This window comes from Chelativorans multitrophicus (assembly GCF_011317445.1).
GTDB lineage: Bacteria > Pseudomonadota > Alphaproteobacteria > Rhizobiales > Rhizobiaceae > Chelativorans > Chelativorans multitrophicus.
In genome coordinates this window covers 1-57,671 of record NZ_JAAAPL010000001.1, presented here as the reverse complement: position 1 = coordinate 57,671, position 57,671 = coordinate 1, and the positions used below count along the sequence as shown (strand labels likewise).

Annotated in this window: 44 protein-coding genes, 1 tRNA gene and 3 pseudogenes (1 of these 48 running past the window's edge); 30 read left to right on the top strand and 18 right to left on the bottom strand. The window is 60.4% G+C overall.

The window, feature by feature from the left end; all coding sequences use genetic code 11:
- Window positions 1–443, top strand: the 3' portion of a protein-coding gene (locus GNP00_RS00240; RefSeq protein WP_011580829.1) for a LysE family translocator. It extends 154 nt beyond the left edge of the window; the window shows 443 of its 597 coding nt (coding positions 155–597); its start codon lies beyond the left edge, outside the window; its stop codon occupies window positions 441–443.
- Between the two features lie 59 nt (window positions 444–502).
- A complete protein-coding gene (locus tag GNP00_RS00235) occupies window positions 503–1,630 on the top strand; it encodes an ATP-dependent DNA helicase (protein ID WP_011580830.1) in 1,128 nt (375 codons plus the stop codon).
- On the opposite strand, the gene GNP00_RS00230 is transcribed toward GNP00_RS00235, so the two are convergent.
- A complete protein-coding gene (locus GNP00_RS00230) occupies window positions 1,631–2,038 on the bottom strand; it encodes a SpoIIAA family protein (RefSeq protein ID WP_011580831.1) in 408 nt (135 codons plus the stop codon).
- Window positions 2,039–2,145: 107 nt separating this feature from the next.
- Between GNP00_RS00230 and GNP00_RS00225 the strand changes: the two genes are divergently transcribed.
- The 4 genes from GNP00_RS00225 to ilvC all read left to right on the top strand — a co-directional run bounded on the left by GNP00_RS00225 (window position 2,146) and on the right by ilvC (window position 6,052).
- Window positions 2,146–2,892: a pyridoxine 5'-phosphate synthase gene (locus GNP00_RS00225; RefSeq protein ID WP_011580832.1), complete on the top strand. Its 747-nt coding sequence runs from the start codon at window positions 2,146–2,148 to the stop codon at window positions 2,890–2,892.
- A gap of 682 nt (window positions 2,893–3,574) precedes the next feature.
- Window positions 3,575–4,132 carry a hypothetical protein gene (locus tag GNP00_RS00220; protein ID WP_166015677.1) on the top strand — a complete coding sequence of 186 codons (558 nt, stop codon included), beginning with the start codon at window positions 3,575–3,577 and terminating at the stop codon, window positions 4,130–4,132.
- Window positions 4,133–4,299: 167 nt separating this feature from the next.
- Entirely contained in the window at window positions 4,300–4,959 is a 660-nt protein-coding gene (locus tag GNP00_RS00215; RefSeq protein WP_011580834.1) for a TetR/AcrR family transcriptional regulator C-terminal domain-containing protein, read from the top strand.
- Window positions 4,960–5,032: 73 nt separating this feature from the next.
- On the top strand, window positions 5,033–6,052 hold the full coding sequence (ilvC, locus tag GNP00_RS00210; protein WP_011580835.1) for a ketol-acid reductoisomerase: 1,020 nt from the start codon (window positions 5,033–5,035) through the stop codon (window positions 6,050–6,052).
- Between the two features lie 70 nt (window positions 6,053–6,122).
- Here the strand turns inward: ilvC and GNP00_RS23665 are convergent, their stop codons facing one another.
- Window positions 6,123–6,605: a BA14K family protein gene (locus GNP00_RS23665; RefSeq protein WP_011580836.1), complete on the bottom strand. Its 483-nt coding sequence runs from the start codon at window positions 6,603–6,605 to the stop codon at window positions 6,123–6,125.
- Window positions 6,606–6,774: 169 nt separating this feature from the next.
- Here GNP00_RS23665 and GNP00_RS00200 point away from each other — a divergent pair, with 169 nt between their 5' ends.
- A complete protein-coding gene (locus GNP00_RS00200) occupies window positions 6,775–7,887 on the top strand; it encodes an endonuclease/exonuclease/phosphatase family protein (RefSeq protein ID WP_011580837.1) in 1,113 nt (370 codons plus the stop codon).
- An 89-nt stretch (window positions 7,888–7,976) separates the two neighbouring features.
- Window positions 7,977–8,897 carry a PhzF family phenazine biosynthesis isomerase gene (locus tag GNP00_RS00195; protein ID WP_011580838.1) on the top strand — a complete coding sequence of 307 codons (921 nt, stop codon included), beginning with the start codon at window positions 7,977–7,979 and terminating at the stop codon, window positions 8,895–8,897.
- A 51-nt stretch (window positions 8,898–8,948) separates the two neighbouring features.
- Here the strand turns inward: GNP00_RS00195 and GNP00_RS00190 are convergent, their stop codons facing one another.
- Window positions 8,949–10,793, bottom strand: coding sequence for a mechanosensitive ion channel family protein (locus GNP00_RS00190; protein WP_011580839.1), 1,845 nt, complete (start codon window positions 10,791–10,793; stop codon window positions 8,949–8,951).
- Between the two features lie 249 nt (window positions 10,794–11,042).
- Window positions 11,043–12,086, bottom strand: a complete 1,044-nt coding sequence (locus GNP00_RS00185) for a GlxA family transcriptional regulator (RefSeq protein ID WP_011580840.1) — start codon at window positions 12,084–12,086, stop codon at window positions 11,043–11,045.
- Between the two features lie 103 nt (window positions 12,087–12,189).
- On the opposite strand from GNP00_RS00185, the gene GNP00_RS00180 reads away from it, so the two are divergent.
- Together GNP00_RS00180 and GNP00_RS00175 are read left to right on the top strand one after the other, a co-directional pair.
- On the top strand, window positions 12,190–13,272 hold the full coding sequence (locus GNP00_RS00180) for a class I SAM-dependent methyltransferase (RefSeq protein WP_011580841.1): 1,083 nt from the start codon (window positions 12,190–12,192) through the stop codon (window positions 13,270–13,272).
- 127 nt (window positions 13,273–13,399) lie between these two features.
- Window positions 13,400–13,891, top strand: a complete 492-nt coding sequence (locus tag GNP00_RS00175; protein WP_157038052.1) for a hypothetical protein — start codon at window positions 13,400–13,402, stop codon at window positions 13,889–13,891.
- Window positions 13,892–14,124: 233 nt separating this feature from the next.
- Here the strand turns inward: GNP00_RS00175 and GNP00_RS00170 are convergent, their stop codons facing one another.
- From GNP00_RS00170 to GNP00_RS00160, 3 genes are all read right to left on the bottom strand, one after another.
- Window positions 14,125–14,994 carry an ABC transporter permease gene (locus tag GNP00_RS00170; protein ID WP_011580843.1) on the bottom strand — a complete coding sequence of 290 codons (870 nt, stop codon included), beginning with the start codon at window positions 14,992–14,994 and terminating at the stop codon, window positions 14,125–14,127.
- Window positions 14,991–15,932 carry an ABC transporter permease gene (locus tag GNP00_RS00165; RefSeq protein ID WP_041545321.1) on the bottom strand — a complete coding sequence of 314 codons (942 nt, stop codon included), beginning with the start codon at window positions 15,930–15,932 and terminating at the stop codon, window positions 14,991–14,993. The genes GNP00_RS00170 and GNP00_RS00165 overlap by 4 nt, the downstream gene beginning before the upstream one ends.
- A gap of 62 nt (window positions 15,933–15,994) precedes the next feature.
- Window positions 15,995–17,461 carry an ABC transporter substrate-binding protein gene (locus GNP00_RS00160; protein WP_246259320.1) on the bottom strand — a complete coding sequence of 489 codons (1,467 nt, stop codon included), beginning with the start codon at window positions 17,459–17,461 and terminating at the stop codon, window positions 15,995–15,997.
- 226 nt (window positions 17,462–17,687) lie between these two features.
- On the opposite strand from GNP00_RS00160, the gene GNP00_RS00155 reads away from it, so the two are divergent.
- The 5 genes from GNP00_RS00155 to GNP00_RS00135 are packed head-to-tail and all read left to right on the top strand — an operon-like array spanning window position 17,688 to window position 23,688.
- Window positions 17,688–18,869, top strand: coding sequence for an ROK family transcriptional regulator (locus GNP00_RS00155; protein ID WP_011580846.1), 1,182 nt, complete (start codon window positions 17,688–17,690; stop codon window positions 18,867–18,869).
- Window positions 18,866–19,624 carry a glucosamine-6-phosphate deaminase gene (locus tag GNP00_RS00150; protein ID WP_011580847.1) on the top strand — a complete coding sequence of 253 codons (759 nt, stop codon included), beginning with the start codon at window positions 18,866–18,868 and terminating at the stop codon, window positions 19,622–19,624. Before GNP00_RS00155 ends, GNP00_RS00150 begins: the two co-directional genes overlap by 4 nt.
- A complete protein-coding gene (ggt, locus tag GNP00_RS00145; RefSeq protein ID WP_011580848.1) occupies window positions 19,624–21,228 on the top strand; it encodes a gamma-glutamyltransferase in 1,605 nt (534 codons plus the stop codon). The genes GNP00_RS00150 and ggt overlap by 1 nt, the downstream gene beginning before the upstream one ends.
- Before the next feature lie 2 nt (window positions 21,229–21,230).
- Window positions 21,231–22,850, top strand: a complete 1,620-nt coding sequence (locus GNP00_RS00140; protein WP_011580849.1) for an ABC transporter ATP-binding protein — start codon at window positions 21,231–21,233, stop codon at window positions 22,848–22,850.
- A 1-nt stretch (window position 22,851) separates the two neighbouring features.
- Window positions 22,852–23,688, top strand: coding sequence for a sulfite exporter TauE/SafE family protein (locus GNP00_RS00135; protein ID WP_011580850.1), 837 nt, complete (start codon window positions 22,852–22,854; stop codon window positions 23,686–23,688).
- Between the two features lie 129 nt (window positions 23,689–23,817).
- On the opposite strand, the gene GNP00_RS00130 is transcribed toward GNP00_RS00135, so the two are convergent.
- Both GNP00_RS00130 and GNP00_RS00125 read right to left on the bottom strand, forming a co-directional pair.
- Window positions 23,818–23,893: transfer RNA gene (locus tag GNP00_RS00130), tRNA-Lys, on the bottom strand.
- A gap of 129 nt (window positions 23,894–24,022) precedes the next feature.
- Window positions 24,023–24,883, bottom strand: coding sequence for a lytic transglycosylase domain-containing protein (locus GNP00_RS00125; RefSeq protein WP_011580851.1), 861 nt, complete (start codon window positions 24,881–24,883; stop codon window positions 24,023–24,025).
- 388 nt (window positions 24,884–25,271) lie between these two features.
- On the opposite strand from GNP00_RS00125, the gene GNP00_RS00120 reads away from it, so the two are divergent.
- The 3 genes from GNP00_RS00120 to GNP00_RS00110 all read left to right on the top strand — a co-directional run bounded on the left by GNP00_RS00120 (window position 25,272) and on the right by GNP00_RS00110 (window position 34,201).
- Window positions 25,272–28,190 (top strand): DUF11 domain-containing protein, encoded by a 2,919-nt coding sequence (locus tag GNP00_RS00120; RefSeq protein WP_011580852.1) that lies wholly within the window; start codon window positions 25,272–25,274, stop codon window positions 28,188–28,190.
- A gap of 141 nt (window positions 28,191–28,331) precedes the next feature.
- The gene (locus tag GNP00_RS00115) at window positions 28,332–29,462 is read left to right on the top strand and encodes a hypothetical protein (protein ID WP_049764746.1); all 1,131 of its coding nucleotides are present in this window, start codon (window positions 28,332–28,334) and stop codon (window positions 29,460–29,462) included.
- Window positions 29,459–34,201 (top strand): SdrD B-like domain-containing protein, encoded by a 4,743-nt coding sequence (locus GNP00_RS00110; protein WP_011580854.1) that lies wholly within the window; start codon window positions 29,459–29,461, stop codon window positions 34,199–34,201. Before GNP00_RS00115 ends, GNP00_RS00110 begins: the two co-directional genes overlap by 4 nt.
- A gap of 1,001 nt (window positions 34,202–35,202) precedes the next feature.
- On the opposite strand, the gene GNP00_RS00105 is transcribed toward GNP00_RS00110, so the two are convergent.
- A complete protein-coding gene (locus tag GNP00_RS00105; protein WP_011578825.1) occupies window positions 35,203–35,796 on the bottom strand; it encodes a recombinase family protein in 594 nt (197 codons plus the stop codon).
- Between the two features lie 154 nt (window positions 35,797–35,950).
- Here GNP00_RS00105 and GNP00_RS00100 point away from each other — a divergent pair, with 154 nt between their 5' ends.
- The 8 genes and pseudogenes from GNP00_RS00100 (at window position 35,951) to GNP00_RS23660 (ending at window position 43,521) form a co-directional block, all read left to right on the top strand.
- On the top strand, window positions 35,951–38,926 hold the full coding sequence (locus tag GNP00_RS00100; RefSeq protein WP_011578824.1) for a Tn3 family transposase: 2,976 nt from the start codon (window positions 35,951–35,953) through the stop codon (window positions 38,924–38,926).
- Between the two features lie 145 nt (window positions 38,927–39,071).
- A pseudogene (locus GNP00_RS00095) lies at window positions 39,072–39,368 on the top strand (low molecular weight phosphatase family protein); the annotation flags it as partial.
- Between the two features lie 5 nt (window positions 39,369–39,373).
- On the top strand, window positions 39,374–40,072 hold the full coding sequence (locus GNP00_RS00090; protein ID WP_011578664.1) for an aquaporin: 699 nt from the start codon (window positions 39,374–39,376) through the stop codon (window positions 40,070–40,072).
- Complete coding sequence (arsC, locus tag GNP00_RS00085; protein WP_011578665.1) at window positions 40,069–40,485, top strand: arsenate reductase (glutaredoxin); 417 nt, start codon at window positions 40,069–40,071, stop codon at window positions 40,483–40,485. The genes GNP00_RS00090 and arsC overlap by 4 nt, the downstream gene beginning before the upstream one ends.
- 83 nt (window positions 40,486–40,568) lie before the next feature.
- Complete coding sequence (locus GNP00_RS00080) at window positions 40,569–40,889, top strand: ArsR/SmtB family transcription factor (RefSeq protein ID WP_011578666.1); 321 nt, start codon at window positions 40,569–40,571, stop codon at window positions 40,887–40,889.
- A gap of 25 nt (window positions 40,890–40,914) precedes the next feature.
- Window positions 40,915–42,280: pseudogene (locus tag GNP00_RS00075) on the top strand (FAD-dependent oxidoreductase).
- A complete protein-coding gene (locus GNP00_RS00070; RefSeq protein WP_343034330.1) occupies window positions 42,277–43,212 on the top strand; it encodes an MFS transporter in 936 nt (311 codons plus the stop codon). The pseudogene GNP00_RS00075 and the gene GNP00_RS00070 overlap by 4 nt, the downstream one beginning before the upstream one ends.
- A gap of 78 nt (window positions 43,213–43,290) precedes the next feature.
- A complete protein-coding gene (locus GNP00_RS23660) occupies window positions 43,291–43,521 on the top strand; it encodes a hypothetical protein (RefSeq protein WP_343034329.1) in 231 nt (76 codons plus the stop codon).
- A 584-nt stretch (window positions 43,522–44,105) separates the two neighbouring features.
- Here the strand turns inward: GNP00_RS23660 and GNP00_RS00060 are convergent.
- Window positions 44,106–46,151 (bottom strand): NAD(+) synthase, encoded by a 2,046-nt coding sequence (locus GNP00_RS00060; RefSeq protein WP_011578667.1) that lies wholly within the window; start codon window positions 46,149–46,151, stop codon window positions 44,106–44,108.
- 584 nt (window positions 46,152–46,735) lie between these two features.
- On the opposite strand from GNP00_RS00060, the pseudogene GNP00_RS23780 reads away from it, so the two are divergent.
- A pseudogene (locus tag GNP00_RS23780) lies at window positions 46,736–47,040 on the top strand (FGGY-family carbohydrate kinase); the annotation flags it as partial.
- A 139-nt stretch (window positions 47,041–47,179) separates the two neighbouring features.
- Here the strand turns inward: GNP00_RS23780 and GNP00_RS00050 are convergent.
- The 7 genes from GNP00_RS00050 to GNP00_RS00020 form a co-directional block, all read right to left on the bottom strand.
- Complete coding sequence (locus GNP00_RS00050) at window positions 47,180–47,917, bottom strand: cytochrome c biogenesis protein CcdA (RefSeq protein ID WP_011578668.1); 738 nt, start codon at window positions 47,915–47,917, stop codon at window positions 47,180–47,182.
- Between the two features lie 2 nt (window positions 47,918–47,919).
- Entirely contained in the window at window positions 47,920–48,444 is a 525-nt protein-coding gene (gene lspA / locus GNP00_RS00045) for a signal peptidase II (protein ID WP_011578669.1), read from the bottom strand.
- 76 nt (window positions 48,445–48,520) lie between these two features.
- Window positions 48,521–51,589, bottom strand: coding sequence for a heavy metal translocating P-type ATPase (locus GNP00_RS00040; protein ID WP_011578670.1), 3,069 nt, complete (start codon window positions 51,587–51,589; stop codon window positions 48,521–48,523).
- Between the two features lie 319 nt (window positions 51,590–51,908).
- Entirely contained in the window at window positions 51,909–53,156 is a 1,248-nt protein-coding gene (locus tag GNP00_RS00035; protein WP_011578671.1) for a cytochrome P450, read from the bottom strand.
- 84 nt (window positions 53,157–53,240) lie between these two features.
- Window positions 53,241–53,867, bottom strand: coding sequence for a cation efflux transmembrane domain-containing protein (locus GNP00_RS00030; protein ID WP_011578672.1), 627 nt, complete (start codon window positions 53,865–53,867; stop codon window positions 53,241–53,243).
- 47 nt (window positions 53,868–53,914) lie between these two features.
- Window positions 53,915–54,112 (bottom strand): hypothetical protein, encoded by a 198-nt coding sequence (locus tag GNP00_RS00025; protein WP_041544163.1) that lies wholly within the window; start codon window positions 54,110–54,112, stop codon window positions 53,915–53,917.
- Between the two features lie 21 nt (window positions 54,113–54,133).
- Window positions 54,134–55,447, bottom strand: a complete 1,314-nt coding sequence (locus GNP00_RS00020) for a phenylacetate--CoA ligase family protein (protein ID WP_343034328.1) — start codon at window positions 55,445–55,447, stop codon at window positions 54,134–54,136.
- A gap of 345 nt (window positions 55,448–55,792) precedes the next feature.
- Here GNP00_RS00020 and GNP00_RS00015 point away from each other — a divergent pair, with 345 nt between their 5' ends.
- From GNP00_RS00015 to GNP00_RS00005, 3 genes are all read left to right on the top strand, one after another.
- Window positions 55,793–56,206 carry a MerR family transcriptional regulator gene (locus tag GNP00_RS00015; protein ID WP_011578674.1) on the top strand — a complete coding sequence of 138 codons (414 nt, stop codon included), beginning with the start codon at window positions 55,793–55,795 and terminating at the stop codon, window positions 56,204–56,206.
- 367 nt (window positions 56,207–56,573) lie between these two features.
- Window positions 56,574–56,939 carry a hypothetical protein gene (locus GNP00_RS00010; protein ID WP_041544164.1) on the top strand — a complete coding sequence of 122 codons (366 nt, stop codon included), beginning with the start codon at window positions 56,574–56,576 and terminating at the stop codon, window positions 56,937–56,939.
- 132 nt (window positions 56,940–57,071) lie between these two features.
- Window positions 57,072–57,479: a FixH family protein gene (locus GNP00_RS00005; protein ID WP_011578676.1), complete on the top strand. Its 408-nt coding sequence runs from the start codon at window positions 57,072–57,074 to the stop codon at window positions 57,477–57,479.
- The last annotated feature ends 192 nt before the right edge of the window (window positions 57,480–57,671 follow it).

Here is a 57,671-nt window from a genome sequence, read left to right as displayed (position 1 = left end):
CCCTGCTGCTCGGCGTAGGGTTTGGCCTGGGGGCTTTGCTGATTGCGCTTCCGCAGGTCAGTTTAGCCCTGAAGATCCTTGGCGGCGCTTATTTGCTCTATCTGGCCTGGAAAATCGCGATGTCGCGAGCGCTGACGAGCGGCGATGAGAGCGGTGGAAGGCCTATGACCTTTATTCAGGCCGCTCTCTTCCAGTGGATCAATCCAAAGGCATGGGTGATGGCGGTCACGGCGATGGCCATCTACACCAATCCCGAATTTCCATTCCTCTCGGTTTTGCTGGTGGCGTTCGCCTTCGGCTTGGTCAATCTGCCGAGCGTTTCGGTCTGGGCGGGTTTCGGCGTGGTGTTGCGGGGCTTTCTTTCCAATCCCGTGCGGCTCAAGTGGTTCAACATCATGATGGGATTAGCGCTCGCCGCGACGCTTTGGCCCATGCTGCGATAGCTGGCAGGAACTGCACGAGCAGCCCTGTTCAGACGCGCCAGAATCTGATTTCTGGGCGCATGGAATTTTCGCCGCAACAGGACGAGGCGCTGAAGGCCGTCGCGCGCTGGCTGAAGAGCGGCAGCTCTCAGCTTTTCCGCCTTTTCGGCTATGCAGGCACGGGCAAGACCACACTTGCGCGGCACTTTGCCGAGCATGTGGATGGGGACGTGCAGTTCGCTGCCTTTACGGGCAAAGCGGCGCAGGTGCTGCGCTCGAAGGGCGCTTCGAACGCCCGCACCATCCATTCGCTCATTTACCGCCCCCGCGGGGAAGAGCAGGTGGAGGATGAAACGACCGGCAAGACGCTGATTTCTCCGACCTTCTCGATCAACCGGCAGAGCCCGATCGCCAAGGCGAAGCTCGTGATCATCGATGAGTGTTCGATGGTGGACGAGGAACTGGGCCGCGACCTCATGTCCTTCGGAACACCAATCCTTGTGCTGGGAGACCCTGGGCAGCTGCCTCCAATTTCCGGCGGTGGCTATTTCACCGAGCACGAGCCGGACTTCCTGCTCACCGAAATCCACCGCCAGGCGCGCGACAATCCCATCATCCGGCTTGCGCTGGACGTGCGTGAGGGGCGCGAATTCACATACGGGGATTACGGCACGGCGCAGGTGATCCCGAGAGGTGCCGTCAACAGCGATATCGTGTTGGCGGCGGACCAGGTGCTGGTTGGGGTGAACCGCACCCGGCGCCGCTATAACCAGCGCCTGAGAGAATTGAAGGGCTTTGAGGCTTTCTATCCGCAGGCTGGCGACAAGCTGGTTTGTCTTCGCAACGATCCCGCCAAGGGTCTCCTGAACGGATCCCTCTGGAAGGTGATGACCTCCTCGCGGGAGACGGTGAAGCCGGGCATCAACCTGCTTGTTTCGCCGGAGGAGGATGATCCGGACCGCGGCGTGGCGAAGATCAAGCTCTTGAAAGCCGCCTTCGAAGATCCTGACGGCGACATTCCCTGGCAGACCAAGAAGCGCTATGACGACTTCGATTTCGGCTACGCGCTCACCGTGCATAAGGCGCAAGGCTCGCAGTGGAATGACGTTGTGCTTTTCGACGAGAGTTTTGCTTTCCGCGACACGCGCCAGCGCTGGCTCTATACGGCGATCACGCGCGCCGCGGAGCGCCTGACGATCGTGCGTTGATCAGGTAGAGGCGGGCAGGGGCCTGGCGCCGAGCCATTCCCATGCGGCTTCCGCTTGCTCCAGCTCGAAATGTTTCATCTCGACCGAAAGGAAGGGCTTCACGATGCCCATCATGGCCTGAACCCAGGTGGGGCCGCCCACGACGGCATATCTTCGGATATGCTTCAGTGCCTTGACCTTCTGCAAATAGGCCTGCTCCTTCCACGCACCGCCCCAGTCGATACCCTCATAGTCATGGATGATCACGATGACGTCGATCTGGTCGTGGAGCTGATAGGCTCCCTCCAGGAGGCCGTACATATTCTCAATGTCGGCAGTTTCGATATAGCCGGTGATTTCAAAGGCATAGGCATCCGGCTGGTCCGTATCGATCCGGCGCACGCTAGGCGGTGTTTCATTGATGAGCATATCGCTTGCCCAATGCTGACCACGTCTCACGTCAACATCAATTAGGCCTGTCGGTTCCCTAGGAAACGGTATAGGAGAGAACAAAATCCAGTCATAGGGACGTTGGAATGCCAGTAAAGCTCTCGGTCAATCTGAACGCCGTCGCTATGCTGAGGAACCGTCGCGATCTGCCATGGCCGAGTGTTACCGCGCTTGGGCGAATCGCGCTTGGCGCAGGCGCGCATGGGCTGACCGTTCACCCGAGGCCCGATCAGCGCCATATCCGCTTTTCCGATCTCCCGCACATCAGGGCTCTGATAGACGACGAATTCCCCGACCGCGAGTTCAATATCGAAGGATATCCCTCGGAAGACTTCTTACGGCTGGTGGAAGAAACGCAGCCCGAGCAGGTAACCCTTGTGCCGGATGATCCGTCGCAAGCCACCTCCGACCATGGCTGGCAATTTCAGGAGCATGAGCGGTTTCTTGCGGCGGCAGTTGGCCGCTTGAAGCGGCGCGGTTTCCGGGTCTCGCTCTTTGCGGACCCCGATGCGGACGAAGCAGCGCTTGCCGTTGCAAAGGCAGTGGGGGCAGACCGGGTGGAGCTCTACACGGGACCATATGGCGCTTGCTACGACGACGCCGAAAAGGCCGCTAAAGAGCTAAGAAAGCTGGAAAAGACAGCCAAGACGGCGCAAGGGCTCGGTCTTGCCGTCAACGCCGGACATGATCTGACCGTTGCGAACCTGCCCGCACTCGTAGAGCATGTTCCCTCGCTTGCGGAGGTCTCCATCGGCCATGCCCTGACGGCCGATGCTTTGGAATACGGCATGGCGGAGACGGTGCGGCGCTACCTCAGCGCGTGTGAAGCTTAAGCCTGTCCATTGAGCCTGGCCTGAATAGCCGCACGCTGCCATCCCGGCTGGTGTGGTCTGCGTCCTTCTGACGGTCTTCGGCAACCACTTCGAGCGCTGCCGCAGGTTTGAGATCGCTATCATTGGCATTACTATTTTCCAATTTCAGCATTAAGAAAAATGAACTTAATATTATAAAGTGTTTTATCGTTAATGACTTGTTATTTTTGATGCTGGATTCATTATTGTGAGAAGTAATAGTGTGCTTGCCTATACCGCGAAACCCTCCGCAGGGGCGGAAGCTTGGAGGGGGATTGGCAGAGATGTTTCTCCTGGGGCGCTGAAGCAATTCGGGACCGTCAATAACGAGCTGCGGAATCGTTTGGGAAAACGGTCGAACGCAAGAGCGGTCCCCTGCAAAAGCGAGGCTGCTATCGGGGACCTTGGGCGGGAAAGGTCGCTGATGGACCAGGCGCGGGCTCCCGGCCCTGGCGTGCGGACGAGATCAAGCCAGGTGCAAATTGACCGTTCCTCTAGTGCGTCATTGTCGGCCTATAGAAGATTGAAAAGAGATGTCGCCAAGCCATGCGCCAAAGTCATCAAGGGAAAATGCAAAAACATAAAGGATGACTATCAGCTTCTGAAGAGAAACTACACGACCCTCTTTAGCCGGCTGCAGAAGAATGACTATTGGCAGACCGGCATGGAGTTGGGCGCCGCCGGATTCAGCTATGCATCTGCCTTTTCTGAGGGAATGCAGGCCAATTATCTCGATGGCGCCAGCAATGAGTTTTGGCGCGCGTCCGCGCCCGAGGCGCCCACTGAAGGCAATGACCTTTCGACGCGATTGGGAAACTTGGCCAATAGGGCGACGAGATCCGCCACCTCCTATGGACGGATCAAGTTTATTGCCAATCTGGTTGATATGCCGCCTGTGGCTGGCTTCGCCAATCTGGGCTACTCGATCCATTGGGGGAAAAACGCCTGCTATACCGTGCAAAAATCCTGGCATGATCTCAAGGATCACTACAGGCAAGGCAGTCCTCTGGTGGTCTCCGACACGATCAATCTCCTCAGCGGAGGCTACAACGGAATAGCGGCGGGTCTCAGCGCTGCTTCCACGTTTTTCCCTCCCGCCGCGATAGCATCTTCCGGAGCATGGGTGGCGGGCGCAGGATGCGGAGTTCTGGCGAAAGCCGCGGAAAAATACGCCCCTCAAATCGAACAGCAGACCGAAAAGCTCCTTGCGAAGCTGGATTGAGTTGAGCAGCCCTTGCAAAGCCAATCTGCTTTAGCCCCCGTCGCGCTTTGATCTCCCGCGACGGGGCGTTGAAACGCCGCTCGCATGCGCGCCCGATACCAAACTCGGCTTGAAAATAACTGGCACCTGTGACAGAACCGTACCGTACGGTACTGGAGAGGCGGAAGGTGCAGGAACATCGCGAACAGGATTTCACGCCCAGGCAGCACGCCGTGCTGGAGCGCGCGTTGGAACTGCTCGTTGCGGGCGGTGAGCGCGCACTGACGACGGCCGGCGTCGCGAGGGCGGCGAGCTGTTCCAAGGAAAGCCTCTACAAGTGGTTCGGCGACCGCGACGGTCTGCTGGCTGCCATGATCGCGCATCAGGCCAGCAAGGTGCGCGGCTTCTCCGATGACGGCGTACCAATGGATAGCGAGCGCTTTCGCGCGCATCTCGTCGGCTTTGCGCAGGATTTGCTGCAGGTTCTTTCCAGCGATGTGTCGCTGGCGCTCAACAGGCTTGCAATTGGCCAGGCCAGCCGGGAGGGAAGCCGGCTCGGCGCGCTTCTGGTGGAGCAGGGGAGGCGGCGTATAGACCTGAGCGCCGGCGCGCTGCTGGAGGCGGGGAAACGGCGCGGCCATTTGATTTATCAGGATCGGGACGACGCGTATCGCACGCTCTACGGCCTCATCGTGCGTGATCTGCATGTGAGGATGCTTCTTGGCGAGGAGCATGTCCGCAGACCGGACACATTCGCCGTACAGGCAGAAAGGGCGGTGCAGCAGTTCTTCGTGCTCTACGGAGCGCGGGAGAAGGAGAAGACGGCCCCTCGCGTAAGGGCTGTCTAAGCAGGTTCCGCAAAAGCGTTCGACGGTTTTGCGAACGGGCCTGCGAGGGAAATCCAGCAAGGAAGGAAACGAAATGCGTGTCTATTACGATCGCGATGCCGATCTGAACCTCATCAAGTCAAAGAAGGTTGCCATTATCGGCTATGGCAGCCAGGGGCGGGCGCATGCGCTGAACCTCAAGGATTCAGGCGCCAAGGACCTGGCGGTGGCGCTGCGCCCCGGTTCGGCATCGGCGAAGAAGGCCGAGGCAGACGGCTTGAAAGTCATGAGCGTGGCCGAAGCCGCCGGCTGGGCCGATCTCATGATGATGGCCACGCCCGACGAATTGCAGGCCGGGATCTACAATAATGAGATCGCGCCCAATATCCGCGACGGCGCTGCAATCGCCTTCGCCCACGGCCTCAACGTGCATTTCGGCCTTATCGAACCCAAGAAAACGGTGGACGTGTTGATGATCGCGCCCAAGGGCCCGGGCCACACGGTGCGCAGCGAATACCAGCGCGGCGGCGGTGTGCCCTGCCTGGTGGCTGTGCATCACGACGCCTCGGGCAATGCGCTCGACCTCGCGCTCTCCTATGCCTGTGGCGTCGGCGGCGGCCGTTCGGGCATCATCGAGACCACGTTCCGTGAGGAATGCGAGACGGATCTGTTCGGTGAGCAGGTGGTGCTCTGCGGTGGTCTCGTCGAGCTCATCCGCGCCGGATTCGAGACGCTGGTGGAAGCCGGCTACGCGCCGGAAATGGCGTATTTCGAGTGCCTGCACGAGGTGAAGCTCATCGTAGACCTCATCTATGAGGGCGGCATCGCCAACATGAACTATTCGATCTCCAACACGGCCGAGTGGGGCGAGTATGTCTCCGGCCCGCGCATCATCACCCCCGAGACGAAGGCCGAGATGAAGCGTGTGCTGAAGGATATTCAGACCGGCAAGTTCACCGCCGAGTGGATGCAGGAATGGCATTCGGGTGCGGCCCGCTTCAAGGCCACCCGCCGGCTCAACGATTCACATCAGATCGAGGAAGTGGGCGAGAAGCTGCGCGCCATGATGCCCTGGATTTCCAAGAATAAGCTGGTCGACAAAGCCAAGAACTAGGCTTTGGCTTGAACAATAATGAAAGGCGGCGTTGCTGAACGCCGCCTTTCACTTTTTAGCGGAGCGGCGCTCACCCCAAATAGGGCGAGACGCAGACCCGGCGCGGCCCGTTGTAAGGCTGGAACGTGTTGTCCGAGGCCCGGTAGGACCGGTACCTGGCATAGCACCAGTTCACATGGGCGGCAGACAGGCCGTAGGTCGGGCGTGGCGCCACATAGCGCGGTGGCGCGTAATAGGGCGGGTGCACGTAGGCCGGCGGACCATAGCGGAACCCGCCGGTGCCGAATTCGAAATAAATGCCGGACCGTGGACGGCGCCAGTGCCGATCCCGATCCCGATCGCGCCGCCAATGGCGTCGATTGTCCCAGCGGCGGTTATCCCAGCGACGGTCGCGATGTTGAATTTCAACAAGGTTCGACTTTTCGGCAAGAACCGGCATTGTGCCTGAAGATGCACCAGCCGACAAAGCCGAAGCCTGGGTTGCCGTTCCGGTGGCGCCGAGACCGAGGCCGGCTAAGGCGCAAATTGCTAGTGCGGTTAGCGCGCGTTTCATCAGTACATCTCCTACTCTGGTCAAGCAAAGCCATCTCGGCTGAGCCTACTTTTCCGAGATTATGCTCGGTGGCGGATGAATGCGGCATGAACGCGAAGCAACGCTTCGATTGACCACACGATCGAGTGATCGCTTGCCTTTCATTTGCGTGCGGGTCAAAAGAGGAAGCATGTCCGTCCGGATAGCCACCTTCAACGTCGAAAACCTGATGAACCGGTTCGATTTTTCCGGTTTCCGCAATCAGTTGCACCAGGACCGGACGCTGGCGATGTTCGAGATCAAGGACGAAGAGGAGTACCGCGAGTTGGAGCGGGCGCGGACGATCGCGCATACCGACGATACCCGCCAGCTCACGGCTCTGGCGATCGCTGCGACGCGCGCCGACATTCTCTGCCTGCAGGAGGTGGATAATCAGGCCGCTCTCAACGCCTTCGAATACGGTTATCTCCACAAGATGATCGGCGCGGGCTATCGCGAAAAATACTCCTCGGCCGGAAACGACGCGCGCGGCATCGATGTGGCGATCATGATGCGGCGCCAAACGGCTGATGGTGAGCCGATCGAATTCCGGCGCATGACCACCCATGCCCACATCACCTTCGACGATTTCAACCTCTACACGCCGGAACTGGCCGAACTCGGCCTTGGCCCCAATGAGCGGATTTTTCGCCGCGATTGCCTGGAGGTGGATGTTCTTGTCGGCGGAAAGCCTCTCACGATTTACATCGTGCATTTCAAGGCGATGAATTCGGTGCGCAATGGGCGCGACGGGCGTCTCGGCTCGATGCCTATTCGCATAGCCGAGGCATCTGCCGTCCGGCGGATCATTCTCGACCGCTTTGGGCCGGAAGGAACGGCCCGCAAGCGATGGATGATCTGTGGCGACCTCAACGACTATCGCGAACGCGTTCTCATCGAAGGCGAGGCACACACGGGCTATGATTTCCGGCCCGTACGCGAGGCGCAATCCAGCGTCAATGTGCTCACCGATGGCGGCTTTTGCGAGAATGTGGTGGAGCGGCGGCCGGAACTCGACCGCTGGACGCTATATCATACGCGCGGCCCCGAGGAGCGTCATCTGTGCCAACTCGACTACATCCTGCTGTCGCCCGCGCTGGCGCAGAAGAATGGCAAGGTGATGCCGGATATCGTGCGAAATGGGCAGCCCTGGCGAACCATTTTTCCACCCGGTCAAGAAGTAGAACGATATCCGCGCACGGGTTGGGACAGGCCCAAGGCCTCCGATCACTGCCCGGTGGCCATATCACTGGATTTGATCTGAGCGCTTGAGCCCACACACGGTTCCAAATCTGTATTATAGGTGGACCAAGGGCTTTCTGCCGATTTTCAGGTAACCGGGAGAGGTGTGCCGTGAAAGCAAGACGCTATCTGATCTATGACGTTTTCACGGACACGCAGCTTGCCGGAAACCCATTGGCTATCGTTCTCGATTCCGATGGGCTGGACGATCAGCGCATGCAGCGCATTGCCGGGGAGTTCAACCTGTCGGAGACGGCTTTTGTCCTACCGCCTGAAAACCGGCTGCATACCGCTCGTGTGCGGATTTTCACGCCTCGCACGGAATTGCCCTTTGCCGGTCATCCCACGGTGGGAACGGCTACGGCCCTGGCGGAGCAAGCGGGCAAGACACGCGGTAAAGGCGAGGGCGCTTCGCTTCTCGTACTTGAGGAAAATGTCGGCCCGGTGCGGTGCGCAGTTTCAACTGGTGCTGGCGCCACCTTTGCCGAATTTGATCTTCCGCGCCTGCCCAAGCGCATTCCCTTCGAAACCCCTGCGGAAGCCGTGGCCGCAGCACTCGGGATCCCGCATCATGAGATTGGATTCGAGAACCACGTCATCGGCGCCTGGTCGGCGGGCGTGCCATATGTCTGTGTGCCCGTTGCCGATCTTGATGTCGCGGGCAGGGTGCGGCTCGATGAAAGGCTTTGGGACGAGATCGTCCTGCAGAATCCTGCGGTCATTGGGTTTCCCTACGTTTATTGCCGGGAAACCGTGAACCACGACTGCTCTTTTCACACACGCATGTTCGCCCCTCAGGACGGCATCCCGGAAGACCCGGCGACCGGTTCGGCCGCGGCTGCTTTCGCCGGCGCGATCCTCACCCATGACGAACCGGTGGACGGCATTCACCGCTACTGGCTGGAACAGGGCATCGAGATGGGGCGGCCATCGCGCATTCGGCTTGAAATCGAGGCGGCAGCCGGCGGGATAGAGGCGGCGCGCATTGGCGGAGCCGCCGTCAAGCTGGCGGAGGGAACCTTATTCGCCTGACCTCGGGGGAGGGAAGTTCTTTCCACCCCTGTGGCTCCTCAATGCGGCGACCTAATTTCTCGGTGAGGTTCGTGTAACGGCGCGGATCTTTGATTCCTCTGCCTGTGCGCGGGGCATTTCACCCAATGGCTCTTCTTCCCGCGTATGGCGATCGGGCACTTCCAAAGCGGGCGGCTTGTCTCGCGTCAGATAGAGCGTTTGTGAAGGAAATGCGAAGCCGCATCCCGCATTTTCGACAATGCTCATGACCGATAGGAGAATTTTCTCCTTTTCAGCGAGGAAGACATCGAAATCTGAAATCTGCAAGTAAGCGCGAAGGTCAATTTCAAGAGCACTGCTGCCGATCGAGCTGAACCGGACTCGAGTGGTGCCGGGCACGGCTGTTAGATTGCTTTCGATGAGTTCGCGCAGTTCTACGAGCAGGTGTTCCAGTGCTGCTCGCGAGGCTTCGAACCTGATGCCGATCTTCGCCTCGAAAAGCTGCTGGTCTCGTCTCGCAAAGTTGACGATCTGCGCCTTAGCGAATTCTGCGTTCGGAATGCTTACGACTGTGCGATCCAACGCTCTGATGCGGGTGGAGCGCAACCCGATCTCTTCAACTGTGCCCATGACATCTCCGCAGCGGCAGAAATCTCCCATTCGGACCGGCCTGTCGGCGAAGAGGATTACGCCCCCGATGAAATTCTCGATGGTCGGCTGTGCCGCGAGCGCAATGGCAAGTCCGCCCACCCCCAGTCCGGCGATAAGACCGAGCAACGGTATTCCCAGAGTCGTTGCAGTATGGCCGAGCAGGATCAGCGCGAGACCCAGTCCAAGCACCCGGAACCCCGCTCGGAGCAGATGCGCGTCCAAGCTATCCGGCAAAATGGAGGGCGAACTGATGATAAGCTCCGCTAGGGATTGGCAGATCAGTACAATGAGCCATGAAAGCCCGAATGCAAGCAGCACCTGCCCGGCGGCGTTTGCAATCAGAAAAACCCTCCCGGTCAGATTGATCTGATCGATGACTTCAAAAAGGAAGAAAGCCGAGAGGGCGATCAGCGCAACCGGCAGAAGGGCGCGTTCGATCAGATTGAGCTTCGCGCCATCAGCCCTTCGTACACCCCACTGCTTTCGCACGATCCAGAGGAGAACCGTGGCAGATACGATCATCCAGACAATGAGCGCCAGCCACGGCCAGGCGGCTTGGTCGGCAAGGCTGAAGTTGAGCCAATCGGGACCGGCGAGAATGTAGTCGTACCAAAACGGCGGCAGAAGACGCCCTGGCGACAAACTGAAGAATTCATAGATATTTCGCCTGTCAAAGCGCTCGGGAGCGGCCACAAGGGCATTGTAGAGGTCGGGAATACGACTTACGGTGTCCGCGGAAAAGACAAAGTCGCCCGACCGCCCACCTTCAGCCACTTGCACCATGACCAATTCGGTGCCCGGTATTCTCCATCTCGTTATCGGCCGATCGGCTGCATGCGCCTGTTCCAGCGCTGCCTCATCCGGGATTTCGGCCTGCGGCGGGAGCGAAATCTCTTCGAGCACCTCTTTGAGCCGCAAAACAAGTTCCATCTTCTCGTGCGCGATAGCCGCCGGCGGGACGTTGGATAAATCGAGGGTGCGCGCCGCGGTATCCAGCAGGAGCTCTGCCGTGGTGACTTTCTCCTCGACCGAATCAGAGGGAAAAAGACCTCCCTCGGCCTGCCTTTGGCTATAGGCCTCAAGCATAAGTGCAGCGGCCTTTTCGGTGCTCGACAAAAAAGTGTTCAGCGTGTCCTGCGGACTGGCCAGATCAGCGTGGATATAGCTCGGGTCGCCGGCATGGCTCTGGGCTGATGCGGGATGCGGTTGGATCAGAACCCAAAAGAGCAGCAACCAAAGGGAATGTGCAACGGCGGTAGTTCGCATGAGCAAGTTCCACAACAATGGCCAACTGAATCAGGCGCACGCTCTCAGGTCCGCAAGAGAGGAATCGGCTGCGCATCGAGATTTGCCCGGATAATGAAAGAATACGATGCTTTAAGCAAACGGTTATGCTCATGAACATTTGCCGCGCCGCCGAAATTCGATGCGTTGAGTTATCATCGGCAAACACCTGTTCTGGCGGGGCAGCGAAATGCTGCAACAGAGAATTAATCGAATCCGCCGGGCGGTGTCTTAGACCACGTCTTTGGCTGCCAGGCCGATGAAGCGGTAGCGTTGGCGGTAGCGAGCAGGGGTGACACCGGTCGAGCGTTTGAAGAGGCGGCGGAAGAATGCCGGGTCGTCATAGCCTACCGCGTGAGCGACGGCATCGGTCGGCTGGCCGGTCGTCTCCAGCATTTGCTTTGCCTCCTCGATGCGCAGCGCTTGAACGTAGTCGATCGGCGAATAACCGGTGGCCGCCTTGAAACGCCGCTTGAAGGTACGTTCTGGAAGGCCCGAAAGGGCGGCCATGCGGGCGACCGGATTGGGCTCGTAATAATGATCGGCAAGCCATTCCTGGCAGCGGCTCACCGCCGCATCGCTATGGGGAGGCACGCGGCCCATGGCCGCGAAGGGCAATTGTCCCTCGCTGCGGTCTCCGAGAACGAAGACTTTGGCCAGGCGCACCGCCTCGGCGGGGCCGCAGAAGCGCGCGATAAGATAGAGCGCCAGATCTGACCAGGAGCCCGCACCGCCGCAGGTGACGATGCGGTGCTCAGGCCCACTTGGCGACAGAATGCGCTCGGCATGCAGCCTCACGCGCGGATAGTACCGCGAGAAGAGGCGCGTAACGCCCCAGTGGGTAGTGGCTTCCACGCCTTCGAGCAGGCCTGCCTCCGCAAGAAGCACCGAGCCCGTGCAGACGGAGCAGAGGACTGCGCCGTCATCGAAGCGGCGGCGAAGCCAAGCTGCCTCCTCCGCCCAGCGTCCGCGCGGATCGTGATCCTGGGTCAGCGATAGGTCGGGGACGATGACCACCTCTGCGCGGCCGGCTGCGGAAAGTGCGTCATGCGGCACAATGGGGATGCCGATTGGCGAGGCGAAGGCAGTTCCGCCGGCCGATACAATGCGAGGGGAGAGGCGAGGCGTGTTGACCGCTTCGCCCGTTATGTCCTTCCACGCCACGCCCACCGCATCGAAAAGCTCGTAGAGCCCGTAGAGGGTGCCAGGCGTCGTCTCCGGCACCACGAGCAGTTGGATGCGCGCCGCCGTGTCAGGTCCGATTTCATCTCGCATGCAGGCAAATTTGGCACGAATGCCTCGTTCTTGTCCATTCTCGCACTTCTTGCTGGTCCCATTCGCGTCTAGACCGCCGTCTTCGACATTCAGGAGACAAACAATGGCAGTGGCAGTCGCAACCCAACCGCCCGACATGACGGCGGCGGAAGCCTTTTCCGGGAAGATCGCGGGAATGTTGGATTCGGGCGCAGTGGCGGTGATGATCTCGATTGGCCATCGCCTCGGCCTGTTTGACGTCCTGGCCGGGCTTCCGGCCTCAACGAGCGAGGCGATCGCCGCCCGCGCCGAGCTTTCGGAGCGCTATGTGCGCGAGTGGCTGGCGGTGATGGTAACCGGTGGCATCGTCACCTATGACCCTAGCAAAAAGAGCTACCGCCTGCCCGCCGAGCATGCGGCGTCTCTCACGCGGGGTGCAGAGCTCGGCAATTTCGCAGTCTATGCGCAGCATATCGCGCTTCTCGGTCAGATGCAGGATCGGCTGCTTTCCTGCTTCGAGACCGGCGAAGGACTGACCTATGGCGATTATCCCTGCTTCCACCAGGTGATGGCGGAAGATAGCGAGCAGACTGTCGTGGCCCAGCTTTTCGAGACGATCCTGCCGCTCGTCGACGGTCTCAAGCAGCAGCTTGCGGCCGGTATCGAGGTGCTGGATGCGGGCTGCGGACGCGGGCTGGCGCTTATGGAGATGGCAAGGTACTTTCCTCAGAGCCGCTTCACCGGCTACGATTTGGGCGAAGACGCCATCGAATTCGCCACTGACGCGGCGCGTAAGGCGGGGCTTACAAATGTGAAGTTCGAGGCGCGGGACCTGACCGGCTACGACGAAAAGGCCAGGTTCGACCTCATCACCTCTTTTGACGCCATTCATGACCAGAAGGATCCGCAGGCGCTGATCCGCAGCATGAAGGGCGCTCTCAAGCCCGGCGGCGTCTATCTGGTGCAGGATATCGGCGGCTCGGCGAAGCTGGAGAACAATCTCGATTTCCCCTTCGCGCCGCTGCTCTACGCGATCTCCTGCGCCCACTGCACACCGGTGTCGCTCGGCCAGGGCGGATTAGGGCTCGGCACCATGTGGGGGTGGGAGACGGCGCAAGCAATGCTCGAGGCAGCGGGTTTCCACTACGTCGAGCGCACTGTGCTGCCGCACGACCCGATGAACGTTTGGTTCGTCGCGCGGGCCTGAGCGGCGCCGTAAGAGGCGTATCATCCTTTTGATCGCGGGGCTGTCCGGCGTCGGCGGGCGCAGCCCCTCATCAGGATGAGACCTTATCCAGCCAGATGACGCGCGCCATGGCGATAGCTGCGTCGGGATGCAATCGCTGCATCAGGGCGATTACATCTTGGCATTTTTTCAATCGCCATCCAGGCGGTATGCTCAGCATCATCTATCCGAAAGAGATGAACGCCGGCTCGTCGCCTTAGCTGCGATTTGGCCGCAGCGCATGGATGAGACCGGCTCCACCTTCAGAGTAAACAGAACCGCCGACTTGTTCGGCAGGGAGGCAAAAATGTTCAAAATACCTATCGTCGCGTTCGCATTCTCAGTTCTGTTGGTGACGGCTGCAGGTGCTCAAAACCGCACCTTCAGTGAACCCAATTCGCTACCTGAAAACCTGCAAGGGACGACTGCGTTGCGGCCACTTGTGGGGCCGGCAACCACGGCGATCGATCGTGACGTGAACACATCGAGCGTTAATACCCGCCAGCCCATTGAGGGGATAGCACAAGCAGGAACAACGGTTGACGGCTCACCCGTTCCACCTGCCTCGCCCACTGGATTGAACCTAAACTCCCAATACTGACATCGAGACGGAGGTAAGCTCCGAAACGTCGGACGCTTACCTCTTCCCGCGAGGCCAGGAGTGCACCCGATGCACTCTGGCCACTCTCAGGCTGATCGAGAGTCGATTGTTCCGGGGCTTTTCAGGCGAGAATGCCCGCTACGCAGGTCCGCCGTTGAGAGTGGAAGCTCTAAGCCGCGCTAGGCGCTTGTCGGCTTTCTGGAACGGCTCGCGGCAGGATAGTCTTTCAGCCTTCAGTCGTCCTTCTGGTTTAACGCGTCGTTAAGACCGTCACCTAGCAGATTGAAGCCGAGCACGATGGTGACGATGGCGAGACCGGGCCAGATCGACATCCACGGCGCGTCCAGCATGAACTGGCGGGCGACATCGAGCATGCTGCCCCATGATGCTGCAGGCGGGCGCTGGCCCAGACCAAGAAAGGCAAGGCTTGCTTCAGCGAGGATCGCGACCGCCATCGTGATCGTAGCCTGAACGACAACCGGCGTGACGACATTTGGAAGGATATGCGAGAGGATGATCGAGCGGTCGCGCATGCCTTGCCCGCGTGCGGCGGTGACGAAATCCTCATTCTTGATTGTCAGGACCTGACCGCGGACCAGACGTATGAAGATCGGCATCGCCGAGATGCCGATGGCGATCATCGCGTTTTGCAAGCTTGCGCCGAGAAAGGCGGCGAGCGCGATGGCCAGAACCAAGAACGGGCAAGCCAGCAGCGCATCGGTGCAGCGCGAGATGATCGTGTCGACCCAGCCGCCGAAATATCCGGCGATGAGACCGAGCGGCAGACCGGCCAGGATTGCGATGCTGACGGCTATGAGCCCCGCCAACAGCGACGCCTGCGCTCCATAGATGACACGGGTGAGCACGTCACGTCCAAGGTCATCGGTTCCCATCCAGTGCGCCGCGGATGGGGCCTGCCTGACGCTGAGCCAGTCGGACGCGATGGGATCGTAAGGCGCAATCCACGGCGCAAAAACCGCCAAGGCAACAAAAAACAGAACGATCGCCAGGCCGATGACCGCGCTGCGCTGTGAGAGGACGCGCAGCAGGAAGCTGCGGTTGCGGGATCCGGTATTGGCCGGGGCGGCGACAGCTGCGCTCATGCCTGCAACCTCGGGCTGAGTTTCACATAAAGGATATCGGCGAGCAGGCTCAGGATCAGGAAAATCGCGGCGGAGCACAGGATCACCGCCTGCACGACCGCGTAATCGCGGCTGAACACGCCGTCGACGATCATCTTGCCGAAACCGGGAATACCGAAGACCTGCTCGGTCAGGACCGCGCCGGACAAAAGCTCGCCAAGATGCAGCGTACCCGTAGTGACGATCGGAATTAGGCCGTTGCGCAACGCATGGCGAATGATGACGATGCGCTCCTTCAGGCCTTTCGCGCGGGCGGTGCGGATATAATCCTGCTTGAGCACCGACAGCATCGAATTGCGTGTGTGACGCATGATGATGGCGGCGGCTGCCGTGCCAAGCACGAGACTGGGCAGCAGCGTGTAGCGAAGGTTTTCGAGCGGCGCGTCGGAGAAGTTGACAAAGCCGCCACTGGGCAGCCATCCGAGCGAGACCGCAAAGGCCATGATCAACATAATGCCAAGCCAGAAGCTCGGCACCGAAAGGCCGGCAAGGCCGACGGTCGAAACCGCGACATCGACATAGCTGCCACGCCGGATCGCGGCGTAGACACCTGCCGGAATGCCGATGATGATGGCGATCAGCATTGCCTGCAGGGAGAGTTGGAGTGTGACCGGAAGGCGCTGCGCCAGCATTTCGCCGATCGACATCTTGGTGCGGATCGAGACGCCGAAATCACCCTGAAGGATATCGCCAAGCCATTTGAAATACTGGACCGGAAGTGGCTGGTCGAGACCGTATTTGACACGGATGCTTTCGATCACGGCGGGGTCGCGGTCCTCACCAGCGAGTGCCAGCGCGGGATCGCCGGGAAGCAGCTTCAACAACAGGAAAACGAATACCGACAGGATCAGCAAGGTCGGGATCGCCGCAAGAACGCGCCGGAAGATGAAGTTGAGCATTGCCATGCCGAAAGCCTCCCAAATGACCGAGCGGACAACGCGCCCGCCCGGTCATGGGGATATCAGTTCGCGGGCTTGACGCCAGCTACGCGCAGAAGACCATCAGGATAGATGTTGATGCCCTCAATGCTCGCCTGTGCGCCGTAGAACCAGGACGGATGATAGAGCGGAATCGTCGGCAGGTCGGTGAGCAGGATGTCGGTGACCTTGTTGTAAAGCGCAATGCGCTCTTCCTGACGAACTTCGCGACGGGCCTGATCCAGCAATTCGTCGAGCTCCGCATTCCTGTAGCCATTCAGGTTCTGGCTGCCGGCAGAGCCGAAGAAGGTGTTGAGCGTCGCATCCGGATCGGTGCGGCCGCTCCAGTTGCCGATGTAGAGCTGGAAGTTGCCTGCGAGGTAGCGCTCGATCGCTGTGGAGGTTTCAAGCGGCAGCAGTTCGACCTTAAAACCTGCCTCGCCAGCCATCGCCTGGATAATCTGCGCAACACGACCATCAGTCAGCGAGTTCTCATAGGTGATCTCGAGGGCAGGCGCTTCGACGCCGGTAGTGGCGATGAGTTCCTTCGCCTTCTCGATATCACGAGCGGGCATTGGGTGGTCCTTGCTGTGGAACACGCTCAGCGGTGTTAGCATCTGATTGTCGGCGGTGAAGGCACCGTTGAACGCAACCTGATTGATGGCGGCGCGATCCAGCGACAGCTCAAGCGCCTGACGCAGTTCCGGATGCTGGGCGAGGGCGCTCCCGGAATCCTCGCGGACGTTGATGAACAGATGCGAGACGCCGAGACCCTGCGACTCGTGAAGCGCCAGACGGCTGTCGCCCTTGACGGTCTGGATGTCGGTCGGCGCAATGCGCTCGGCAATATCGAGGTCACCTGCCTGCAGGCGGGACAGACGGACAGTCGAATCCGGCAGGATCAGATACTCGATGCTGTCATAGCCGATTGCGTCTGCATTCCAGTAATCAGCGAATTTTTCCAGCGAGATGGAATCGCGCGCCTTGCGGTCGACGAACTTGAACGGCCCCGAGCAGACGGGCGCGGTGGCGAAATTGTCGCCGGCGGCTTCAGCCGCAGCGGGCGACACCATCATGCCGGCGCGGTCGGTGAGGACCGAGAGAAGCGGCGCAAACGGCGACTCAAGCTTGAAGATGACCGTGTGCGTGTCAACGACTTCGACTTCCTTGATCGGGGAGAGTTCGCTCTTGCGCTTGGATTCGGCCAGCGTCTGCATGCGCTCGATGTTCGCCTTCACCGACTCCGCATCGAAGGCGGTACCGTCATGATAGACAACGCCTTCGCGCAGCTTGAGCGTCAGTTCGGTGCTGGCGTCGTTCCAGCTCCATTCGGTCGCAAGCTTGGGGACGATATTGAGATCGCCGTCAATGTCGACGAGCTTGTCGCACAGCGCCTCGAACACGATACGTCCGGCATAGGTGCCCCCCAGTGCCGGATCGAGTGCGTCGGGATCATCTTGCAGGCCGACCTTCAGGCTTGCCGCGCTGGCAGAAGACATGGCGACCATCATGACCATCGCGGCGATGGAAAGCTTGCGCCCAGTTCTCATTGCAATTCCCCTTTATGTTTTGGAACCAACCGCCCATTAGCGAACCATAGCCGGGTCAATTTGTAAAGCTGATGGACGAATGTTCGGGCAAAAATCTTGAGATCATCACACTCACGAGCAAAACACGATTGACGAATCGCGACGAACAGATAGTTTGTCCAGTAAACGGACTAATTTTTTGGCTGACATGAATTTCACCTCGCAGAACTTCTCCTCGCGGAAACAGATCCAGAGTGCGGTCATCCTCGCCGTGATGGACAATGAACAGGTGTCGCGTGCAGAGCTTGCCCGACTCTCGGGCTTATCCAAGCAGACGATGTCGGACGTGTTCCGTGATCTTGAGGAAGATGGCTGGATTGAAGTCGTCGGACGAACGTCCGGCACTGTCGGCCGCAGCGCGGCCGTTTATGAACTGTCGCCGAACCGGGCACTGCTGTTCGGCGCCGATGTCGGTGGCACCAAGATTCACGCCGCGCTTGCGGACGCGAATGGCAGCGTGCTTGCCGAAATGGAAGAGCCGACGACACAGGCGGGCGCGGAAGCGTTTGGCGCGCAGATCCTCGAGTGCTGCCGGGCGCTGGCGGCACAGGCGGGCCAGCCTGTGGAGCGCATTGCGGCCGGCAGCGTCGGAATTCCGGGTGCATTCGACCCGGCCCGACGGGCACTGTTCATGGTGCCCAATATCGCCGGAATGAACGGCTATGCGATCGAGGACGATCTTCAGCGGCGGCTCGGATTTCCGGTACGCGTCGACAACGACGTCAACATGGCTGCGAAAGGCGAAATGTGGCGTGGGGAAGGGCGAAACATCCCCTGTTTTGTGTTCATTGCGCTCGGCACCGGCATCGGCATGGGCATCATCAATGAAGGCCGCGTGCTTTCCGGGTCACGCGGTGCTGCCGGTGAAATCTCCACGCTGCCAATTGGCGGCGACCCGTTCGACGCACGCAACTTCCATGCGGGGACGCTGGAGCGCAGCGTCGGCAGCATCGCCATTCGCGATCGCTATGAGGGCGCTGGCGGCGCCGCGGGGCTGACCGTCCGCGACATTTTTGATGCCATTGGCAGCGGCGACCAGATCGCCAGCGCGACACTCACCGAAGTGGCGCGCCAGATTGCCGTCGGCATCGTGGCGATCTGCGCCATTCTCGACCCGCAGCGGATCGTCATGGGCGGCAGCATCGGCGCACGCGAGGAACTGGTCGAGCGCGTCCGGCATTTCATTCCGCTCTGCACGCCGAGACCGCCGGAATGCGTCGTCAGCACGCTGGGCCGTCGCGCTGGTCTGCTGGGTACGATCAGCCAGAGCCGCGACCTGCTGCGCGCGATGCTGCTGACCACGGAACCGTCGAAAGTGGGGCGGCCATGACGGCGCAATTGCTAGCCAAGGCTGAAAATACCAGAGCGGTGGAGATCATCCGCTTCAATACCGCCGCGCAGGCCGAACGAGCAGCGGCAGCGGTGCTGCGGCGCCATATCACGCAAACTGCCAATTCAGTTCTGGGGCTGGCGACGGGGCGGACGATGCTGCCTGTCTATGCTTGGCTTCGCCAGTGGCATAGGGAAGGCGAGCTGTCATTCGCCCAAAGCACCAGCTTCAACCTCGATGAATATTGCGGCCTTGCATCCGACGATCCGTCGAGTTTCGTCAGCTATATGCGGCGCAATCTTTTCGACCATGTCGACATGGCAAAAGGGCGCTTCCATTTTCCCGACCAGACCCATCCGGAGGCTTTCGACGCACGCATCCGCGACAGCGGCGGCATCGGCCTGCAACTGCTGGGCATCGGCCGCAACGGCCATATCGGGTTCAACGAGCCCGGCGCCGACAGGAAAAGCCGCACTCATATCGTGACGCTGTCGGAATCCACCCGTAAGGCGAATGCCGGTGACTTCCCGGCTGGAACGCCGGTCCCGAAACAGGCCGTGACGATGGGAATCGCGACTATTCTGGAAGCCGAGCGGATCGTTCTGCTTGCTACAGGAAGCGGAAAGGCGGACATTCTCAGGCGGGCGTTCCAAGGTCCAGTCGGTTCCGACTGTCCGGCGTCCTACCTGCAACTCCACAACCATGTGACTGTGATCTGCGACAGCGCAGCCGCTGCTCACCTCGAGGAGCCATAATGATCAGCGACACCATCATAGAGCGGGATTTCATGCGACCTGGCAAATCGGTCGCGCTGGCTGGAACGGCGATGATCGCTACGTCGCACCCGCAGGCGACCATGGCAGGCCTGAAAATCCTTGAAGCTGGCGGCAACGCTGTCGATGCGGCAATTGCCGCTGTTGCGCTTCAGGGTGTTATCGATCCTCATATGACCGGTATCGGCGGCGACTGTTTCGCACTCTACGCCGCAGCCGGGAAAGCGCCCATCGCCATCAACGGTTCCGGCCGAGCGCCTGCAGCCGCAACACTGGACCATTTCGAAGGCCTCGGCCTAGACAAGATTCCGGACGGTTCGGTTCACGCCGTCACCGTCCCCGGCGCGGTCGATGCCTGGTGCAAGCTCAGCGAACGATACGGCAAGCTTGGGCTTGAGGCGATCCTCCAGCCCGCGATCGATGCCACCCGCGACGGCTTCGTCGTCATGCCGCGGGTCGCTCACGATTGGGCGCGATATGCCGACCGCCTGCGGCCATACCCGGCGTCGGTTAAGCAGTATTTGCCTGGCAATAAGGCGCCCGCCGTCGGTGACCGCCTGAACCATCCTGCCCTGGGGGAAACCCTGAAACGTATCGCCAGGGAAGGTCGCACGGCATTTTACGAAGGCGAGGTCGCGCAGGACATGGTGTCGATGCTGCAAAGCCTCGGCGGTCTTCATACGCTGGAGGATTTCGCATCCTACGCGGCGTTCGAAACCGCGCCGATCTCCGCATCCTATCGTGGCTACGACCTCGTTGAGTGCCCACCGAATGGACAGGGCCTGGCGGCGCTTGTGATCGCGCGCATTCTCGACGGCTTCGATCTCGCCGCGCCGGATCTCTCGGAAGCCGATCGCATTCACCTGTTCGCGGAAGCAACCAAGGCGGCCTATCGCCTGCGCGACATATATGTCGCCGACCCCGAGTATATGCGGCACTCCGCTGAGGAACTGCTGTCCGACGCCTTCATTGCCTCTTTGCGCAACAAGATCGACATGACGAAGGCGAGCGCCGTCGAAGATTTCGACATCCCCCTTCACCGCGATACGGTCTATGTGACGGTGGTCGACGCCGACGGCAACGCCATCTCGTTGATCAACTCGCTCTTTTTTGCCTTCGGCAGCGGCATCTATGCGCCGAAGGCCGGCGTGCTGCTGCAAAATCGCGGCGCGGGCTTCTCACTGAAGCGGGGACACCCGAACGCTATCGGCCCCGGCAAGCTGCCGTTTCATACCATCATCCCGGCGATGGTGCTGCGTGACGGAAAGCCTATCATGTCTTACGGCGTGATGGGCGGGCAGTATCAGGCGGTGGGCCACGTACACATCCTGTCGCAGATCGTTGACCACGGCCTTGACGTGCAGATGGCAAGCGACCAGCCGCGCTCGTTCTTTACCGATGGCGCCATCTCCCTCGAGGTGACCATTTCGGCGGACGTCCGGGCCGAACTGGAAAGGCGGGGCCACAAGACGCGCTGGGCGGACGAACCACTTGGCGGCTGCCAGGCGATCTGGATCGACCGCGAGCGCGGCATTCTGTGGGGCGCGTCTGACCACCGGAAAGACGGGGTTGCACTGGGTTATTGACCATGGACAAGCGTACAGTCGTATCGATCCGGAATCTGAGCCTCCGGTTGCCCGCCGGGGCCGATCGCGAATTCGCGCTGAAGGAGATGAACCTCGATCTCAACGCCAACGAAATCGTCTGCGTTGTCGGCGAGTCAGGTTCCGGAAAATCGCTGTGTGCGCAGGCCCTGATGGGGCTTCTGTCGAAGGCGATCCGGATCGAGAGCGGCCGCGCCCTCTATGGCGACATCGACCTTCTGACCGCAAGTCAGGCACAGTTGCGCGAGATACGCGGCGCACGCATCTCGATGATTTTTCAGGAGCCGATGACCGCGCTCAACCCCTCAATGCGGGTCGGCGAGCAAATCGCCGAGGTTTTCGAAGCCCACAACCTGCTCACACCCGCCGAGCGGCGCGCCCGCGCGCTTGAACTGGCTAAGGAAGTACGCCTGCCGGACCCCGAGAAATTATTGAATGCCTACCCGCATCAGCTTTCCGGCGGCCAGCGCCAGCGCGCGATGATCGCCATGGCGCTTGCGCTGGAGCCGAACCTCATCATAGCCGATGAACCGACCACCGCGCTGGATGTGACCACACAGGCGCAGGTACTGAAGCTGATCCGCGAGATCCAGCAGCGGCGCGGAACTGCCGTCATGTTCATAACCCACGATTTCGGCGTGGTGGCCGACATTGCCGACCGCGTGCTGGTGCTAAAACAGGGCGTGGTCGTCGAACAGGGCAGCGTCGACGAGGTGCTGCGCTCGCCGCAGCACGACTACACCAAGGCATTGCTTGCAGCCGTGCCGACCGGAACTCCTCGGAGCGGTGGCAGCCACGAGGCCGAACAGCCTGTCCTGCATGTGACGGACCTGCACAAGACCTATCGCTCCCGCGCCGGCATGATGGGACCGATCCGCGAAATGGTCGCCGTCGACGGCGTAAGTTTTTCCATTGCCCGCGGCGAGACGCTGGGTCTCGTCGGCGAGTCCGGATCGGGCAAGTCCAGCATTGCCAAGCTGGTGACGCGCATTAACGAGCCGGACAGCGGCAGCATCATGCTCGACGGCGCCTCCTTGTCCGACATGAAGGGAGAAGAGCTGCGCAAGGGCCGAAGCCGTATCCAGATGGTATTCCAGGACCCGTTCGCATCCCTGAACCCGCGTCGGCCTGTGGGGCTCTCCATAGCAGATGGCCCGATGGGGCGCGGCGTCTCGCGACGCGATGCGCTGAAACGCGCGCGTGAATTGATGGAAATGGTCGGGCTTCTGCCGGATGCCGTCGATCGCCTGCCGCATGAATTTTCCGGCGGCCAGCGCCAACGTATCGGCATAGCCCGTGCACTGGCACTCGACCCGGACGTGTTGATTGCGGACGAAGCCGTTTCCGCTCTCGACGTCACGGTTCAGGCGCAGGTGCTGCAGCAGCTTGCGGAACTGAAGGCCCGCCTGAACTTCGCCATGCTGTTCATTACGCACGATCTGCATGTCGCAGCGCAGGTTTGCGACCGCCTCGCGGTGATGCGGCGCGGCAGGATCGTCGAAATCGCGCCTACCGTCGAGCTATTTGCAAATCCGCAACACGAGTACACGCGGGCGCTGCTTTCCGCCATACCGGGCGCAAGACGCCTTCACCAGGATATCTAGCATGCCTTCCGATATGATGACCGATTACGCGCTCTTTGCTGCAGCCATGATCTTTGCGGGCGTACTGGGCGGCTTCATTGCCGGCCTGCTCGGTGTCGGCGGCGGCATCGTCATCGTACCCGTGCTTTATTTCGTGCTCGGCGGGTTGAGCGTTGACGAGTCGATCCGCATGAAGATTGCAGTGGCAACGTCGCTTTCCACAATCCTGTTTACCTCGCTGTCTTCGGCAGGCGCACACTATCGCAAGGGCTCCATCGACTTTGCGCTGCTGAAAAGTTGGGCGGTGCCGGTATTCATAGGCGTGGTCGCGGGAACCGCGCTTGCGGCCTATGTTTCAGGCATCGTGCTGACGGCCGTATTCGCCATCGTGGCGCTGCTGGTGGCAGTCAACATGACGTTGCGCGCCAAGAGCGAGGCGCTGGCTGATGATTTCCCGAACCGTTTCGTCAAGGCATTCTGCGGCTTTGTCGTCGGCGCCATCTCGGCAATGATGGGTATCGGCGGCGGTACTTTGAGCGTGCCGATCCAGACAGCCTTCGGCTGCGATATCCGCAAGGCGGTCGGCACCGCCGCGGCAATCGGCTTCATTATCGCGATCCCCGGCGCGATCGGTTATATGATCGCCGGCTGGAATGCCGACGGACTTCCTGCAGGCTCGCTCGGCTTTGTCAATCTTGTGGCGCTGGGCGCCCTGATCCCCCTGACCATGGGTGTCGCGCCGCTGGGTGCAAAAGCCGCCCATGCGATTCCCAAGGCGGTATTGAGCTATTCTTTCGCAGTGTTTCTCGCGCTGACCTCAATGCGGATGCTGATCGACCTCTACCAGCACCTCGTCTAGACCGTGGTGACGATTTAACGAAGGATACCCAACGGGTCGCAATCCGATCCGAAGCTGGCTGTTGGCGAGCTCGGCGTGTTTCAGCTGCCGGCAAAGCCAGCATTTTCAACGTCCTTTTCCTGGAATAATTGGTGGGTGATACAGGGCTCGAACCTGTGACCCGCTGATTAAGAGTCAGCTGCTCTACCAACTGAGCTAATCACCCAACCAGGCGATCCCGAATTCTTGCATTCCGCCCCGGGGCGGAAAGCCAACCTCACGGTTATCGCCAAGGAATGCGGCGCTCATTAGCCTGTTTGTCCGGTGCATGCAACCCCTTCCGAGAGGGTATTGCTCAGCCATTGCGCAGCACGATGCAGCTCGTGCCGGCGCTTTTCAGTTTGCGGCACATCTGTTCCGCCTGCGCCCGGGTTTCCGCGCCGAACCGCACCGCATATATGCCGCTGCGGCTTCGCGGCGAACGCATGCGGGAAACCACCGGCTCTTCGTTCGGAATGACGACTCCCACGCGCTTGCGCAGGCTCTCCCACTTTCGGACGGCCACGCTGCGACGAAAATGGCCGGCCACCTGGACGCCCCAAGGCTTGGTGTGAACGCTCACCATCGCGACAGTCGCCGAGGCGGTTGCGGGTAGCTGCCGGCATGCGTCATCGAAGCTTTTGTCGGGTTCGAGAGGCGGAATCGCGACTTCCCGGTTCCGGTTCACAAACTCGTCGACCGGTTCGCCCAGAATATCCCTTACGTAGTTTTCGGTTTCGAGCGGCAGGAACCCGCCTTTCGAGAGCCATCGGGTCACACGCGCTTCCCCGGCGTTGTAGGCGGCCGCTGCCAAACCGAGATTGCCAAATCTTTGCCGCAGTTCCGAAAGGTAGGCGGCGGAGGCCGGGACGGCCTGCGCGACGTCGAAAGCATCTGTCAGCCCGCGAAGGGAAGCGGTAGCCGGCATGAACTGTGCCACCCCCTCGGCACCCTTGGGGCTCACCGCGTTTGGATCGAATCGGCTCTCCTTCCACAGAAGGCGTGCGAGAAAGTGGGGTGACAGGCCGTGTTTCGCGCTGTGCTCTTCGATCAGCCCGCAAACCTTCTCAAGGTCGTTCTTTGTAGAGGGCTCGGCCTGGCCGGAGGAGATAGCAAAGACCATGAGGATTGCCGCCAAAGGCCATAATATCCCCGCCCTGATCTCTCTCATCTTCATTCCGTCCGTCAACTGGTGCACCTGGATGCGGTGCTTGCGAAATTTATCCCAGATTCATTGCCTCGCCAGCTCCAAGAAAATGCGCTTTGCGTTCGAGTGTAGATAGATCATGCCGTGAAATCATATGCTCAGACGAGGCAAAAATGAATTCTCCGGTCTCGAAACTACCCAACACAAAAAAGAGGGGATTTTTAAAAGCGAGAGTTACACTATTGTATAATTCGAAATTATCGGTTGACCCTACTTAGGGTATGTACAATAGTGTTTATTAATGCAAATTAATTATGGTTAATAAAAAGTTAATCTTACAGACTAATTTGTGCATAACTGGTGAAAAGCCTCTTGATCCTCCCGGGTTCAATCAAAAGGAGGTGAAAGGTGATTCGCCATGCCCAATAAGTCCAATTTCTTCAACAGAACCCAGATGGGTGGAAATGGGCGAGGGATCGCCAGGATTTCCGGCTATCTGGCGGGTGCGGCGCTGGGGGTGGCCGCGCTCGCATCGCCCGCCCTGGCGGCAATGCCGCCCGCAGGATTTGCAATCGGCAATAAGGCGCACGTCTCATTCGAGGTCGACGGTACACAGTTAAGCGCAGAGTCAAATCTCGTGCAGACGATCGTCAATACCGTATCGGGTGTCACCATCAGCGATGCCGCGCCGGTGGACGCTATTCCCGGCACTTTGGCTCCCGGCTTTTTCCATGTCATAACGAACAAAGGAAACGGTCCCGAAGCATTCGACATAGTCGTAAGCCAATACACGGCAAACGTCGTCAACCCGGTTACTATTTATCAGGCCGATTGCGCAACTGGCCTGCCCAGCACAACAGCACTGGTCGCTCCATTCAAAACCCCGGAGCTGCTGCCGGACAAATCCTTCTGTATTTCTGTGGTAGCGGGACTGATGAGTTCCGCCGTTGTTGGGACGCCGGAGAGCTTTCAAATTTCGGCGGTGGCAACCAACACAAATGCTTCCAACTACAATGCTGGTCCGCCGATCACGCCGAGAGATGATACCACCGATGTCATCAATCCCACAAACGGGCCGGTTCTATCGCTTGTAAAAAGTTACGTGGACATCAATGGCGGCGATGTCGTGCCTGGCGACAGGCTGCGCTTCAGGATAGCATATAGAAATACGGGGGCCACAGGCGCAGACGCACAAAATGTCAATATCACCGACAGCTTGGTGCCCGGGCTGATATATCAAACCGGCACTGGCATGTGGAACGGCACGGTTGCCCTTACGGAAAACTCCACAACGCCACCCAGCAACGGTGTAACGCTCACGTACAATTACGCCACTCAGAACAGCCAGGTAAGTGCGCTGCTAAACACCGTTCGCGCCCAGACAAGCGGCTTCTTCGAATTCGAAGTGGTCGTTGCGCTGAATGTCGCCAGCGCAACATTGACCAACCAGGCTGAGGCAGTCTTCGATGGACATCCAGATCCGGTAGAGTCGAACGAGGTGCTTATCCCGATCAACGCTGTCGATACAGTCAGCGTGGTCTTGGCTGACAGCTCTCCAAATCCCGCGGTCGCACACACACAAGACCTGCCGGATAACAATCTGAGCGGTAATGATGCGTCGGCCACCGATGAAGAGACGAACCACACGAACGACCAGGTTGTACAACTGACCGCCATTGCTGAAGGCGCTCTTCTGGTACAAGAGTTCGTTCTCACAAACACCTCCAGTACCGATCAGCTTTTTAATCTTACCTCTTCCCTGGACGGAGGACCGCGATACCCCAATCCCAGCGCAACACAGCCGCATCAGCCTCTGCCGCCAGGGACGCGGATCGTATTCGCCGACTACAATCTCTACGACGACGACAATAGCGGCCAACCGGACGTTCTTGTCCCCGCCAACCAAACCATAAAGCTGCGGGTCTTCATCTATCTCCCGGCTGGCTATACGCGTGCGGCCGGCGCAGATCCTTGGGTCGGCCGGGTAACGGCAACCTCGAGATTCACTGACGCGGAAAATCCTGATCCGAACAGACCCGACCTCACCAACAGTTCATGGATTGTAATTCGCGGCGATGTGCTTGCTTCGAGGGTCGACCTCTTGAACAGGGATGGCACCAATCTCATCGCCGATGGCAGCAATACGACCAGGCCTGATGGAAGCCCGTGGCTCAATATCAATGCAGATCCCGGCGCTAAAGTTGAATTCCCGCTCGTGGTGCAAAACGAAAGCTTATTGTCCGATAGTTTCCAGCTTTCGTTCAGCGCGACCAACGCTCCATTTGTGCCTGGAAGCACTCCTCTTGGCTATACCGTTCGTCTTCTTGACGCCAGTAGGAATCCCCTGAGTAACGGGAACACCGGTCTGATAGGCCCCAACTCCTCCAGAGACTTCATTGCAGAAGTCACAGTTCCTCAATCCGCGAGACCTGGAACTGTCAATTTCTACTTCCGAGTACAAGGCGTGAGAAATCCTGCCCTTATGGACACGAAGCTCGACGCAGTGACGGTCAATAGGGTTGGAAATCTTGCGATCAAGCAAGATCAGCCTGGGGCCACAGCTCCTGGAATGGCATGGGTCTTCAGTCACGTCATGTCCAACTTGGGCAATGTCACCGTTGTCGACAGTACAATTAGCTATGATCCGCCATTCCCGACCTTTGATGAGGCACTTTATGCGGACCTCAACGGCAATGGCATCCTGGATACGGCTGAATTGAGCGCACAGCCAATCACGGGCGTACGTGACATCTGGAACCGGCTTCCAGCGAATTCACCCCTGAAGCAGATTGATCCAGCTCGTGGCCTTACTGAATTTTTTGACCCGGGAGAGTCGATCATCCTGTTCGGTCGGGTTACACCTCCGCCCGGCGCACTTCCCACGACCACCGAGATCGGAACCGTCTATGTCAACGTAAGCCTTGAAGACATGAGCGGTAACATTATTCAAGACGTTCAGCCCAGCAATAACAGGGCGGACGAGGCCTTGACGGTGGTCGATTCACCGATCGTTCCGATCAAGGAGCAGGCACTTGACAGGGGTTGCAACGGGACGGTTGACGTGCCGTTTACGATGGGCAAGCTCCAGGGTGACCCCGGCGACTGCATCCAGTATAGGGTAACTGTCAACAATAACGGCGGAAACCTCGTGAACCAGGTCACGATTGACGACAAGGTTCCGCTGTATACGACGCTCTCCACGGCGGCCCAGGTCACTCCGGGCCAGATCGCCGCGCAGCCCGCAATAGGAGCTACGGGCAACATAATTGCCAATGTCGGTACACTGAACGGAAATTCAAATGCGGTCCTGACGTTCACCGTCAAGATCGACCAATAAGCGGTACCGAGTTTGCGGGCGGGGAGAAGCTTCCCGCCCGCATTTGGGAACAAGCAATCACACTAGGTCTCTCCGCGCGCTGATGTGCGCGTTCTTCCGCGATAGCCCGAGCAGGATGACCCTTGAGGAGAGAAGCTTTCGATGGAGATCGACATGACGGGAATGTGCCGAATGCTGGGCCGGGTCTTCGCTGGCTTCGTGGCCTTGGCCTCGATGGCCGCATCGCACGCGGCCGCCGCTCCCGCTCCCGCTGGCGCGTATATCGAGAGTACAGCGACGGTCCAGTTCATAAATCCTCAAAACGGCGGCATGCAGGAAGTGGTGTTTACCAACACCGTCTATACGGAGGTCAATGCTGTCAAAGCCGTTCATGTTTTTCCTGCTCAGACGGTTTACCTTGCTCCAAGCATGTACGATCAGTTCGTATTTCACGTACGAAACACCGGCAATATCGAGATCAATCCAGTCATAACTCTGGACCAGGTCCTCGGTGACGATTTCGACCTCGAGAACGTAAGCATGGTGATTGACACGAACTCCGACGGTTCCGCCGGCCCCAACGATCAAGCCCTCTCATCCGGCGGAAACATCACGCTTCCCGTCGATGCCGAAGCCTCCATTATCGTTACTTTCCGCAGTCCCGCCGCTGTTGCCGAAGGAGCAAGGTCCGAGCTTGAGCTTACTGCCCAAGATGATTCTGCCGTGAGTTCCGCGACAGGAACCGCCATCATTTCAAAAACCGGGCTTTCCCTCGAGAAATCGGCGAACTTGGATCAGGTCAAGCCTGGGGGATTGTTGCGCTACAGGCTTCGCCTCAGCAACCGCGGTATCGTAGCGATGCCTGCCTACAGCTCGATCGACGGCGAGGCCGTCATCATTGATGGCGCTCAGGCATCGGGCATTCTCGTGCGCGATGAGATGCCTCTTAACACACAGTTCTCTGCTTTCGTATCGCATAACAGCTTTCAAGCGCTCTACCACATCAGCGGGCGGCCCAAACACAGCTATACATCCACTGCGCCCCAGGACCTCGCGACGGTCGATGCAATCGCGTTCTTCTGGTCCGGAGATTATCCTCTGGACACCAACACGCTCGAGTTCGAGGTAAAGGTAGCCGACAATGCGACGGGCGGCAGCTTCATCTCGAACCGGGCTACACCTGGCAATTCACGCCAGACGGTCTCAAGGAACTGCCCTCAAATCTGCTGCGCACGCTCGTGGAAGGCGGCAATGGTCCGACCCTCTCTTTCCTCAACTCTGGCGGAGAGGTGATCACAAGCACGCGCCTGGATACTGAGGTTCGCCTGCGCTTTGACGACGCCGCCTGCAACATGTCAGCGGCCGTTGAGACTGTGCAGATCAACGTAATGACCACTCCTGAAGGCGATCTCGAAACCTTTATCGCTACGGAAACTGGACCGAACACCGGCATTTTCCTCACCGCCCTCGTTCCCGTTCAGCGCATCCTGCCTCCTGTTCAGGGGGATGGAGTGCTTTCCGGAAACAAGAACACGCTGGCGCAGGCCACGGCCACTTGCCAGGGAAGAACCGCAACTGCAACCTTACGCATCAATCCAGGCGGTGTGGTTTTCCATTCGATTACCAATGCTGGAATTCCCAATGTCCCGGTCTTGATTCATAACAGTTCAGGCCAGCTGGTCGACCAAGTTGTGACGGACGCGGATGGGTTTTATACCTTCAGCAAGGTCACGACCGCCGGAACATATCAGATAACGGTTCAGCCACCGGCCGGGATGACCTTTCCTTCCGCACGAAAAATATTCCTGGGCTGGAATCGCAATGTGGACCCGTTGGCATCATACGGGCAGCCATTCGGAGTCTCGCCCCCGCCTTTTGACGGCGTGGACATCCCGCTCGATCCGCAGACCGCGGGAATGCTGAAGTTGGAAAAGAGCATCGATCAGCGCGAAGCCGCTCCCGGTGACATTCTCACCTATAAGCTTCGGCTGTCGAGCCGTGCGGAACAGACGCTGAGCAATCTGTTCATAATCGATGAACTGCCGGAAGGACTAACCTTTATTGAGGGCACTGCCCGTTTCAATGGCCAGGAGGTTCCCACGTCGAGGAACAATCGGCAATTGGTCTTTTCGGTAAACGAGATCGGCCGCTTTGCCACACTCGAACTCACCTACATGGTCTCTGTCGACCCCTTGGCGAATGGGAAGCTCACCAACATAGCCTACGCAGAAGGCGGCTATCAAAGGTCCATTCGTTCAAACGAAGCCCGCGCGGTGGTCTCAATCATAAGAGATGGAGGCGTCTTCGGCGACGACGGGGTCATCCTGGGCAAGGTGTATGTAGACTATAACGGCAGCGGACTTCAGGACACCTATATCGACGTCGAGGGAATGGAACGGGTGGAGCCTGGAATTCCCGGCGTTAAGATCTTCTTCGAAAATGGCGCTAGCGTAGTCACGGACATTGAAGGCAAGTATTCCATGCCCGGCCTCTCTCCCAGAAGCCATGTGGTGGGCATTTCGGGCAGAACCATCCCGGAAAGCTTGGAACTGAAATCGACCTCCACCCGTGATGCAATGAGCCCTTATAGCCGCCTGATCCGGCTCATGCCTGGGGAAGTCGCCAGTGAATATTTTGCTCTCGTTCCCAAGCCCGGGGTCGATCCGCTTGCGGTCGTAGAGGATCTGACTGAGCGCGCGACCAAGTTTGTGGAACGAATTAGCAATTCGACGGCCACATCCTCGATGAGGCCATCCATGGGGGGCACCGCCTGGGTCGATTACGATAAGGGGACTCTCGCGAATTCGACAGAAGCCACGCGCTCGACGCAGACCGAAATTATACAGTTCAAAGGAGATCAGGCCTCTGAAAGCCTCGACGTCGAGACAGAGACTGTTTCCCTCGAGCGAACCCGCAATCTTGAGGAGGAAGTCCGCCAATTAACGCCGGAACTTGCATTTCTTGATCTGAGCTCTGACGATCTAATTGACGATCAGGTTGTCTCCATCCGCGTGAAGGGAGCTTTTGGGGAGAAGATTGACCTCAATATCAACGGTGCCCCGGTGCCAGAGACCCAGATCGGGCAGCACGTGATCTATGAGGACGGTGGCGTTCAAGCGATCGAATATGTAGCCGTGGCGCTGCAGGGCGGACGCAACAGATTGGAGCTTACCGCATCGGATGCCTTTGGCAATGTCCGGCAGCGGGAGGAGATCGAGATATTGGCGCCCGGTAAACCGGCGCGTTTGGAGATTGTTACGCCACCGGTTGCCACAGCCGACCCTGCTTCACCAGTTCCGGTTCTGATCCGTGTTGTGGATGCAGATGGACTGCCCACTTTCGCATCCATGGATGTAACGCTGGATGTGAACGGGAACGGCAGGTGGGGAGTTGATGACGCACGCCTTTCTGAACCCGGCATACAGGCTTTCATTGACCGAGGACAGATACTCCTTGACTATTTTCCGCCATCGCTTTCCGGCACCCATACAATTTCAGTCTCCAGCGGTCTCGGCCGTTTCGAGGCGGAGATAAAGCTGCTGCCGGATGATGGCGAGCGCGTGATCGTCGGCGTGATGGAAGGCGTTGTCCGCCTGAACGGCGAGAAAATCGAGACTATCGATCTCGATAATTTTGACAAAACGGCAGCTGGCGCGAGAGGGGCGCTTTACCTGAAGGGAAAGATTAGAGGCGACGCTCTCCTTACCCTGCGCTACGACAGCAACCGCAGCGCCGAAGAGCGGCTGTTCCGCGACATCGACCCGGAAAGATATTATCCGGTCTATGGTGACCGGTCCGAACGCGGCTTCGACGCCCAGTCAAAGACCGATCTGTTTGTGAAGGTGGAGAAGGGCCTCAACTACATTCTTTATGGCGATGTGAGCATCGCCGCGCAGGCAAGCCAAATCCAGCTTGGCTCCTATTCCCGCGTCATGACTGGCGGCCATGCCCATATTGAGCAAGGGCCTGTTGTGATCAATCTCTTTGTTGGCCGCACGAACCAGGAGCGGGTCATCAGGGAGTTTCGCGCCGACGGCATATCCGGCCCCTATGATTTCGACCTTACCGGATATGTTGAAGGCTCCGAGCGCGTGGAAATCATCACGCGCGACCGCCGCCAGCCGACCGTGATACTCAAGACGACGGTTCTGCAGCGATATGCGGAATATCTGCTCGACTACTTCAATAATTCCATCCTTTTCACATCGCCTGTCCCCGCGAGCGACGAGCAGGGAAACCCGAACTTCATCCGGGTAACATACGAGGTGAAAGATGGTGGCGATCCTTACTGGGTCTATGCCGGCGAGGTGCAGTTTCGCATCAATGATCGGATGAGCGTCGGCTACCGGGAAATTCATTCCGACGCCGACGAGCAATATAATGACCGGCGGACAATGCGCGCGGCCTATGCGGCCGCGGACTTCGGCAAATATGGCAAAGCTGAAGTCGAGGTGGCCCAGAGCATCGATCGCGAGGACAAGAAGGGCTATGCGGGCCGTGTCGGATATGAGGTGAAAAATGACCTCGTTACCCTGAGGGCCCGGGCTACCCGCGTGGGAGAGAATTTCATTGAGGGCTCCTCTTCGTCCACCTCGGCTCGCGACCAGGCCGGAATCGAGGCAGAATGGAATATCGGATCCGGGCTCGGCCTCAGGACCTCGGTCCTTTACGACCGTCAGTTGTCAACGGACAAGCATCGTTGGGGCGGGGAGCTGCTCGTAAGCCAGGACGTCAGCAATGAAATGCGGCTTCGGGGAGGGGTGCGTGTCGTGCAGCAGATTTCAGAGAGTGGAAGCACGGAAAGGCGTTTCTCGCCTTCGGCGGTGCTCGGAGCGGAATGGCGCCCCGCGGCTCTGAAGGGGTTCACCATCAAGACAGAGATTGAGGGTGAGGTTCCGGATCTGAAGCATCTGCGGGGGATGATTGAAGCTTCCCACCCGGTAACGGAGCGGATCAGGGCCTATTCAAGCGCCAACTGGGCCACGAGCGGCTCTGATTTCCTGGATTTCTCCGACGCCAGCAACGAGATCAAAACGACTGCAAAGGCGGGCATCGAATATCGTGTGACCGACGGCATCTCATCCTTCACGGAAGCCCGCAGCGGTGATCAGACCGGGCTGGCCGGGGGCGTCAAGGGTGATTGGAAATGGACGGACAGCAGGCAGATCTATGCCATGATCGAGCACTTCCAGCCATATGCGTTCAATGGTCTTCGGGGAAGTTTGTTGTTCCCCGACGTTAAGAATGACGCTTCGGCTCGGACGTCCGTGTCGGCAGGGTACCTTGAGCTCTTGGATGGAGGAACGGGTAAATTCAGCGTCGGCGCCGAGGCCACGTTCGACCACGGCGGCGGCCGCACATTCTACAGCCAGCAATCTTGGAGCCGGCGCATTGAGGATTGGACATTCGGATTGGAGAACCGCTTTGCTTGGAATGGCGGCGATCGTGATCGCCGGTTGCGGGACCATCTGCGCGCCGGGCTCGCTCTCCGGCCCGAGGCCGAGAGCCTGGATGCCCTCTTTGTTGGTGGTCTGAGATTTGACCGAAACCTGACGGATGAAACGGCCAAGACCACCGCCTATTGGGCGGCAGCCAGCTCGGTGGCGATCGATTCCGACACTCGTCTTACCGCCAAGCAGGCTGGCCAATATCAGCGTGCCAATGTCATAAACGTCTCGGCACAGACATTCCTTCTGCTAGTTCAGATGGGGCTTGAAAAGGACATCGCGGTGCGTGACGATCTGCGTGTTCGCTTCGCGTTGAACGCGCCCCTCTTCTACGACGTTTACAATGATCGTTACTATACGGGCGTTGGCGGCGAGATCGGCTTCGTTCCAGCCAGGAACGTGCTCGTTGCGGCCGGCTACAACTGGTCGAATGTCGATGCGACCGGTGTTTCCGAGATCTATCAGACCGGACCATATGTGCGGCTCGCAATGAAGCTCGACGACAGTCTCTGGAACCTGTTCGATCGCGGGATAGCCGTACCGGTCTCCAGTCCGGAAGCCGAGCCGCCCGTGTATTACAAATAGCATACGTCTTTTGGGCGAACGCCAAGCCCCCCGGCGTTCGCTTCCCGCCAGCGCAGTTGGAACAGGAGTGCTTTACCAGCCGGCATTCAGCCACCGATGGCGGTAAGACACCTGAACAGGCGGAACCGCCGTTCCCGTAGTTAGCCAGAGTAAGGCGCCGTGGCCCACATTAGGAGCGCCAGCGTGCAGCGTTTTCGGCGATTCCACATGAATGTGAAAGAGCAACAGCTATGCGATCCAGGTGCATGCTTCGATGCCTTGCAACCGCAATGGACCTACGGCGCCGAGGACGAACTTACCCGGAAAGAAACTTCTTTTGCTCGCTGCGTGTCCTATTTTTATGCGCAGTTATACCTCTTTTGTGTTTTTCCAACGAGGCAGTTGCTCAAAATTCTTGCACGAGCAATATATCACCATTGCTGAGTTCGTCGGCGTCGAACTATGCGGCAGCCAGCAACGATACGCTTGTAGAAGTGACGGAAGCTGAATTTCGTAATGTTCAGGCCAATTTAGACTCAGCAACCTTCATTGGCTGGGATCCGAATACGACGCCGGATACGCACGGATTCGGCGGAGAATACACGGAAGTCATAAATTCAAGCGAAGCGATAATACCAGAAAATAAAGTTCTGGTCGGATTTTATCTTGATGTATCAGCTGCTCCTAACAGTATTTCCCCGCGCGTAGCTACATACCGTTCATCCGGGATGGACATAATGCTGTCATGGCCGGACGTGACGGTAAATAGCGTGGGAGGGAAATGGTTCATAATAAAAGATCCCACGAAATTCATTAGCACAGCAGGTTATTTGGGTCTTCATCGCACGGCCGCCGTGAGGGGCTGGAATAGCGGTGTAAGCGGCTTGTATTACTACGGTTTAGGGGTCGGAACAAGAGCAGTGCAAAATCGTACGCTAAGGTCGAACGGATCGTGAACCCTCGTCGCGAACCCGCATAATGGTCTGTCTGGGGTCGGAACAAGAGCAGTGCAAAATCGTACGCTAAGGTCGAACGGATCGTGAACCCTCGTCGCGAACCCGCATAATGGTCTGTCGGCTGGTGGCAAATTTCCTGGCGATCGCTGAAACGCTCATCCCCTTGGCAAGATCACCGCGCACATCCTGCTTCTGCTTTTCACTGAGCCTCGAAGGGCGGCCAAGGGCCTTTCCTTCCGATTTGGCGCGCTTGAGACCGGACTGTGTCCGCTCGATCAGCAAATCGCGCTCGAACTGTGCGACGGCATTGAGCACGTTCATGGTCATCGTGCCGGCCGAACTGGCGAGATCGGCGCCGCCGAGTGCGAGGCAATAGACCTTCACACCCATTTCGGCCAGCGTCCTGACGGTGGTGCTGACGTCGATCGCATCACGACCGAGCCGGTCGAGCTTGGTCACGATGAGAATATCGCCGGACTCCAGCTTATCCATGAGTCGGGAAAAGCCGCGGCGCTGCGCAATGGCGGTGCTGCCGGAAACCGTCTCGGTGACGATGCGGCGCGGTTCGACATGAAAGCCGGCTGCTTCGATCTCCTGGATCTGGTTTTCGGTGGTTTGTCCGGTCGTCGAGACGCGAACATAGGCGAAGGTGCGTGGCATGAGGTCGATTTCGTCCGAATAGGCTGTCCGAAATATCCTTCCTGTTCAAAAGCCTGTCAAGATAGTTTGTGGACAGGTCGTTTTACCCCTGTACGGAATCGTCCGTTTCCGAACAGAGGCTTGGGCCAGCGGTACGGAGTTGCAGGAGGAATAGATGGCCAAACGGACGCTTCTAAAAGTTCAGGATCGACAGGAGCTTTTCTGCATTCCCACCGATGACGACAGCCTGATCCGCCATTATTCCCTGTCACCGGCCGATCGGCTGGAAATCGAGCTTCGCAGGCGCAAGCACAACCAGCTTGGCTTTGCGTTGCAGCTCTGCCTGATGCGCCATCCTGGCCGGCCGCTCATGCCGAACGAGACTCCTCCGGGCGCGATGCTCAATTATGTCGCCGAACAGATCGACGCTGATCCCAGACTATTTGATCTCTACGCCCGCCGTGAGGAAACTCGCCGCGATCACATCGCACACCTGCTCGGCTATCTGGAAATGCGAAGCCCGACAGCCGATGACCGTCGTACGGCGCTGATGGCAGCCATCGACGCGGCCTCAACAACAGATAAGGGGGCGGTGATCGCAAAGGCAATCATTGCCACGTTCCGGGAGCGCCGGGTTCTCCTGCCGGCGGTGAACATGATCGAACGCATGGGGTTGGCAGCGCGCGCTGTTGCTCGCCGCCGCGCAGAGCACGCGCTGATCTCGGATCTCGATCCGGAAAAGCTTGAAACCCTCGATGCCTTGCTGAACATTGATCCGGCGATCGGACAGACGCGCTTTCATTGGCTGCGCTCTGCTCCCGACGCCCCCGGAGCAGGCAACCTGGTCGGCTTGACGGAACGGATCGCGTTCCTGCGCTCGCTTGGGATCGATCCTCGTTTACAGGCCCGCATCCCCTCCGGACGATGGGAGCAGATGGTCCGCGAAGGTGATGCCACACCGGCCTGGCTCGCCAGTGACTTCAACGCCAGCCGTCGCCGTGCGACAATCGTGGCCCAGGTGATCAAGCTCGGCCAGAAGCTCACCGACGATGCGGTAATGATGTTCATCAAGCTGATGGGCCGGCTATTCTCCCAGGCCAACAACCGGAAAAAGCAGCGTCACATGAACGCCCGCATCGAAACATCCAGGGCGCTGCGACTGTTCCTCGACACGATCGTTGCCTTGCAGGCAGCGAACGACAATGATGTCGATCCCATGACGATACTGGACAGGCGCGTGGGCTGGCATCGGCTGCTGCAGATCAAACCCAGCCTTGAGGCCATGGTGGAGAACGGCGACATGTCACCGCTGGTGCTGGCGGCCGAGCAACATGGAAACATCCGCAAGTTTGCCGGCGCTTTCCTTCAGGCATTCACGTTCCGCTCGCGCCGCCGGCACGATCCGCTGCTTGCGGCGGTCGCGACCCTGAAAATGCTTTATGTGGAGGGACGCCGTGTTCTGCCGGATCGCGTGCCGGTCGGCCATCTGGGTGCGAACGAAAGGAAACTGGTCTTCGAGGATGGCAAGCCGGATCGGCGGCTTTATGAAATCGCCACCTTCGCTCATTTACGGGACCGGCTGCATTCGCGCGATGTGTGGGTCGAGGGCAGCCGGTCATTCCGGCCGATAGACGAAGATCTCATGCCGAAGCCAACCTTTGTCGCTCTGAAGGGGCAAGATCAGCTCGGACTCGGTGTCCCGTCCGACTGCGCTATCTGGCTGGCTGAAGTCGGGCAAATGATGGACTTCAATCTCAAACGGCTGGCCTGGCGCGCCCGTTTCGGCAAGCTCGATGGTGTGAGGATGGAAAACGGCACGCTGACCGTGACGCCGCATACCAGCGATGTTCCCGCAGCGGCGGAAGCCCTCAATGCCGAAATCACGGACATGTATCCTCTGGTCGAGGTGCCCGATCTCTTGCGGGAGGTACATGAATGGACCGGATTTGCCGACCAGTTCACCCACGTCCGGACGGGAGATGCGCCACAAAACATCGCCGCCATACTGGCCGGCGTGCTTGCCGATGGCACGAATCTCGGCCCGAAACGCATGGCGGGGGCGTCGAAGGGGATCAGCGCCCACCAGATCGGCTGGATGCGCAGCTTCCATGCCCGCTCCGAAACCTATCGGGCCGCGCAGGCCTGCGTCACCGATGCCCATACCCGCCATCCGCATGCGCAAATCTGGGGCGACGGAACGACAGCCTCATCCGATGGGCAATTCTTCCGCGCCAGTGACCGGGCCGCAAGGCGCAGCGACATCAACCTGCATTATGGCAGCGAACCGGGCTCGAAGTTCTACAGCGGTCTTTCCGACCAGTACGGCTATTACAGCATCCTGCCGATCAGCCCGACCGAGAGCGAGGCCGTCTATGTGCTCGACGGCCTATTCGACCACGACACGATTCTGGAGATCGAGGAGTTGTTCACGGACACCGGCGGCGCAAGCGATCATGTCTTTGCGCTGTTCTGCCTGATCGGTAGGCGCTTCGCGCCACGTCTTCGCAACATCAAGGACAGAAAATTCCATACCTTCGAAAAAGCCGATGCCTATCCGACGCTGGCGAATCATATCGGCGCGCCTATCAACACCGCGCTCATCATGGAACATTGGGACGAGCTCCTGCGCCTTGCCGCGTCAATCACCACGCGCACCGTCGCGCCGTCAGCGATTCTCAAACGGTTGTCCGCCTCGTCCAAATCCAGCGATCTGGCCAAAGCGTTACGCGAACTCGGTCGCATCGAGCGCACCCTGTTCATGATCGAATGGTATTCCAGCCCGGCGCTGCGCCGGCGCTGTCAGGCCGGGCTCAACAAAGGCGAAGCCGCTCACAAGCTCAAGCGCGCCGTCTTTTTCCACGAGCGCGGCGAAATCCGTGATCGTTCCTTTGACAGTCAGGCATTCCGGGCTTCCGGCCTCAACCTCGTGGTCAGCGCCATCGTTCATTGGAACACCGTCTATCTCAGCCGGGCAACGGCTCATTTGCGCCAGCGAGGCCGGAATATTCCCGACGGATTGCTGAAGCACGTCTCGCCGCTCAGCTGGGAGCACATCAATCTCACCGGCATCTATTCCTGGGACACCGAGCAGCAGTTGTCCGAAGGCTTCAGGCCCTTGCGGCTTCCCGGCCGAATGTTGCGCGCCGCATGACGTTCACCATCCGTTCGGCCTTAGCGTACGATTTGGCACTGCTCTTGTTCCGACCCCTCTTCCCGGCCGAATGTTGCGCGCCGCATGACGTTCACCATCCGTTCGGCCTTAGCGTACGATTTGGCACTGCTCTTGTTCCGACCCCGAGTTCGCCGCTCCCGACGCGCCGAAGATGGATTTCGTGTTCACCGTCTGCGACGACGCGGCCAACGAGGCCTGCCCGGTCTGGCCGGGACAACCGATGACGGCACACTGGGGGGTGCCGGACCCGGCCGCGGTCGAAGGGACCGAGGCGGAGAAGCGATTTGCCTTCGCCGACACCTACCGGATGCTCGCGAACCGCATCTCGATCTTCGTCAACCTGCCGATGAGGTCGCTCGACAAGCTCGCCCTGCAGCGCCGGCTCGACGAGATCGGCCGTCGTCTGCCCGAAGCGGGCTGAGGGCTATGGCGTTCGACCTGTCGCGTCGCCTGACGGCCGAAGCGCTCGGCACGGGAATCCTTGTCGCGACAGTCGCGGGCTCTGGCATCATGGCCGACCGGCTGACGGATGACGTTGCCCTGGCGCTCCTCGGCAATACGCTGCCGACCGGCGCGATTCTCGTGGTGCTGATCACGATCCTCGGACCGATCTCCGGCGCGCACTTCAACCCGGCCGTGACCCTCGTCTTCGCGCTGCGCCGGGAAATCGAGGCGAACGCGGCGCTCGCCTATGTCGTCGCGCAGGTGCTCGGCGGCACTACCGGCACGCTGCTCGCGCACGCCATGTTCGAGCTGCCGCTCCTGCAGGCCTCCCAGACCATACGCACGGGTTCGGGCCAATGGATCGCGGAAACGGTCGCGGCGTTCGGGCTTGTCTTCACGATCCTCGCGGGTCTGCGCTTTCGGCCGGATGCCGTTGCCTGGCTGGTCGGGCTCTACATCACGGCCGCCTACTGGTTCACGGCCTCGACGTCCTTCGCCAATCCCGCCGTGGCGATCGCCCGCGCCTTCACCGACACCTTTGCCGGCATTCGTCCGATCGACGTGCCGGCATTCATCGCCGCCCAGCTTCTCGGCGCCGTCCTCGCCATGATCATGGCGGGATGGCTCGCGAGCGAAGCGGCCAAGACACCTGCCAGCCTGGAACCGAAAGCCGCCGAATGAAGATCACCATTTACCACAACCCCGACTGCGGCACGTCCCGCAACACCCTCGCGATGATCCGCCAGTCCAGCGAGGAACCGGAGGTGATCGAGTATCTAAAGACCCCGCCATCGAAGGAAAGGCTCGTGGAGCTAATCGCGGCGATGGGGATCACGCCGCGCGACTTGCTGCGCGAGAAGGGCACGCCCTATGCCGAGCTTGGTCTCAGCGATCCGGAGTGGACGGACGACGAGCTGACCGACTTCATGTTGGCGCACCCGATCCTGATCAACCGGCCGATCGTCGTCACGCCGCTCGGCGTGACGCTCGCTCGTCCCTCCGAGGCCGTGCTGGAAATCCTGCCGAACCCCAACATCGGCACGTTCACCAAGGAGGATGGCGAGGTGGTTTCCGGTCCGCCGCGGCCGGCTTGACGCCGCAGCCTGGCAGATTGCTATTTCGACAATCATCGAAATTAGTGCTGGACAGCGGCGCAAAGCCGTGTAGGCTTATTTCCATGAATCTCGAACAAGCAGCAAAGCAGCTCGAAGCGCTCGGCAACCCGACCCGGCTCCAGGTCTATCGGACGCTGGTGCGCGCCGGCGACGCCGGGCTGCCGGTCGGCCGCCTGCAGGAACGGCTCGGCATCCCGGCTTCGACGCTCTCCCATCACCTGCAAAGGCTGATCGCGACTAGGCTGGTGACGCAGGAACGCCAGGCCACCACGCTGATCTGCCGCGCCAACTATCCGGCCATGAACGGCCTCATCGGCTTCCTTGCCGACGAGTGCTGTGCTGACGCCGCCTGCATCGCGAGCGAGGAGGAAGCAGCCGCGTGACAGCCTCTCGTTATCGCTCGAATCTTTGCCTGTCGCCATCGTCGGCGGCGGTCCTGTCGGTCTCGCTGCCGCTGCCCACCTCGTCTCGCGCGGTCTGCCGGTGAAGCTCTACGAGGCCGGTCCGCAGGTCGGCGCCAACATCCGTGACTGGGGCCATGTCCGCGTGTTCACGCCGTGGCGCTATTGCGTCGATGCGGCGTCGTCGCACTGCTCGAGCGTCAGGGCTGGACGATGCCCGCAACCGATGCCTTCCCGACTGGCAGCGACCTCGTCCGCGACTATCTCGAACCGCTCGGCGCGACGCCCGAACTGGCCGACGTCATCGAGACGGGCGCCCGCGTTGTGGCGATCTCACGGCTCGGCATCGACAAGGTGGTAAGCCACGGGCGGGAGGAGCTGCCGTTCGTGCTGGCGACAAAGACGACGACAGGCACGCGCCGCGATCTCGCCAGTGCGGTGATCGACGCCTCCGGCACCTGGTCTACGCCGAACCCACTCGGCGCAAGCGGCCTGCCGGCCGACGGCGAGGCCGCGTTCGCCGATCGCATCGCCTATGGCATTCCCGATGTACTCGGCCGGCATCGCGACATCTATGCCGGCAAAACCACCCTGGTTGTCGGCGCGGGACATTCGGCTGCGAACGCGCTGCTCGACCTGGTCCGCCTGGCGGAAACAGATCCGGCCACGAAGGCGATCTGGGCGACCTGCAGCACCCATCTCGTGAGCATCTATGGCGGCGGCGATGCCGACCAGTTGCCGGCGCGAGGCGAGCTCGGCGCCGACACGCGCGAGCTGTTCGAAAGCGGTCGCGTCCCGCTCGTCGCCGGCTTTGCGATCCTCGCCATTCGCGAGGTAGGTGGCCGGCTTATACTCGACGGGAAACGGCCAAGGGTCCGCGCACGATCGGCCCTGTCGACCGCATCGTCGCTGCGACCGGCCAGCGGCCGGACCTGTCGCTGACGCGGGAACTGCGTCTCGATCTCGATCCCTGGCTCGAAAGCACCAAGGCGCTCGGGCCGCTGATCGATCCGAACGAGCACTCTTGCGGCTCGGTGCCGCCGCACGGCCATCGTGAACTCGCCCATCTCGAGCCGGGCTTCTACACGGTCGGCATCAAGAGCTACGGCCGCGCGCCGACCTTTTTGCTGCTGACCGGCTACGAGCAGGTCCGCTCCGTTGCTGCGGCAATCGCCGGCGACATGGCGGCGGCAAACAACGTGCAGCTCGTGCTGCCGGAGACAGGCGTGTGCGTCACCAACTTCGATGTCGGGAGCGAGACTGCGGGATGTTGCGGCGGCCCCGCGCCGGAGAGGTCCGACGCATGCTGCGTCGCCGACGCCGTGGCGAAGGACGAGGGCAAGTCGGGTTGCGGATGCGGGGTCGCCGCGTGAGCGTTTCGGCCGCGGACACGCCTGCCTCTACCTACCGGCCGCCAAGCCTGCTCCTGGTCATCCCGGTCCTCGGCGTCACGCAGATTCTGGCGTGGGGCTCGTCCTATTACCTTCTTGCGGTTCTCGCCCAGCCGATCTCCGCCGACACCGGCTGGCCATTGGCCTGGGTGGTCGGCGGCCTATGCCTCGGACTGCTGGTCGCCGGCGTCGTCTCGCCGCGGGTCGGCGACAGCATCCAGACGTTCGGCGGCAGGCTCGTGCTCGCCACCAGCGCCGTGTTCCTGGCGCTAGGCCTGGCCGGTCTCGCGCTGTCGCCCAACCTGCCGCTCTACATTATGTCCTGGCTTGTGCTCGGCGTCGGCATGGGCGCCGGACTCTACGACGCGGGTTTCGCCACGCTCGGCCGCCTCTACGGCCAGCGCGCCCGCACGGCGATTGCCACGCTGACCCTGTTCGGCGGGTTCGCCAGCACGGTCTGCTGGCCGCTCTCGGCCCTCTTGGTCTCCGAGTTCGGCTGGCGCAACGCCTGCCTGATCTACGCGGCCATTCACGTCGCCGTCCTGCTGCCGCTCTATGTCTTCGCGCTTCCGACCGAGCCGAAACGAGCGCTTCGCGTCGCTTCCCCTTCAGCGACGCCGGAAGGCGAAGGCGCTGTCCGGTCGCTCGCTTCGGGCTCGAAACTTCTGTTCGTGCTGATCGCGATCGTCATCACCATCAGCTCGATGATCTCAGCGATGCTGTCCGTGCATCTGCTGACGATCCTGCAGGCCCGCGAAATCGCGCTTGCGGCGGCCGTGGCGCTCGGCGCGATCGTCGGACCGTCACAGGTCGGCGCGCGAGCCATTGAAATGCTGATCAGCCGCTTCCATCATCCGATCTGGACGAAGTTCGCCTCCACCTTATTCGTGGCAACCGGCGTCGGTCTGCTGTGAAGCGGTTTCCCGATCATCGCCGCCGCGCTGATCTTCTACGGCGCCGGCATCGGCATCGAGCCGATCGCGCGCGGCACGTTGCCGCTCGCCGTCTTCGGCGAGGATCGCTATGCCTCGATCATGGGACGGATCGCCATGCCGAGCCTGATCATGCAGGCCGCATCACCGTCGCTCGGGGCGCTGCTGATCGACATGGTCGGCGCTGACCGCCCGCTCGCTGCATTCCTCGTGCTCGCGATCGTCAACGTGGCGCTGGTGGCCGCGCTCTACGCGATCCTGCTGAAGCGCGGACGCCTTCAGGCTGCATGATCCGAAAATAGGGGGCGAATAGCGCCGATCGATCGGCGGCAGGCGGCGAGCGCTTCCGCCGAGGCGCACCCTGGTGCGTCTCCAGAAATTCGGCAAAGCGTGCGATCATCACTTGTGGCCGCCCGCGGCCACGATCATCCAGCGCCGGTATGCGTCGGCGCTGTTCGTGTCTTTCACGGGACAGTCAGGAGTTTTTGTTGCGAGCACCTCGACGCAGCCAATGCGTGCAGCGGACGAGAGACGGCATCGCTGGTTTTGATGAACCCTTGGCTGCCTCCACCCTGCATATGTCCGCGATTGCGCGTTCCAGACGACGCGCAGACGCCTTGACCGGTGCCTTCGGGCAGCACGCAGATCGAACCCGCATCGTACCCACGAATGCTGAGGGGCCAGCTCGGCCTTATCGACGACGTTGGATCGTCGAACGCTTGTTCGCCTGAATCAGTCGCAATCGACGCCTCGCAAAGGACATCGAGGCATCAATCAAATCCGGCGCTGCATTCCTCTACGCAGCATCTGCGGTGTTCCTCTTCAGGCGTTTGGCAAAGTCGGCATGACTTTCAAAACAGACTCTTAGAGCAAGTTCATTCAGACGGCGTGTTGGCGCGCAACTCCTCCAACCAAAGGCGGGCGTTGCCGTCCGACGGAGCCCGCCAGTCGCCACGCGGCGACAGCGAGCCTCCGGCTGTGACTTTAGGCCCGTTGGGAGATGCGGAGCGCTTGAACTGGCTGATCGTAAAGAATCGATAGAGGAACACCTCCATCCAAGACTTGATTGTAGGCAGATCATATGCCCTGCGGCGGTCATCAGGGTATTGAGGTGGCCAGGCACCGGCGGCGATATCACGCCAAGCGTGGAACGCCAAGAATGCGATCTTCGATGGTTTCAAGCCGTACCGTGTCAGATAAAACAGCGTGAAATCCTGCAGCTCATACGGTCCAATCTTCTCTTCCGTGCTCTGCGATGGACCGCCCTCATCTGCCGGTATAAGCTCAGGCGAGATCACGGTATCAAGGATGGACAGCAGCGTTGCATTCGTTCCCGCGTCGAAGGCATTCGACTGCGCCACCCAGCGAATAAGGTGCTGAATGAGTGTCTTCGGCACTGACGCATTGACGTTGTAGTGACTCATTTGATCACCAACGCCGTAGGTCGACCAGCCCAGTGCGATTTCCGATAGATCGCCGGTGCCAAGGACAATGGCGCCTCGCTGATTAGCCGCACGGAACAAGATGTCAGTGCGCAGTCCCGCCTGCACATTCTCGAAAGTCACGTCGTAAACCATCTCACCCTTGGCGAATGGATGCCGCAGTCCTGCCAGCATTTGCTGCGCCAGCGGCTTAATGTCGATCTCCTCAGCAGTGACGCCGAGACTGCGCATCAGCGCCCAGGCATTGTCTTTCGTGGCATCCCCGGTCGCGAACCCCGGCATCGTGAAGCCGAGAATATCGGATCGCTGCCAGCCTAGCCGGTCGAATGCCTTGGCCGCCACGATCAACGCGTGAGTGGAATCCAGACCACCGGAGACGCCAATGCAGACGCGGCGGATGCCTGTCGCCTGCAGGCGCTTCATCAGTCCCTGCACCTGGATGCTATAGGCTTCGTAGCAATCCTGGTCGAGCCGTGCCGAATCGGCAGGAGCATAGGGAAAGCGTGCGACTATCCTGCGCAGCCCGAGGTCCGTCATGGGCGGCTCGAACTGGAAGCCTATACGTCGGAACCTGTCTTCAGGCATATTTTGTGCGATGGCCGCCTCGTTGAAGGTGCCAGTGCGCAGACGCTCCAACGTGAGTCTCTCAACGTCGACGTCGGCTATAGCCATTTGCGAGTCCAGCGGAAACCGCTCGGTCTCCGCCAGAAGCAACCCGAGCTCATAAATGCAGGCTTGGCCGTCCCAAGCGAGGTCCGTCGTTGACTCGCCCGGACCGGCCGCGGAATAGATATATGCGGCCCAGCACCGCGCCGATTGGGTTGCGCAGAGTAGTCGGCGCGTTTCTGCCTTTCCGACGGTGATGCTGCTGGCCGAGAGGTTGGCCAGGATAAGAGCGCCGGCGAGCGCCGCAAAGTCGCTGGGCGGAGCCGGTCCCCATAGGTCTTCGCACAGTTCGACGTGGAAGACGAAGCCTGGCAAATCCTCGGCCGCGAAGATCAGATCCATTCCGAAGGGGACGGGCTGACCTGCAATCCCGATGGTAGCTCTTTTCAGGTTTCGCCCTGAGGCGAACCAACGCTTTTCGTAGAACTCTCGGTAATTCGGCAGGTGTCCTTTGGGAACGACACCCAAAATGCGCCCCCGATGGATAACGACAGCGCAATTGTAGAGTCGTCCTTCGCGAGCTAGCGGCGCGCCGATGAGCAAAACAGGCGAAAGCTCAGCGCTTGCGGCCGCAATCTCCTCGATCGCCTGTTCTACCCGCTGCAGCAGTGCAGCCTGGCCGAGAATGTCGTCGATCGCATAAGCACAGAGGCCCAATTCCGGGAAGACCATCAGCGCCACACCCTGTCGTGCACCATCGCGGGCGAGCGCAACCGTTTCGGCGACATTGTAGCCCGGATCGGCGACTTCGCATTTCGGTGTACAGGCAGCTACGCGAATGAAACCCTGCTGATAGATAGAATAGAAGCTCATCTGCCCGTGCGATCTCCTGTTCTTGCGTTCCCGTTGCCGAGTGAGCCAAGCGACCGTGACCGCTGACACCGCGACCACGTTCAAATTTGACAGATGCTACGCAAAGATCGATTCTGTAGTCGCTACAGATTCATATATACCTATGATCGCGGCGTGTGAACCCGCGATCACGCCGAGATAGGTGGCCGCTCCGGTCGTTTATCTCGACAGCTGCTTGCCGGAGGACGACAAGGAACGAGGGGGTCAATTCCTCCCAATTGGAAGTCTTCCGACCTTCCGCATCGGGTTCTTCCTCGTAACGGTTGCATTGTGGCTGGCAATGGTTGTTACCGTCCTGAATTGCTCGATCTCAGCCCGGATGGATTTCGGCAAGCGGAACCGACGTCATCTGGGACAAGGCGACCGACAGCCGGTCCGTAACGCGATCATCTGGCGAGACAGACGCACCGCGCCACACCGCCAGAAGCTGAAGAAACACGGGTTGGAGAAAAAGTTCCCGCGCAAGACTGGTTTGCTTCTCGATCCCTGATGTTCGGGCATCAAGATCGCCTGGATCTGGGACAAGGTGAAGGGTGCAAGAAGACGCGCCGAGAAGGGACGCGATGCGTGGGGCAATCTTCGGCCTGACCGCGACTCAGGTACGGCCGAGTTCGCGAGCGCCGCGCCTGAATCGGTCGCGCTCCTGGCGCGCGACCTGCTGGATACCATGCGCAAGGACTGGAAAGGCGCCTAGGACTAGGCCAAGACGGTGCTCCGCGTCGACGGCGGCATGGTGGCCTCCGACTGGACCATGCAGCGGCTGGCCGACATTCTCGACGGGCCGGTCGACCGCCCGACCATCTTGGGGACGCCGCATTTGGTGCTGCCGGCGTTCGGCGCACTATATCTACCGCTGCGATATCTACCGCTGCGGCTTCGGGATTCATGAACAGAAGTGCGGGCGTCTTGTTTTGCCGATCATGCATCCCTGGGGCCAATGAGCGAGTTGCTGCGTATGCTCGAGCCGCTGCTTGCAGCTGGCGCGCGTCTCATCCGATGCTGCCGAGTATCGCAAAAGTCGTCAGCATCCAGATGGCAATCACTTGCAGGCGACCGGTCATCATCAGAATGCCGACGCCGACCATCACTGCTCCTGCTCCTACGTTGAGGACCGCGCCAGCGCGACGCATCCGCTTCAGAGCGACGGCCGCATTGCCGAAGAACAGTGCCGCTAAGACAAACGGGAGGCCGACCCCGAGGCCATAAGCTCCGAGGAGCACCGCGCCGTTTCCAGAAGAGGCCGCCGTGACTGTCAGGATGGAAGCGAGCACCGGGCCGATGCAAGGCGTCCATCCAAAGGCAAAGGCGATGCCGAGGAGAAACGCTCCGAAGGGGCCTCCAATCTGCGTCGGCCCGCTCCAGCGCCGGTCCGCCATCAATACGGCGGGCAGGCGCAGCAGCCCTGTCATAGCGAGACCGAAGACAGTGACCAACGCACCGCCGATTAGATTCGCTTGGATCTGATAACGTTGCAGAAATCCACCAAGGGCCATCGCACTGAGCCCGAGCAGAACAAACACCGCCGTGAAGCCGAGCACGAAGAGCAGGGCTGGCCCGAGAACATGGAACCGGCGGCTCCTCCCATCGAAGCAATCACCGTTCACGCCTCCCGCGACATACGACAAATAGCCCGGTACGAGCGGCAGCACGCAGGGCGAGAGGAAGGAGATGGCTCCAGCCATCGCGGCCGTGACCAACCCGAGCAAAGACACATCGATGAGCGCCACCGTCAGTGCCCCGCGCCGCTCGGCCGCTTCAGAACGGGAGCCACCGAGCGCCCCGGCCAAAAGGAGCCCGCGATCAGTAGGGCGACGCCAATCGTTATGGTCGTGTCGGCCATGTTAAATGCCGGCCAATGCCAGCCGCCAATACGGAAATCGAGGAAATCGGTCACGGCACCTTGACTTATCCGGTCCACAATATTGCCCATGGCACCGCCGGCGATCAGGCCGAGACCAAGCGTCTCCAACGGCTTTGGCGTTCTCATGGCCCAGAGGAGAAGGCCGGCGACGATCACCATCTTGATTCCGGCGAGCATCAATGGGCGGTCGAGGAAGAACTCACGGAACATTCCGAAACTGACACCCGTATTGAATCCGAGGGTCAGGTTGAAAAATGGCGCGATCTCGATCGTCCGTGGCGGCACCATTACGACGTTGAGGATGAGCCATTTCGTAACAAGATCGACCGCAAGGGCGGCAGCTAAAGCACCACATGCCAGTGTAGCTCGTCGGATCAGCCTCGGATACGCCACGCTCAATCAATCCTTCTTTTCGGCCATTCTGCGCGGCCGGTGCACATGGGTTGGGCCGCACCGACGCGGCCGCGGTCTACGCCGGGACCGTCTCGGTGATCGTCGAGGCCCGATGCCGGTGCAGCGAAACGCCAAGGCCGCTGGATGGGCCACCCTTTTGACTGCTGGTCTGACCACGATTGAGCAGGCGCAGGCCATTGAGAACGACCAGCAGAGACGCGCCGACGTCCGCCGCGATAGCACCCCAGAGCGATGCGAGACCAATCACCGTCAGCGCTGTGAACAAGAGCTTCACAGCGATCGAGAAGGCAACGTTTTGTCGGATGACGGCGAGCGTCGCGCGCGAATGGCGCACCAGCCAAGGAAGTTTCGAAAGATCGTCTGACATGAGGGCAACATCGGCCGTTTCAATGGCGGCGTCGCTGCCCATGGCACCCATGGCGATGCCGAGATTGGCGCGCCCCATCGCGGGAGCGTCATTGACTCCGTCGCCGACCATCGCCACCGATCCGTAGCGCCGCACCAAATCCTCGACCGCCGCCACCTTGTCGCCAGGTAGAAGTTCTGCCTGGACCTCGTCGATGCCCGTCTGCTTCGCAATCGCCTCGGCTGTCGCGCGATTGTCTCCAGTGAGCATCACAACGTGTCCGATCCCGGCGCGGTGCAGCGCCGTGACAATGTCCTTGGCCTCCGGCCTGACCGCATCGGCGACGGCAACGAGTCCCCAGACGTCCCGACCATCGCCGACCGCGACGATAGTGCGACCGGCGCTCGAAAGCGCATCTGCCCGCTGCAGAACCTCAGCAGAATTGACACCGCGCTCCTCAAGGTAGCGGCGCGAGCCGAGCCACATCTCGCGACCGGCCACGCGCCCGCTGACCCCTCGGCCAGTGATAGCTTGGACAGCCTCGGCAGGCTCGGCGGCGATTTTCAGTTCGGCGGCTTTCGCCAGGATGGCGCGAGCGATCGGATGTCCGCTGCGCGCCTCCAGGGCGGCGGCCAAGCCGAGGAGCTCAGTTTCGCTGCGCCCTCGAAGCGGCACAATCTCGACGACCTGCGGTCGTCCTTCGGTGAGCGTGCCCGTCTTGTCCAAGGCAATCGCCTTGAGGTGCGCAGGCGTCTCGAGATGGGTGCCGCCCTTTACCAAGACACCCTGCTTTGCCGCGCCGGCGAGTGCCGCGACGATCGTCACCGGGGTCGAAATCACGAGCGCGCAGGGGCAAGCGATCACGAGGAGCACGAGAGCCCGGTAGAACCAGACGTCCCAGGCACCGCCAAAGAGCAAGGGCGGAGCGAGAAAAATCGCAACGGCGAGTACCATCACGACGGGTGTGTAGACGCGCGCGAATTTCTCCACCCATTGCTCACTGGGCGCGCGTCGGCTCTGCGCCGAACCGACCATGCGGATAATCTGGGCAAGCGTCGTGTCATTCGCCGCTTTGGTGGTCACGACCTCGATTGCACCCTCACCGTTGATGGTCCCGGCAAAGACGTCGTCGCCTTCTGCCTTGAATACCGGCACGCTTTCACCGGTGATCGGTGCCTGGTTGACCTCACTCTCGCCAGCGGCAACCCGGCCGTCGAGCGGCACCTTGTCTCCCGGCCGGATTATGATCCGCGCGCCGACTCGCACCTCGGCCGCCGGCACGTCGCGCTCGGAGCCGTCTTCAAGTTTGACGCGTGCCGTCGGCGGCGCGAGTTCCATAAGGGCGGCAACTGCCCGGCGCGCGCGACCAAGGCTCCAGGCCTCGAGCGCCAGCGCCAATGCAAAAAAGAACGAAACGGTGGCGGCCTCGAACCAGGCGCCGATGCCGATCGCGCCCGCGACCGCAACCACCATCAGCAGATTCATGTCGGGTCGAAGTCGCTTCGCCGCGAGCCAAGCCTTGGGCCCGACGTAGCGCGCGGCACAGAGCACGGCGACCGCGTAGAGAACCATGCTCGGCAACGGGGTTGTGCCCATGGCATGTTCGCCTGCCTCGAAAGCCGCTATGACGCCGCCCCCGAGCCAAGCGTGGACCGCGAAGCCCAGCGCGGTGAGCACGCCGCTTGCGGTTGTCAGCCACGACTGCACCCGCTTGCGGCGCTCTTCGATCTGTGCGGCTTCGCTAATGCCACCTTCGATCCACGGCTCCGCGCGTAGGCCGGCGCGAGCCACCGCCTTTTCGATACGGGCTTCGAGCACGGAATCCGGTGTCACGTCGATCGACATGCGGCCGTTGAGGAGATCAAAAGCGAGCTTGTCTTCCCCGACGAGCGGCCCAACCTCCCGCTTCAAGGCCGCGATCTCGTCGGCACAATCCATGCCATGAATGCGAAACACGACCTGACCGGGTAAGTGGGTCGGGATCGGCGGGCTGAAGACCTCTTGCACCTCTGCGCCGCAGCCGCACGCCGAACCCTCATGTACCACGGCGGGCTGGGCTGGAGCGGGTGAGGCCGCCTGCGGCGCCCATAGTTCGGCGCGCATGCCCGTTCGAGCCACGGCTTGGGCGATCAGGTCTGCCGCCGCTCGGCTCTGGGGGGCCACCGTCATCGTGCCTTCGGCGGTGTCAAAAGCGAGTTTGCTTTCGCCGACGAGCGGTGTGAGTTCCCGCGTGAGCGCCGCCACCTCGTTCTTGCAGTCGAGGCCCTGGACCCGAAAGAGCATTGCCTCGGCTGCACCCTCCACGACGAGTGAAGCCCGCATTCCGGTCCGGGCCACGTGGCCGATTATATCGTCGACCGTCGCCTTTCGCTGCGGGGCCACGGTCATGAGCCCTTTCGTCGCGTCAAACATTAGCCAAGCGTCGCCGCCGACCAGCGGGCCGATTTCGCGCTTGAGCGCCGCGACTTCGTTCTTGCAGTCGAGCCCCTCGACCCGGAACAGGAGTGTCGGTGCGGCTTGCCGCGCTGCCTCCTCCGGCAGAAGATGCGCTCGCATTCCAGTCGTAGCAACCGCCCGCTGAATGGCATCGAGCTCCGAAGGGTTCCCGGACAGCACCTCCATAACGCCCGCTTGGGTGTGGAAGGACAGTTTGTCGTCACCGCCCACAACGGGACCTACCGCTGTGCGAAGCGCGCGGACCTCGTTTTGGCAATCAAGGCCGTCGACCTTGAACCGGAGTGAGCCGGCAGTGCCCGTCGCCGCGGCATCAACTTTCATTAATATCTCCTTGCTGTCGCAATTCGAGCTCGGCTCCCGAGCGTTCACGTACTCTTTGAACCATACATTCTGTAGCCACTACAGAATCAAGGGGCGCCGCGGCGAAGCTGATCCATAGAGGTCCGGCGGATGACGCCTCAACCAACGCGCCAGCCCGATTATTACCGGTCCCCAAGCCAGTTCAGTGGGGATATCGAGGCGCTCATAGCAGCGCACGATCTCAAGTAGCGCCAGCACCCGTCCAGATCGGATCATCCCGGCAAGATGCGTGTTGGGCGCACACCAAGAAATTTACACGGGCCTCGGTGTGTCCTTCGCTTTAGCTCTCCCTGACATTCCTAATGACGAACCGGCTACGCGGCAATGCGGGCAGCCGCGACCAGTCAATCCGCAGGTCTTGCTGCGGCACCTCATAGCTCATGGATCGCGAGAGGAAATCCGCAGTCAGCTTCATGAGCTCGATTGCGATCCATTCGCCAGGACAGCGATGATTAACATAGTGGTCTCCGCCGCCCTGCGGGATGAAATTGAATGGGCTCTCGTCCCAATGGCGGAATCGCTCGGGCTCGAACTCCTCCGGTCTCTTCCAGGTTCGGGGGTCCTGGTTGGTGCCGTATAGATCGAGGAGAACGCGTCGACCTGCGGTGAATTGATATCCGTTCCAATCGAATGCCTGCCGCGTCCGTGCAGCGACTGCCGGGAAAAAAGGATAGTACCGGCGAACCTCCTGGACGAAACGGCGGGAGTAGCTGTCCTCGTCAGCCTGAAGCCTCTCTCGAATTTTGGGATGCGCGTGCAATGCGTGGGCGACGAAAAGCATGTAAACCGAGACGGCAACCGTCGGCCTGATCACATTGATCAGCTCGACAGCGGCGATCTGGGGCGTCAGCAACTCACCATTCAGATCCCTATGCCACGCAATGATGTGGGCGGCCGACTGTTCGGGCGGGCGGATACGGCCACTGCGAATCTGATCGATGATATCCGCTATCCAACGATCAGCCTGTTTTCGGGCCCACCGCGACCACAAATGTCTAAGTCCGACCGCACCCGCATGGTCAAACAACGCGGCAATCTCCTTGGTCCGCGCGTCGACCTCTGAATCCGCCAGCGGCACGCCGGCCCAGGCACAGACCGCGCGTGTCAGAAGCAAGTGGAGCTCTGGATAGAGCACGACCTCGTCCATCGATCCCCACTTGAGCACTCGGATCTGCCACTCGGCCGCGGTCAGCTGGACGAGCTGCTCGATCCGCTCGGGTGTCATCAGCGACATGAACATCTGCTTGCGATGCCGGTGGGCGTCGTCGTCGAGGCCCTGCACGCCACCCACGCCGAGCAACGTCTTCTGGATCGCCTTAGGCATCGCACCAGTGCGTACGAAGCGACTCGGATCGTAGAACAGCTGGGCCGCTTCCGGGCCCGTCATACAGATGGTCTTCCGCAGCAGAAGCCGCGTTTCAAACAGGTCCGATCGATAGCGCCGACTCCGGTTGGAGATAAATCTATAGGGATCACCCATCAGGGCGATCGTCGAGTCCAGGCTTCTGTCACGTGGAATCCGGGGCATTGCGGCTCTCCAAATCCCGTTCGGCGAGATCCTCCGGCCTCCTGGAGGCAAACGCATGGTTATGGGTCCACAGGGGACGTTTGGTCATCCTCTGTCTCCCTGTGCAGAATCGCGGGCTTCACGCGCCTCCTTGAGAATCTCCCACCCTCCTTTGAGGACGATTCCGACGATCAGAACCCCGATCACGAGATCGGGGACGGGAGACTTCAGAAACATCACCAAGAGACCGGAAAGGACGATGCCCGCATTGGCCAGCATGTCGTTCGTCGTAAAAATCCACGACGCCTTGAAGTGCACACCATGCGCACGATGCGCTCGCAAAAGGCGAAGGCAGAGCAAATTGGTAGCCGCGTTCGCGAGCGCCGTGATGATCATCGCGAGCCCGATTGGCTCGGCTCCCGCGAAAAACCGACGCAAGACTTCTACAAGCAAACCGAAGGCAAGGAGGATCAGAAGAATGCCGGACAGGTTTGCGGCACGTGCCTTGGTAATGACCGTGCGGCCGACCGCATAGAGACTGACCGCATAAACAGCGGCGTCCCCCAGATTGTCGAGTGCGGCACCGAGCAGGCCCGTGGAATCCGCAAGCACGCCAACGGCACCGGCTACCAAGACCTGCGTGAAGTTAATCCCGAGTACCCACCACAGAGTGCGCCGTTCCTCGGCATCGCGAGCATCAAGACGTATCTCTGTTTCTTCGTCACTAGGCATGGTTCATGTCTCGCCCTCTGTAGACGTGTCACACTTGCTCGTGCTCGTCATCTCCTGACCCAGGCATAGTAGATGAGCAGCAGAAGAATGATCCCCCAAACGACAACGGCGATCGTGTTCAGCCGCTGGTTATAGGTGATCCCAAACAGACTGAACTGAACGCCCGCAGTGGCCAAGACTCCACGGGTGAGCACCTGATTGGCTGCTAAGCCCGCAAAGAACTTGGCAATTTCCTTCCCTTTCATCGACGTCTCCTCGAACCCGCTTCACGAGCGCCCACCCGAGAGCGGAATGACCTCCCGGAATTTTCCGCCCCGACCCTGTTCCGGCGGTTCGCCGCCGCGCCTGATAGCCACGCGTTCAAGCCCGTGTTCGCCAAGCACCTTTCGCAGACCTGCTTCGGCCTCGCGCCAAACGGCGTCTGCATTCGCCGCCGGCGCGATTTGCAGCCGTAATTCAAGTCCGTCCGGGTCGGACTGCGCGATCTGGAAAAGTGTCACGCCGCGGATTGACTCAATGGCCTGGCTAAGCGCCAGCGGAGGCAGCCTGACTTCGCCGCCTGGCGTGCGGAACGTGAGAACGTCGGCGGAGCGCCCCTGTACGCGAATTGCGGGCAAGGGATTGCCGCAGGGGCATGGATCGGGCCGCTGCAGCACACTGTCGCCGAGGTCGTAGCGCAGGATCGGCTGCACGCGGTTGGCGAGATTGCTGATCAGGACAGTGTGTGACTGCTCGCCTGGAGCGACCGCGCGGTAGTCGGCGTCGACCGGCTCGAACGCCACCCAGTCGGCGTTGATGTGCAGCCAGCCTTCGTCGCACATGGCACTCAGAAACATACATTCCGAGGCGGCGTAGCTGTTGCCGATCTTCGCGTTGAACACGCGAGCAATTCGGCCGTACTCAGCCTGCGGCAGCCCCTCGGCCGAGAGAGCCAGCAGCACAGGATGGATATCGAGCCGGCCGGCCTCCTGCTCGTCGGCGAGCAGCGCGGCCATGCTGGCATAGGGCGTCAGCAGAGCAGGTTGAAAGCGGTTCAGCTGCGCGACAAGTTCGGCCGTTGGCATATGTGCTGAAAGCACTTCGATGCGGCTGCCGCGCCGCTGCTTCAGGCGCGCGGCGGCAACGGCTGACGCAAAGTGGCCGCCGGTCGCCATCACCATTGCCATCCGCCCGCGGCGGGCGATGATTTTAAGGAAGTCGCTCGGGCCGAGCCAATCGCCGATCCAGCGGAGCATCATGGCAGTCACGACCGCCATCGTGTGATCGTCGACCAGGAAGATCCCGCGGCGGCCGGTCGTACCGGAGGTGGTCATTACGGTATATTTTCCGAGGAACCACTCTCCGATCCGGCTGGGATCGTCGACGAGCGCTTCTGTAGCCTCGAGCGTGACGGCGCGGTCGGTGCACCAGTCGTCGAAGCGCTCCATGAGCATCTTCTTGTCGGTGACCGGGAGCTGCTGGACGCTTTCAACCAGATCCGGCAGATCACGGTACAGCTCACGGTAGTGCGGGGAGTTGGCCCGGGCATGGGCGACTATGTCGGCGAGACGGGCACGCTGGCGTTGCGCGATTGCGCCCACCCCCTTCTTCCGAGTGCGCCAGGCGTCCCAGATCAGGCTTACGACATGCTCGGTCATAATTTGTCAGGTTCACACACCTCCAACCAATCGCTATATCTACTTCCTGTGGCCACTACAGAATCAACCCCTAAAGATCACTATCGCGGCCCGCCTGCGGACGGCCATGCTCTGCTATGGCTTCACGAGTTGCACCCCAACACGCCATCAGGCTGCACTAGCGGCCGCTTCCGCGGGATCGCTGTATGCGTGCATTTCTATGACTTGCTCGCCTCCCATCGTTCGCGCTTCACATGCCCTCGGCCGCTTGCTATATCGAATTCTGTAGCCACTAAAGAATTGTTGTTGATGTTCACCATCGGAGCTTTGTCCAAGCGCACTGGCGTCAATATCGAGACGATCCGCTACTATGAGCGGATTATGCTCATTCCCCCACCGCCGAGAACCGAAAGTGGAAGGCGCCTCTACGCAGCGGACGATGTTCGGCGGCTGACGTTCATCCGCCATGCCAGGGACCTCGGCTTCGACATCGCTGCCATCAAGACGATGCTCTCTCTGCAGGAGGTGCCCGAAGCGTCGTGTGAGCAGGTGAGCCGGATCGCCGCCGATCAGCTCGAGACCGTCGAGAGCCGCATCCGGCGGCTACTTGGACTTCGGACCGAGCTAACCCGGATGATCGATGAGTGCGACAACGGGAACGTCGCAAATTGCCGGATCATCGAAGTTCTCGCTGACTCGGCCGGTCAGCCCGATACCCAATAGTCACAAGCACGACGACCGCCACGTCAGCGCGGGCCCATGGTAGCCACGGGTGAAAATCCAGGTAGTCGACAGTGGCGCCAGAGCATCGGCCCGCACCCCCCCGAACGATGTGGCCTGTGGTGACTTGGTCCGCCTGACGGCGACAACACGAACGATAAAGGGGCAATGCGGCGCCGCTGCCCAAGGTGAACTACGATAACGGCGTGCCAGAAAATCTCTGCAGCACTCTCGACTCATCAATAATTAGAATCCCTCAATCGATTTGAGTGACTGATAGATTTGCTCACGGCAATCAGTTCTGCCTTCCTGGCACATATATGATCCTCGCCATCTTTTCTTGCAGCGCACAATGTGAGAAGTTGCGCTCGTGACATTCTGGCCCATGCTCCCCCGTCTGCTCTCGATCCTGGCGGTCCTGAGCCTTCTGATCGCGCCGATGGCTGCTCCATCGGCCGCGGCGATGATGGATGCCGAGCCCATGGCGGCGATGGAAGGCATGGCCAGCATGACAGAGGACATGCCTTGCTGTCCGCAGCAGAAACAGTCGCTGCCGGATTGCCAGAAGTCGTGTCCGTTGGCGACTTTGTGCGTGGCCAAGTGTTTCCCGAACGCGCCAGCGGTCAGCGCATCCCATCGGGCTATTTTCGTGCCTGTGACCGTGCTCACGCCTTGGGATGACGCCGCGCGCGATCTCCTGGCCGAACCACCCCCTCCACGACCTCCCAGAACCTGAGTTCATCGCCGGCTCGTTTTGAGCCGTCTGTCGCCGTGCGGCCGACTGCCGTGCGGCGAAGCGCCGTGGCTTTTCGCCACGAGCCCGGCCGTGCGCCTGCACGGATCAACGATGAAACTCGGGAATTAAACAATGACGTTTTTTGCAATGAAGCGCACCGCCTCCGCGGTGCTGATCGGCCTTGCTGTTGCGGGCCTTTCCTCCAACGCTTGGGCCGGAATTCAGGACTACGAGTTCCAGCTCGTCCAGCCTGAGATCAAGCAAGGCAATGCAGCGGTGATAGCCGTGCGCCTGGTCGACAAGCGCTCGGGCAAAGCCGTGCCGGATGCCGTGATCTTTGCTCAGCGTGTCGATATGGCTCCCGATGGGATGGAGATGATGGCAGCGCCGATCGAAGCGATGCCGTCGACCGAGCCCGGCGTCTATCGGTTCAAGGCGCAGATCTCGATGGTGGGCGGCTGGCGGCTGTCGCTCGGCGCCAAGGTGCAGGGCGAGACCGGCACGCTCGAAAACAAGCTCGTGTTCAAGGCCGTGCCATGAGCCGGGCGGGCCGAATTGGCCTCACCCTCGCCGCCATTTTGGCGGCGGGGGCTGGAGGCTATTGGGCCGGGCATCGCGATCTCGCGCTGCCTGACCTTTCATGGTGTCGCTTGGCACTTAATTGTAAGAATACGGTGGTTTCGTCCGGACTTGGCATTTTATTGTGAGAATCGTGGTGGCCGGATTCTCAAA

What these genes read in the sequence shown, in the direction of transcription:
- GNP00_RS00230 (WP_011580831.1), bottom strand. Translation starts at nt 2,038, where the DNA reads ATGCTCATCAATGAAACACCGCCTAGCGTGCGCCGGATCGATACGGAC.
- GNP00_RS00115 (WP_049764746.1), top strand. Translation starts at nt 28,332, where the DNA reads ATGGAGATCGACATGACGGGAATGTGCCGAATGCTGGGCCGGGTCTTC.
- GNP00_RS00125 (WP_011580851.1), bottom strand. Translation starts at nt 24,883, where the DNA reads ATGAAGATGAGAGAGATCAGGGCGGGGATATTATGGCCTTTGGCGGCA.
- GNP00_RS23665 (WP_011580836.1), bottom strand. Translation starts at nt 6,605, where the DNA reads ATGAAACGCGCGCTAACCGCACTAGCAATTTGCGCCTTAGCCGGCCTC.
- GNP00_RS00155 (WP_011580846.1), top strand. Translation starts at nt 17,688, where the DNA reads ATGAATTTCACCTCGCAGAACTTCTCCTCGCGGAAACAGATCCAGAGT.
- GNP00_RS00105 (WP_011578825.1), bottom strand. Translation starts at nt 35,796, where the DNA reads ATGCCACGCACCTTCGCCTATGTTCGCGTCTCGACGACCGGACAAACC.
- GNP00_RS00080 (WP_011578666.1), top strand. Translation starts at nt 40,569, where the DNA reads ATGAATCTCGAACAAGCAGCAAAGCAGCTCGAAGCGCTCGGCAACCCG.
- GNP00_RS00175 (WP_157038052.1), top strand. Translation starts at nt 13,400, where the DNA reads ATGCAATCGCTGCATCAGGGCGATTACATCTTGGCATTTTTTCAATCG.
- GNP00_RS00170 (WP_011580843.1), bottom strand. Translation starts at nt 14,994, where the DNA reads ATGAGCGCAGCTGTCGCCGCCCCGGCCAATACCGGATCCCGCAACCGC.
- GNP00_RS00025 (WP_041544163.1), bottom strand. Translation starts at nt 54,112, where the DNA reads ATGAAAGGGAAGGAAATTGCCAAGTTCTTTGCGGGCTTAGCAGCCAAT.
- GNP00_RS00150 (WP_011580847.1), top strand. Translation starts at nt 18,866, where the DNA reads ATGACGGCGCAATTGCTAGCCAAGGCTGAAAATACCAGAGCGGTGGAG.
- GNP00_RS00015 (WP_011578674.1), top strand. Translation starts at nt 55,793, where the DNA reads ATGTTCACCATCGGAGCTTTGTCCAAGCGCACTGGCGTCAATATCGAG.
- GNP00_RS00200 (WP_011580837.1), top strand. Translation starts at nt 6,775, where the DNA reads ATGTCCGTCCGGATAGCCACCTTCAACGTCGAAAACCTGATGAACCGG.
- GNP00_RS00140 (WP_011580849.1), top strand. Translation starts at nt 21,231, where the DNA reads ATGGACAAGCGTACAGTCGTATCGATCCGGAATCTGAGCCTCCGGTTG.
- GNP00_RS00090 (WP_011578664.1), top strand. Translation starts at nt 39,374, where the DNA reads ATGGCGTTCGACCTGTCGCGTCGCCTGACGGCCGAAGCGCTCGGCACG.
- GNP00_RS00040 (WP_011578670.1), bottom strand. Translation starts at nt 51,589, where the DNA reads ATGAAAGTTGATGCCGCGGCGACGGGCACTGCCGGCTCACTCCGGTTC.
- GNP00_RS00190 (WP_011580839.1), bottom strand. Translation starts at nt 10,793, where the DNA reads ATGCGAACTACCGCCGTTGCACATTCCCTTTGGTTGCTGCTCTTTTGG.
- GNP00_RS00035 (WP_011578671.1), bottom strand. Translation starts at nt 53,156, where the DNA reads ATGCCCCGGATTCCACGTGACAGAAGCCTGGACTCGACGATCGCCCTG.
- GNP00_RS00060 (WP_011578667.1), bottom strand. Translation starts at nt 46,151, where the DNA reads ATGAGCTTCTATTCTATCTATCAGCAGGGTTTCATTCGCGTAGCTGCC.
- GNP00_RS00165 (WP_041545321.1), bottom strand. Translation starts at nt 15,932, where the DNA reads ATGCTCAACTTCATCTTCCGGCGCGTTCTTGCGGCGATCCCGACCTTG.
- GNP00_RS00220 (WP_166015677.1), top strand. Translation starts at nt 3,575, where the DNA reads ATGGAGTTGGGCGCCGCCGGATTCAGCTATGCATCTGCCTTTTCTGAG.
- ilvC (WP_011580835.1), top strand. Translation starts at nt 5,033, where the DNA reads ATGCGTGTCTATTACGATCGCGATGCCGATCTGAACCTCATCAAGTCA.
- GNP00_RS00180 (WP_011580841.1), top strand. Translation starts at nt 12,190, where the DNA reads ATGGCAGTGGCAGTCGCAACCCAACCGCCCGACATGACGGCGGCGGAA.
- ggt (WP_011580848.1), top strand. Translation starts at nt 19,624, where the DNA reads ATGATCAGCGACACCATCATAGAGCGGGATTTCATGCGACCTGGCAAA.
- arsC (WP_011578665.1), top strand. Translation starts at nt 40,069, where the DNA reads ATGAAGATCACCATTTACCACAACCCCGACTGCGGCACGTCCCGCAAC.
- GNP00_RS00225 (WP_011580832.1), top strand. Translation starts at nt 2,146, where the DNA reads ATGCCAGTAAAGCTCTCGGTCAATCTGAACGCCGTCGCTATGCTGAGG.
- GNP00_RS00185 (WP_011580840.1), bottom strand. Translation starts at nt 12,086, where the DNA reads ATGCGAGATGAAATCGGACCTGACACGGCGGCGCGCATCCAACTGCTC.
- GNP00_RS00235 (WP_011580830.1), top strand. Translation starts at nt 503, where the DNA reads ATGGAATTTTCGCCGCAACAGGACGAGGCGCTGAAGGCCGTCGCGCGC.
- GNP00_RS00100 (WP_011578824.1), top strand. Translation starts at nt 35,951, where the DNA reads ATGGCCAAACGGACGCTTCTAAAAGTTCAGGATCGACAGGAGCTTTTC.
- GNP00_RS00135 (WP_011580850.1), top strand. Translation starts at nt 22,852, where the DNA reads ATGCCTTCCGATATGATGACCGATTACGCGCTCTTTGCTGCAGCCATG.
- GNP00_RS00160 (WP_246259320.1), bottom strand. Translation starts at nt 17,461, where the DNA reads ATGATGGTCGCCATGTCTTCTGCCAGCGCGGCAAGCCTGAAGGTCGGC.
- GNP00_RS00120 (WP_011580852.1), top strand. Translation starts at nt 25,272, where the DNA reads ATGCCCAATAAGTCCAATTTCTTCAACAGAACCCAGATGGGTGGAAAT.
- GNP00_RS00005 (WP_011578676.1), top strand. Translation starts at nt 57,072, where the DNA reads ATGACGTTTTTTGCAATGAAGCGCACCGCCTCCGCGGTGCTGATCGGC.
- GNP00_RS00030 (WP_011578672.1), bottom strand. Translation starts at nt 53,867, where the DNA reads ATGCCTAGTGACGAAGAAACAGAGATACGTCTTGATGCTCGCGATGCC.